Here is a 46,287-nt window from a genome sequence, read left to right as displayed (position 1 = left end):
CAGTGGCACCCTGGTTCGACGGTACGTGCCTCCAGGCGTCAGCTTTCCATGAACAGGTGTGAGATGACTCGCGGGACAGACGTGGAGCAATTTCAGGCCGAACTGGTGGACGCGTGCTCTTGGGGCGAGGAGGAGCGGGCTCGCGAGGTGGTTTCAAGGATCGGAACGGAATCGAGCGCCAGGGGCGCGCTGGAAGCCATGCTGGAGGACTCCGATGCGCTCGTACGACAGGCAGCGGTGTTTGGTCTGGGGGTGCTGGGCGGCTCCGCTAGCGCCAGGCGTCTGGAGCAGCAGCTTGCTCTCGAAGAGGCTCGGGAGGACTACGACGGGGATTCCGTTGTCGAGGAGATCATCAGGGCTCTGGGACGGATCGAAGACGCCGATGCACGGCGGGCGCTTGTCCGAAAGCTGGAGCGACTGGCTGCGGCCGGACCGGAACCGCGAGACGTGAACCCGGTGGCAACCGCACTCTGGAAGAGACGCCACCCGGACCTCTTGCCCATCCTGCGGCGAAGTCTGGACCAGATGGACCCGAAGGACTGGGGCCTCCTGGAGGGTCTGCACGTTCTTCTGGAGAAGACTCCGGATGAGCTCCTGACGTGGGCTCGCGAGCCCTCGGTACCGGTGGAACGCAAGACTCGGGTCGTCACGGTGCTCGACGCGGAGCTGCCACTGGCACTGGTTGCCACGTTGCCTTCCTTCATCCTCGCGGCGGCGTCCATGGTCGAGGATGCCGTGCGCCACGAGGGCGAAGCTTCCAGGTACTGCGACCGCCTCTTCTCCCTGCTCTTGCTGTACAAGGAGCAGGTGTTCCCCTCGCTTCCGGAGGAGGTTCGTACCGAGTTGCGAACCCTGGCCCGGAGGCTGGTGGTCTCGGTCGACCCCAGCTGCTCTCTGGGAGCCGCGGTCGTGCTCAAGCATGTTGGGCGCCCAGAGGACGCCGCGCTTCTCGAAGCCCACCGTCCAGCCGAGCCAACTCTCGCCAAGGTGTTCGAGGAGGCCTCGCGAGTGCTGCGCGGCTTCTCACAGGGCTGAGCATCCTTTGATGATGTCAGGACCGGCGAGGGGAGGGCGTCGGGTGGGGCGCGTGGGGGCTTTTCCCCGCTGATGCGAGGGTGCTTCCATGTCTCAGGACAGATTCCAGACCAGCCGTGAGGTGTACCACCGTATCCGGTGGGACCCCCGGTTCGACGCGCGCGAGTTCGTCATCGGCTACGACGCGCATGGCGAAACCATGGAGGAGATGCCCTTCGGGGCGTTTGCTCCCGATGGGGAGATTCCCTGGCACCGCGTCTGGTACTTCAAACGCGGTCACGAGCTGGTGTGGGACCGCCGGGAACGCATCGACCGGTTATCCTCCCTCACCTTCAAGACCTCGGAAGAGGTTGTGCCTCCGCCTCCGCCTCCGCCGCCTCCTGCTGCTACCCGTGAGGCTGCCCCCCGCTTCACCCCGCTGCCGCTCTATCGCTACGACGCACGAGCCAATGCCTGGGTCGCGGTGGAACAGTCTGTTTCCACCGCGGCCCGGCCCGCTCCCGCGGAGCTCACGTTCGCCACGTTCAACGTCCTGTTCGACCTGTACGATCCGGAGTTGCTCGCCACGCACCGGCGGACCGCCGCGACGATTTCCCTGCTGCGCTCGGTCGATGCCGACGTCATCGCCTTGCAGGAGGTCACCGCGCCTTTCCTCCGCGCGTTGCTCGAGAAGCAATGGGTGCGTGAGCATTACTTCGTCTCGGACGGACCGGATGCCTCCACCGTCGAGCCCTATGGACAGGTCCTCCTCTCCCGGTATCCATTCGCCTCGCTGAGTCAGTGCGTCTTCTCCCGTGACAAGCGCATCATCGCGGGTGAGCTCGCGCTCCTGGATGGTTCGCTCTGGGTGGCCACGCCGCACCTGACGAGCAATCGCGATCCCGTGAGAGCCAAGGCGCGCACCGTCCAGGTCCAGGCCCTCATCGAATGGGCCCACTCGCTTGGCGAGTCTCCTGACCTCGCGCTCGTGGGTGATTTCAACTTCGGCGACGATGCTCCCGAGGTCCAGGACTTCCAGAAGGCGGGTTTCGTCGATGTCTGGACGGCGCTGCGGCCCGGTGACGCGGGGTACACGTTCGATCCCTCCCGCAACACGCTCGCCGCGCTCACGACCACTTCCGGCCGGCGTCAGCGTCTCGATCGCGTGCTCGTACGCTCGGCCTCCGGACGGCTCGTTCCGCACGAGGTGGGGCTCTTCGCCGAGGCGCCGCTCTCGGGTCCCCCAGGTCCCGGCGGCGATGCACTCTTCGCGTCGGACCACTTCGGGTTGAGCTGTGTGCTGAAGCGGGGCGCCGCCTCCGTTCAGGCTCCGGCTCTCGCGCTCCCCAGGGCCACGCGCCGGCCTCTCACGGAGCCTCTCGTCCGCCAGTCGTGCCTGGTGATCGTCCCTCCCGAGGAGGTGTGGGCTCCCATCCAGGCCCTGCGTGCGGTGCATGACTCGAAGTTCGCGCGCTGGATGCCCCACGTGACGCTGCTCTTCCCCTTCGTGCCCGAGGATTCCTTCGGCGAGGCGGAGGCGCTCATCACGGAAGCACTCCAGGGCATCGAGCCCTTCGAGGTGATGCTCTCGGGCTTCGGGTATTTCGAGCACAGCAGCGACGTGACGGCCTGGCTTCGTCCCGACGATCGTCCGCATGGTGCGCTGAAGGCCCTGCACGCCGCGCTCGAGAAGGTCTTCCCCAAAGGTGGGTCGCGGGGCCGTGAGCCCGAGTTCGACTTCACACCGCACCTGACCGTCGGGCAGCTCCCGCGTGCTCCGGCCGCCACCATCCGGCGCACGTTGGCTACCTGGGAGCGGGACTGGCGTCCCATCCGCTTCGAGGTGGGCGACGTGTGTCTCACCAGCAAGCGGGGGGATGGCCCGTTCGAAATCCGCCAGCGCGTGCCGCTCGGTGGAAGGTCACGTTCCGGGGCTTCCCGTTCCACCCCTCCAGCGCCGTCCAGGAGTGCCCGTACCTCCGCGGAGGAGAAGGATGTGCTCCGCACCGTGCTATCGGCTCGCGGAGAGTGGCCCTCCTCCGAGACCCGGCAAGCGCGTCAGGCGGTGGTGGGCAGGCTCGAGGCCCTGTGCGCCCGGGTCGGCGCGGAACTCCTCCCGTACGGCTCGTACCTGCTCGGCACGGACAACGCCGGGAGTGACGTGGACGCGGTGGCCGTCGGGCCCGCGAGCCTCTCCCGCGAGGACTTCGCCCAGGCCCTCACCCGGCTCGTGGCCGAGCAGGAAGGCCCCGCGGCCGCTCGCTTCGTGGCCGATGCCGCGCTCCCCCTGGTGAAGCTGTCGCTCAACGGCGTCCACTTCGATGTGTCGTACGCGCGCCGGCCCGAAGGCGTGGAGCCCTGTCCTCCGACGGAGCTGCTGGCGCGGTACGGCGAGCGGCTGGACACCCCGGGCTTCCGCTCGCTCAACGGGTGGACCGATACGCGGGCGCTGCTCGACTCCGTGGAGCACGAAGGCGCGGGAGCCGAGCGCTTCCGCACCGTGCTTCGCGCCGTGCGCTCCTGGGCGAAGGCACGCGGCGTGTACTCGCATGCCCTGGGTTACCTGGGTGGGTTGTCCTGGTCGGTGCTGGTGGCCTGGGCGTGTACGAATGCACCCCGCGAGGCCATCCGCTCGGACAGCGGGCTGCTCGCGTACTTCTTCGAGACGTTCTCCGCCTGGCAGTGGCCTCGCCCCGTGACGCTGACCGCCGGGACCGCGGGTTACCGCACCAGCGACCGGAGGGACCTCATGCCGGTGGTGGCTCCCGCGCTGCCGCCGCGCAACACCGCGCGCAACGTGTCGCGCTCGACGCTCCAGGTGCTGCGCGACGAGCTCTCCCGGGCGCGCGAGGTGGTTCGTCGGGCTCGAGCCGAGGGGACGGAGGCGGCCTGGGCCGCGCTGTTCGAGCCGGTGGACCTCGAGAAGGAACTGCCCGTGCGGCTGCGCGTCTCCGTCGAGGCTCCTTCTCCCGAAGCACGTGAGATGGCCTCGGGCTGGGTGCTCGGGCACCTCACGGCGCTGGTGTACCGGCTGGAAGCGGACCGCAGGCTCTTCGCCCGGCCCTTCCCGAACGCGGCACCCGAGGGCCCCTTCCTCATTGGCCTCTCCTCTCGTGACCCGGGCGGCCACGAGGCCCTGTCTTCACGCCCCGGAAGCGCACTCGCCCGGACGATGGACGAGTTCCGTGCGTCCTTCCAGGAGTGGAGCCACCGGCCTGCCGGGGCGGTGCTCTCCCTCGAGCTCGCCCCGCGCTGAGCCGCTCAGAACGTCGCGAAGATGAGCACCTTGCCCAGGGTGTCCGCGCCTCGCCCCGGGCCCACGAGCCCATCGGCGAGCGCCAGGAAGTCCGGTGCCTGCTCCACGTGCTTCGCCACGAGCTGGAAGGTCTCCACCGCCGCCCGGTCCAGCTGCTCCTGTGATTCGGCGGTGGGGGAGGACTCCTGGCACAGCTCCGCCACCCGGGGATGGCCCACGAGCGTCAGGCGGAGCAGTCCCACCCGCAGGGCCAGTCGGAACACGTACGCGAGCAGGCCCGGTGCGTCGATGAGCGGGTTGCGCCAGGCGAAGTGCGCGGCGTAGTTGTCGAAGTACTGCCGCACCCGCGCGCCGTGCAGGGCCTCCAGGTGGCTCCACCGTTCCGCGTAGGTGCGCCACGCCGCGTCCAGCTCTCCCGGTGTGCCTTCCTGGAGCCCGAGTGATTCCAGGACGCTCCGGGCGAGGGAGGAGAAGCGCTCGCCTCGTCCCGCCGCCATCCGCGCCCTCAGCACCGAGCTGAACAGGCCCACGCATGGGCCTCCCGGAAGCGCCAGCCCCGAGAAGTCCCGGTGCACCGCCTCCAGCACGTCCGGCGAATCGAAGCGCTGGAGCACCTCGTTCAACCGTGCCTCGGCCGCCTCACTGTCCTCTCCCCGGAAGGACTCCGTGCCCCGGAAGTAGAAGCCGTCCAGCCCGTGCGCCAGGTGCCCGAGCATCGCGAGCCGCGAGGCGAGGGGATATTCGCGCCGGTGCAGCAGCCGCAGCAGGGCCTCGCGCACCGTCTCCGCGTGGAAGGCCCAGGCGTCCTCCGCGTCAGCGGGGATGTGTCTCGCCGTCTCCGGCCGGGGAACGTGCGAGGCCGCGAGGGGCGTGGGCACGGGCTCCACCGCGTCCTCCTCCAGCAGGCACAGACGCGCCACCTCCGGGCAGGCCAGCGTCCCCGAGACCTCTACCCGCTCGCCCCACCGGGTGACGGCGCGTGGGAAGGTGGCGCAGATGTCCGGCAGCACCGTGTCCCCGTGGCGGCGCTGGAGCGAGCAGAGCCGCTCCGTGTCCAACAAGGGGCAGTGCCCGTCCGGGCGCATCTCGATGAACGCGTGCTCCGTGGCGGCTCCACCGGGATTCGGAGTGATGCACCGGTGCAGGCGCTCCGACTCCTCCGCGCTGCCCGCCACCGCCGCCCGCATCCGCGCCCACTGCGGCTCGCTCACCGGTACACGCAGGCCCGTGCAGCAGGTGTCCTCACAGCGCTCCGCGATGCAGCGGAAGCGCGTCATGTAGCGCAGCAGGAGGGGCTCGGTGGACATGAACGGCCGGGATCATACCTCGACGCGCCGGCCGTCACATCCAGGTGTCACGGCAGCTGCTGGAGCGCGTCGAGCGCCGCCTTGGCCTGCACCAGCCCGTAGCCGTAGCGAGCGTCATGGCCCGTGTCACCCAGGTCCTTCGCGGTGCGCTCCAGCAGCGTGCGCACCTGGGCGGCCGTCAGCTCCGGGCGCGCGCTCCACACGAGCGCCGCCACGGCCGACACATGCGGCGCGGCCATCGAGGTACCAGGGAACTCGGCGTAGTCCACGCCCCTCAGCTTTACGTGCACCGGCCTGCCCAATTGATCGAGCACGGCCGCTCGCGACTCCCGGCCCACCGCCAGCGAGGGCACCCACGAGAGCCCCGGTCCATCCAGGAACTTCATCCAGGACTCGTTCTCGGAGTAGTCGGTGCCGAAGATGATGGCGCGCGCGCCCTGCTTCATCACGTTCTGCGCGGCGCGCGAGGCCCTCGAGTCCCCGGTCAGCCGCACGTAGGCCACGAAGCCATCGCACGTGGAGCCCTTGCAGCCGTAGGCCTCGCCCTGGCCACAGTCGACGAGCGTCCCCGAGTACTCACCCGGCGGTGAGAAGAAGAGCGAGCGGGAGTTGTACTCCGCCCCCTCCGCGTCGAGCGACGACACCGTGGCCGCCTGCATGCTGATGGACGAGAGCACGTCCACTCCGGGCGCCACCAGGCTCAGCCCATTGCCCCGGTTGGAGAAGGAGGCCACCTCCCCGTTCCTGTCCACCGCGCCCACGGCCAGCACGGACGGATAGGCCGCCGGGTAGCCCAGGGGGGCTTCATGGTCCGGGCTGCTGTCGTTCCCCGATGCCGCGACGAGGAGCAGCCCCTGGTCCTGCGCGGCCTGGAAGGCGTCTCGCGCCGTCTTCCCCAGGTCCATGGTCGCCCCGAGCGACAGCGAGGCGATGCGGGCGTTGTTCTTCACGCACCACTCGAGCGCGGAGAGCACCGCGCCGATGCTGGCGGTCTCGTGCACGTTGAGCACCCGGGCGATCAGCAGTTCCACGCCGGGCGCCACGCCCACCATGCCGCCCTGGTTCATGCCCGAGAGGGTCGCGCCTCCCGAGGCGAGCTGCGCCGCGATGATGCCCGCCACGTGCGTGCCGTGGCCGATGCCCCTCACGCCCTCCGTCTCGTCGCTCGGGTCCTCGTCTTCGTCCACGAAGTCGTAGCCGCCCACGTAGGGGATGGTCAGCTCGGGGTGGCGCCGATCCAGGCCACTGTCGATGACGCACACCCGGATGCCCTCGCCCACGGGCGCTCCCGTGTCGAGCTCGCCGTCCTCGTTGGCGTCCCACACCTGGGGGGCCTGCACCATGCGCACCGAGCCGGTGTACTCACCCACGGAGCCCGCCTTCGTCGTGGGCAGCCGCAGCGCCTTGAGTTGCACGTCCGGCTCGATGAGCTCCACGTCCGGATCCGCGGCGAGCCGGGCCCGCTCCTCGGGCGTCAGGCGCGCGGCCACCGCCGGGACCGAGCGGTATTGCGCCGTCACCTGGCCGCCCAGTCGCCGCACCGCGGCCGCGCTCACCCGGTCTCCGGAGCGGTAGCGCACCAGGAAGGACTCGCGGCCATCGCTCGCCTCGGACCGGGTGGGCAGGGTGCCCGCGTGCACATCCGCGCACGTGTTCTTCTCCAGCTTCGAGACATCCTCCCCGCCCGAACACGCCGCCATGGCCAGAAGCCCGAGAAATGCCCATCCCCGCCTCATCATCGCCCTCCTTTGCCGCCGTCGGGGTGAGGTGGGCAGAAGCGGGGGCAGTGGCCAGGGGGGCCTGGATTTTCCCGAGGCACGGAGTACCCGGGTGCACAGAGCCCAGGAGGTTCCGTTGCTTGCAGGACGAGCGGGCGGCCCCGCCGTGCTACACCACGCGGGTGTCCGACTTCTCCCTCCCTCCAGAGCTCACGCGCGAGCCCGAAGTGCTCATCGAGTCCCCCCGCTTCTCCGTGGTGAAGCGGCGCGCGGATGGGGGCGTGGATTTCATTTCCCCCCTGCCGTGTCCCTACAACTACGGTTGCATTCCAGGGCTGGGCTCGGGGGATGGAGATCCCCTGGACGTGGTGGTGCTCGGTCCGCGTCTGCGCCGGGGCGAGCGCCTGCGTGTGCCGGTGGTGGGCGTGATTGCCTTTCTCGACGCGGGCTGCGCGGACCCCAAGGTCATCTGCAGCACCAAGCCCCTGAGGCCCGTGGATCGGGCGGGCCTGGAGACCTTCTTCCGCGTCTATGCCCTCTTCAAGCGGGTGCTGCACTTCGTGCGAGGCAAGCGGGGCGCGGACACGCGCTTCGTGGGCTGGCTCCCGGACGTCACGCGCCCGTCAGCATGAAGCGCCGCAGGAGCGCGGGGGGCACGGGGCCGAACGAGAAGAGCTCGTCGTGGAAGTGGGCCTCGTCGAAGCGGCTCCCGCGCTCGCGGCGGCAGTCCTCCTCCAGCCGCTCGAAGTCGAGCGCGCCCAGCAGGTAGGTGATGGCCTGCAGGGGGATGCGCTTGTAGCGGAGCACCTCGCGCCGCGCGTTGGGCTCCGGCATGCAGGCGTGGTGCATGAGGTAGCGCACCGCCGCCTCGTCCGTCATGCGCCCGGTGTGAAGGCCGATGTCCACCACCACGCGCACGGCGCGCAGGGCCCGGGCCACGAGCGCCGTGAGGGCCTCGGCGGCGGTGTAGAAGCCCGCGCGCCGCATCCGCTCCTCGGCGTAGGTGGCGTAGCCCTCGATGTTGAGCATGGGCCCGAAGTGGCCGCGCGCCATGGCCACGTGGTCCGTCACCAGGAGGAAGCGCACGGGGGCGGGGTGCCGCGAGAAGGCGCGCTGCCAGGCGACGCTCTGGAGGAAGTGGCCGGGGATGCCCTCGTGCACGGCCAGCAGCGCCGCCCAGACGGTGGGGTGCGCGGCCGCCATGGGGGCCAGCACGAACCAGCCCACCTTGCGCGGGTCCAACAGCGGCGCGGGCCAGTTGGTGCCCCGCACGTCCACCATGCCCGGCGGCAGCGATTTGAGGCCCAACCGGAGGCCCTCGGGCACGTTGAACAGCTCCCGCTCGTGGATGAAGCGCTCGGCGCGCGCGATGAGCTCCCGGTAGAGGGGGATGACGTCCTCGTCCCGCTCCGGGTGCTCCGTCTCCAGTTCGAGGAGCAGGGTCCGGGCTTCTCCCAGGTTGGTGAGGGTGGATGGGGCGCCGGGGAGCTCCCGGGCGAGCTGGCCGGAGAGCTGGAGGATGGATTCCCGGGCCCGTTCCAGCACGTCCTCGGCCTGGCGCACCAGCTCCTCGGGCGAGGCGGTGAGGCCGAACATGTACCGCAGCCGCCACTGGTACTCGTCCTCGCCGAGCACCACGGGGACGTGCGTGCGCGGCAGGACGTGCTCACGGAGGAACTGGCGGTGGGCGGTGAAGGCCCGTTGGGCCTCGCGGGAGGCTTGCTGGAGCTGCCGGGCCTCCGCGGCGGAGAGTGTCACCTGGTGCGCACCGGGCAGGGCGGGGAGGTGCTCGAAGTACCGCTCGATGACGGGGAGATGGTCCTCCGCGAAGTCGTGGACGATGTGCGGGTCCGGGACCTCTCCGGTGGCGACGCCCTCGGCGAGCAACTGTTCCTGCTGCCGCAGGAAGGTGGGGATGCGCGCGGCCCGGCTGGCGATGGCGGCCCAGTCCCCGGCCGTCTCGGCCTGGCCGAGCTGGTACTGCAGCATGGTGTGCGGATAGGTCGACAGCTCGACATTGCGCCGGTGGCCGCGCAGGTCCTCGTAGGTGTGGACGTGGAAGCGGGTGACGTCGAGCATCGCCAACCGGTCGAGCTGGGCGTCGGGGGGGAGCTCCTCGGGGGCGAGGTGCTCGAGCCGCGCGAGGACCTCGCGGTGGAAGGCGTACTCGTCGCCCAGCGCGGAGGGGGAGAGATCCTTCAGCCGGTCATCCAGGTGGTGGAGCCCGAGGGTGGTGGCCTCCTCGGGCTGGGTCTCGAGGTAGCGCTCGAAGAACGAGGCACGGAGCCGCAGGAAGGTCTCGAGAGCGGGCGAGGAGGCCTTGTTCATGGCCCCTGAAGTTAGTCACAGCACCAGGGGTGGGTGGAGTGTCGGACCCTGGACGGTCCGGGACCTGTTCCATCTTCCACGGACCGGGTGCCTCGGGCCCGGGATCGCCTGGATGCACACCATGCGAGCGGGCCACCGCTCGTGACGCCTCGGACAGGACACGGCGGACAGCCCATCTTTCGAGGGGGCTCGGGTCCCCCGAGGGGAGGCAGGCGGGCGAGATGGTCGAACTGGAGCAGAGCGTGCTCATCCGGCGTCCTCTGGACGAGGTCTTCGCGCTGGCGAGTGACCCGAAGAACGACCCGGACTGGAGCGCGGTGGTCGAGCAGGTGGAGACGACAGGGCCACTGGGGGTCGGAGTCCATCTCATCCAGCGGGTGCACCTGCTCGGGCGGCGCGCGCATGTGCCCGTCGAGGTGCTCGAGTACGAGCCTCCCGTGCGCGTGGTGCTCCGGGCGAGCATCCCGCACATCCAGGTGATGGGTTGGCGCCTGTTCGAGCCGACCCCGGAGGGAACGCGCGTGGTCTTCCGCACGCAGGCCCGGCTCGGTGGCCTGTTCACCCTCACCACGCCGCTCTTCGTCCGCACCGCCCGGAAGCACCTGGAGGAGGACCTCGGGCAGTTGCGGCGGCTCCTGGAGTCCGCTTCCTCGCCGCAGCCGCTCCAGGCGACGTGAGGTTCAGGTCCGGTGCGACGAGCAACTCGCGCAGATCAGATATCTACAAGAAAGACGCGCTTGTCGTTGGAGATGCCCCACACCTTGTTGCTCGTGATGACGATGCCCTTCAGAGGAACCGGGGCCTGCAGCGCCTGCCCGGTCGGGGTTCTCGACCGGCCCTCTGCGCCCGCACGCGACATACGTGCAACACGGATGGATGAAGCTGCCAACCACCCGTAAGCACGGCGTAAGAAAATGGAGGCGGTCCCCTTGGACCCCTCGTCGGGCAATACGCGGCGAGCCCTCCGCCATCACGGACCGAAGGCGCGACGGGTGCTTCGCTACCGGTCCACCCGCACTGCTCGGTAGAATGCGGACCTCACCCTGGAGGTCCCGAACATGAAGTTCTCAGTCACTCGTACGCTCGCGACGATGGCATCCGTTTTATCCATGGGGCTCATGCCCGCATCTTCCGAGGCCGCCTACACGGTCACGGTGGTGAATCACAACATCACCGGTGAACGCACCGACAACTATCCGGATTGGTTCGGAGTGAGAGACCAGGTTCTAAACGGTGCCGACGTCGCGACGATGCAGGAGGTCTGTTCCGCCGACTTCGCGGAGTTCCAGGCCTTCTTCGCGCAATATGGTTGGCATACCGCATTCATTCCGATGTCGAAGTATAGCGAGGGAGACGTCGACAAATGCGGCGTCGACGGCGACCTGGGCCTGGTTCTCGCCGCGAATCGCCCTATGGCCCTGCACGCCTACCGTTTGCCTGTGATGGGCAGGTATCACGGCGAGTTGGGCTATCCAGGCGGCAGGGAATTCACTCTGTTCTGTGCGGACGTACCCGGTATGCCGACGCCTGGCCTGTTCACCTTCTGCACGACGCACCTGTGGAGCGGCCACTCCAGCGTCTCGGACGCCCAGGACTTCGAAATCCGTGCCGAACAAGCCACCAGAATCAACAGCATTTTGAAGCCACTCGTTCAGGCGGGGCGCCGGGTCGTGTTGACAGGCGACTTCAACAGCAAGCCCGACTCGTTGGCGATGGACAGGATCTATCGCGTCAACCCTGACGGTTCGGTCAACACCAATAAGGTCTTCTGGGAAGTCGACAACTCCTACGACCCAATCTGCGGGGCCAACAAGCTTTGCCGCGACGGCCAGCCGACGATCCAGTTTACGAATGGCAACTGGGCGAAATACGACTACATCTTCGCTGGCAACGTGGGCGTGAACGGTCACACCGGTCTGGCGCTGACGAACATCTACTCTCCGGGCAACCCACCGACCTCCACTCATAGGCTGATAAAGGGTTGGGTGAACTTTCAGTAGCGAAGTCGCTTTGATGCCGGCGGCGAGCGCCTCGCCCTGGGTTGCGGTGATGTGGATGTCCTGAAGATGGCCTTCACCCAGGCCCCTGCCGCGCACCTGTTCGGAGGGCGGCAGGGGCTGGCGTGTACCCAAGGAGGCCGCGCGGGGGGGGGGGCCTGGAGCGCGACGGGAGGGCCTCCTCGGGGCCCTCCTGACTCCCGCCCCCAACCCCACTGCGTCCGCCCGACAGGGGCCCAGTCCTTCCTGTGCTTCCCGTCACGCTCCCGTCACACCCGTGCTGTTACACAGGCCCGCATGAAGGCTTTCACCAATCCTGTTGAAAGCCTTCAGCCGAGGGCGAATACCATGATGAAGCCATCCAGGAAGTGGAGCCGGGCCGAAGTGTTGCAGGCGCGTGGCGTGATGATTCTCGGTGCGGCGCTCGTTTTGTCCGCCTGTGGGAGCCTCGAGGAGGCCTCTGCTCCCGTCGAGCAGGTGCTCTCGACCGCGAAGCAGGCCGCGGTCTGCGAGGATTGCGAACCCGGGGGCGGGGGGGGAGGTGGAGGGCCCGTCCCTCCCCACATCGAATTCTTCGAGGGCAATAATGCCTCCCAGGACTCACTGGGCAAGGTCTACCTGCCCCCCAACGGCGAATTCCGTTCCTATGATCTGACCGCGGCGGGGACCAACATCGGCATCCCCAACGACGAGGCACGCTCCATGGTGCTTCGCAATATTCCCCCGGGGACCCTCATCGTCCTCTGCGATTGCCCCCACTCGCCGGTGGAGTGCCTATTCACGGACAGGGCCTACTACAAGGTCTGGTATGAAACCATCGTGTCGAAGACCATTGGCTCATTCGAGACGGACCTCCCCTCCGGTGAAAACCTCGCCATGAGCTATTGGCAGCACCCCTGGCTCAGCGGCAGCGAGCGGGTCTTGGATGGCAAGGTGTCCGTCATCCAGGTGTTCGCTCCAGGGGTCCCCGCCGAGGTCGTCAACTCCGTGGGCTGTGATTACTGAGCCCGCGCTCCACAACAGGGGGCGCGCTGACTGCGTGCTTCACGGCGCCCCCCTGCTGCCTGCCGGCCTCAGACATCCCATCCAAGAGCGGAGTGGGCCGTTCACTCACCTGCCGTGGGGTCTCCCGGACGTCAGTACACGCCGGAGTTGCAGACCTTGTTGGGCGTCTTGGAGTTGTTGTTGGGGCTGTTGGTGGTGAACAGCACCGTCTGGGTGGCGCCGGGGTTCAGCAGGCTGGTGGGGTCGGAGTAGTTCCACTTCCCGGTGGTGCGGTTGGTGAAGTAGTCCCAGCGTACCCATCCGCGGCCTCGGGCGAACCAGAAGCGCTCGGCCTCGGGGCTGTTGTAGTATTCCGCCGTGCCCGGGTTGTCGGAGATCCAGTGGTACCGGTCGATGATGACGACATCGATGGTGCCGAGGCTGCCGCCCATGGCGAGGGGCCCCTGGTAGCGCAGGAAGTGCCGCCCGTGCGCCCACGGATCCTGCCGGCCCGTGTAACGGCAGGTGCTCTTGTCGAACCACTTGATGGTGGTGCTGAAGCTGGTCTCCTGGCCCACCGTCCAGACGCGGGGCATCCACATGCTGCCATGCGGAGTGGCGTCATAGGAGTTGTTCGGCGAGCCCGGAGGCGCGGTGGTATCCCGCTCCAGGGCGATCGCCGTGTCGGAGATGCCGAAGCGCTCCCAGAACGTCGTGTTCGTCTGCTTGACGTAGTAGAGCTTGTTGATGGGCGCGCCCTCGAACAAGTCCTGCTGGAGCTGGTTGGGATCCGAGCCGAAGTGCAGGGCATCCCCGTTGTTGAACATGTACTCGATCACCAGGTCATACACCTGGCCGGTGTCGGTGGTGGTGGGGGCGAACCGGGTACCCGCGTGCGCCGAGGCGGGATCGAACAGGGTGCCGAGCATGGCGGCCGCGACCGTGGCGGCCATCCGCTTGAAGGAAGACTGCATGGGATTCTCCTTGGGGGGGTGAGAACGGCGAGGGGTTGTTGATGACGTCAGGGAACTCCGACCTCGCGGAACAGGAGCTCCCGCTCCACCTTGAATTTCACCGGCTTGCCATCGAGGAGCGAGCCCTTGGGAGCGTCACCCATCTGCAGCTTCGCGCCCTTGACGTTGGGACGGTCCTCCACATCCACCAGCAGGCCTCGAGAGAGCTCCTCCTGGGTGAAGCGCCGGTCCTTGAACTTCACCCGCACGACGTGGTGGAAGTCCGGGCTGCCAGACAACTCGTGCACGAGGAAGGTGGCGCCGGGCGAGCCAAAGAGCCGGTAGAGCAGCCGCGGTACCGTGGCGCTGTTGGGCACGAGCTGGCTGTGCCAGGGGACGGCCTTCACCTGGACCTCCACGTCCTTCCACTCCGGGCTGGCCGCACCCGGCCTGGAGATGGAGACCTTGAAGCTCTTGAGCGTGCCTTCGCGCACGGCGGAGAGCTCGAACGGCTCGGCCGCCTCGAGGATGTAACCGTCCGAGGAGAAGGGGGGCTTGCGCTTGTTCCATGCGGGATGGACCAGCTTCGCCGAGATGACCATCTGCTCGGTGTCCGGCGGGGTGAGGGTGGCCAGTGGCCACAGGAACGCCGCCTCCGGGGTTCCAATCACCAGCATGGAAGGGGGGCCCGGCAGGGATGGCGAGCGCACCTCGGCGGCCCGCTGGGGTGGGACCTCGAACCGCTGCGAGGCGGGAGGAGTGGGGGCCTGCGCCAACACGAGGTGATAGGCGGGGGGAAGATCGGCGTACATGGTCAGGTCCAACAGGGCACGGGAGGACGGCGGGGGGCTGGAGCATGCGCTCCAGCCCCGGTGGGAACAGCGGGGCGGCTCAGAGGACCTTCTTGCGGACCGGCCAGTAGGTGCGGCCGTCGGCGACCCAGCGCAGCGAACCATCGGCGTTCTTCACGAACGGGATGTTCACGTCCTGGGCCTTGAGGCCGCAGCGCAGCTCCTGGAACACGCGGGCCGAGCCATCGGCGTTCCAGCCGTGGAAGATCATCGTGTGGCCGCTGCTGCCGTTGTGGGTGGTGATGGCGTCACCCATCTGCATGTCCCAGTAGCCCACGCGCTGCGTCTGCGTCGTGTCATTGAAGATGGTGTTCGTGTTCCAGCCCGGCGCGCCAACGCCCCACGCCCAGGACACCAGACCCGAGCAGTCAGAGCGGTACGGATTCCACTGCGCGGTGTTCGAGGCCCCCGTGCGGTTGCAGGTGTAGCCACAGAAGCTGTCCCACTGCCCGTTGGGTACCTGGCAGTACAGCATGCCCACGTTGACCCACTGCCAGGCGCGGTAGTCCACGTCACCCCGGGTCAGCCCCTGGGGAATGGAGGCGATCGCCTCCTCGGTGGGCGGCGCGTAGTCACCATCCGGCAGGTCCATGTCCGCACCACCACAGCCAAACAGAGACAGCGACGTCAAGGCCAGCAGGCCCGCGTTCCTCATGAGCATGATTTTCTCGCCTGGTTTTGCTCTTCGGGTGAAGAGCGTTTTCAAGTCAGACAGCAGGAGTCGATGGCTCGGACAACGGGATGTTCGTGTTCCCCGGGGTGCCGCCTGGGACCTCGGAGGAATGAACCCGGTTCATCCCGGCGTCCACCAGAAGGACGGGGAAAGGGGATTTTCGTCCCATTTCTTCGTTTTCCGCCGTCTCCGGCTGACGGGTGCCTCGGGGGGGGGCGCGTCAGTCCGCCATCAGTTGGTGCAGGCTGACGTCGAGCTGGCTCTGGACGAGACGCAGCAGGCTGTTGAGCTCGTCGGGCGTCAGCCCCAGCCGCGTGGTCAGCTCCTCGCGGATGAGCGCCATCAGCCGCTCCCGGGCCCGGACGATCCACCGCGCCGCCGTGGAGCGGGACGTCTGGTACGTGGCCCCCACCGATTCCACGGACAGCCCGTGCACGTGGTGCAGCCGCAGCAGGTTGCGATCCTGGCTGTCCAGCCGTGCCAGCGCGGAGCGGAAGGCCACGCGGAAGTCCTCCTGGTGCCGCTGCCGGATGAAGGCCAGCTCGGGGTTCACGCCGATGCTCTCCGCGAGCGCCACCGGCGCCTGCTCCAGGGGGACTTCCCTGGGCGTGGTTCGCCGCTGGTCGATGAGCAGCCGCAGCGCCACCGCCCGCACCCACTGCTCCAGCGGACCGCGGCCGGAGTAGGAGGCCAGCTTGGGGGGTGCACCGCCCTCCGGGACGAGCAGCCGCTGGCGCAGCAACTGCCGCAGCTCATCCACCCGTGCGGGCGGCTCGCGTGGCAGCCACGTCCCCACCTGGGACAGCAGCCGTGTGTCGAGCGCCTCCAAGGCCCGCGCGTCACCTCGCATGCAGGCGAAGGCGAGGAAGGCGTCCCCCGCGCGCGGGCTCGCGAGCACCTCATGGGCCTCGCCGGAGGAGGGCAGCCGCCGCGCCACATACGACAGGAAGCCGCTGACATCCATGTGCACCTCCGGCCAGGCCCCGCGCGCCTCCCGCACCAGGCCCTCGAGCGCGGCCTCCAGGCCGGAATGCGCCCGCAGCGCCGGGACGAGCGCCGGTGGCGCATGGGAGAGGAAGGACTCGGTCTGCTCGGACGGCATGCTCACCACCTCCTCGGCGGCCTACCTTCGAGACACCTCACGGACGGCCAGCCAATTGCGTACCTCACGCGACCGTGACGCCTGGGTGGAGCCGCCCCCCTGATAGGCGGCCTGGGCCTCGCGAGCCAGGGCCAGGGCCCGCGCCCGCTCCCCACGCGAGGACCAGAGGACACGGGCGAGCGCGAAGCGCACCCGGGCCACGTCGGCCGGGGCCAGCTCCAGCCGCGTGGAGAGCGCCATGGCTCGCTCCAGCAGCTCGCGCGCCTCCTGGGCCTGGCCTGCCTCCACCAGCGCCAGGCCCAACAGGCCGAGCGTCTGCACCACACGGGGATGCTCCACCCCCAGCGCCTTCTCGCGCACCGCCAGTGCCCTTCGCAGGTAGACGAGTGCCCGGCGCACCTGCTGCTGGCGCAGCGCCACGTGTCCCAGGTTGTGCAGCGCGCTGGCCACCTTGGGATGCTCCGGGCCGAGCGCCGCCTCCCACAGCTCGAGCGCCGCCTCGAAGTGGGCGCGGGCCTCGTCCAGGTGGCCCGCGTCGAGCGCCACCGAGCCCAGGTTGTTGCGTGACAGGGCCACGTCCGGGTGCCGGGGGCCCAGCCGCGCCTCCTGCAGGGCGAGCGCCTCGCGGTAGGCCGCCTCCGCCTGCCTCAACTGCCCCAGGTCCGCCCGCGCGTTGCCCAGGCTGAGCAGCACGGCCGCCGCGCGCAGCTGCTGGCCGTCCGCACCCCGCAGCATGGTCAGGGCCCGCTCGTAATGGGGCAGCGCCTCTTGAAGCCGGCCCTGCTTGGCCAACGCGTCGCCCAGGTTCACCCGCAGCATGCTGGTGCTGGGGTGGGCCTGCCCGAAGTGCCGCTCGCCCAGGGCCAGCGCCTCCTCATGGAGGGACACCGCCTCGGCCACCTTCCCCTGGAGCCGCAGCGCGGTGGCCACGTTGTTGAGCTGCACCGCGCGCAACGGGTGGTTGAGCCCGTACACGGCTTCCACCAGTCCCAGGGCGCGCGAGTAGTGCCCGGCCGCCTCGGCGTAGCGCCCCAGCCCGTTGAGGGCCAGCCCCATGCAGGAGAGGGTGTCGGTGAGGGACACATCTTGCGGTCCGCGCACCCGTTCCAGCAGGGCCTGGGCCTGCTCGCAGTCGGTGAGTGCCCGCGCGAACTCGCCCTGCCGGTGGCTCAAGCTGGCGCGGAAGCGGTACATCTCCGCCGCCACCTCCGGAGCGCCCTCGGGCCCCAGCCTCGCCAGGGCGGCCTCCGCCATGCGCGCGGTGCGCTGGGCCTCCGCCACCAGGCCCAGTCCATGTCCCTCGATACTCAGGAGGCGGTTCCAGGCGCGCGCGGCTGTCTCGTCGTCGTGCCCGGCCTCCGCCACGCGCACGGCCTCCTCCAGCACCTCGCGCGCCACGGTGTAGTGCCCGGCGGAGTCCTGTGCCTCGCCCAGCAGGTGGAGCGCGCGCGCCAGCGTGGGCCGATGCCCCAGTGCACGCAGCTCCTTCACCACTTCCTCCAGCCGGGGCAGCTCGCGCGTGTGGAAGCCGGCCGCGAAGCGCATGTGCAGCCCGTCCAGCTCCTGGCGCAACGCCGCCACCCGTGCCCGGGCCGCTGGAGCCTGTGGCAGCGGATCCACGCGGGCGAGCACGGCCCGGTCCTCGCACGCGGAGAGCGAGGGCAACTGCCGCGTCGCCTCGGGTGCCCGCGAGAGCGCCTCCCGCTCCCCTTCCTCCAGCAGCACCACCAGGGTGTGGAGCGCCTCGCGCCTGCCATCCAGGCACGCGGCGCGCAGGTCCATCAGCCGCTCGGACTGGGTCCGCCGCACGTGCGTGTCCTCGCAGGACTGCCGCTGCTGTGCCACCAGGGCCCCGGCATATGCGTCCAGGGCTCGCGCGGTGGAGTGGAAGGCCTCGTCGGGGGCGGGCAGCCCGCTCTGGAGGAAGCGCTGCTCCAGCCGGGTGCGGTGCGCCACGTCCCAGGTGCCCGCCAGCCGGGCCTCCAAGCCGGTGCACCACTCCCGCGCGGCCTGTCCTCGCGCCAGGATGAAGCCCGTGGCGGCGCTGGCCACCACGCCCACCGCCAGTGTCGCCGCCGCCCAGCGCCAGCGGCGCGCGTGCAGGGCGGAGTCGAGCCGTGTCAGCAGTGCGTTCAGGGAGGAGTGGCGCTCGGAGGGTTCCTCGGCCAGTCCGCGCAGCACGGCCCGCCGCACGGCTCCGGGGACGCCCGTGCCGCGCGCCGCTGGCCCCGCCTCCGCTCCGGCACGCGTCCGTGCCGGGCCGGCCTTGGAGGGCCACTGGCCGAAGAGCGCCTCGTGCAGCGCCACGCAGAAGCTGTACTGGTCGCTGCGCGCGTCCGCGTGCTCGCCCCGCCATTGCTCCGGGGACATATAGGCGGGCGTCCCCAGCCGGACTCCGACGCTGTCACCCCTGCGGGGGGGAGCCTCCGTGGGCGGGATGTCTCCAGCGGGTGGGCCGGGGGGCGCCCCGGCGGCGGGGGTGGCCCGGGCGAGGCCGAAGTCGGTGACGCGGACCTGTCCGTCGTCTCCCAGCAGCACGTTGTCCGGCTTGAAGTCGCGGTGCACCAACCCCACCGCGTGCGCGGCGGCCAGCCCCCGGCCCGCCTGGAGGAAGCATGCCAGCACCTCACGCCAGGGCCGGGGTGTCTCCTCCAGCCAGCCGCGCAGCGTCCGCCCCCGCACCAGCTCCATGGCGAGGAAGACGGTGTCCCCGTCCGTGCCCACGTCGTGCACCGTGACGACATTCGGGTGCGACAGCCGCGCCAGCGCCCGGGCCTCGCGCACCAGCCGCCCCCGCGCTTGCTCGTTCGCGATCGCCCCGGGCTTGAGCAGCTTGAGCGCCACCTGCCGGTCCAGGTCCGGATCATACGCGGCGAAGACCACGCCCATGCCGCCCTCGCCCACGCGGCGCAGCAGCACGTAGCGGCCCACGTGCGCTCCCGGCTGGGGCGCCTCCCCGGGCCCGGCTGGCGCCTGGCGCCCGCTGTCCTTCACGGGAGGGGGGGAGCTGTCCACTTCCAGGCCCGCCATCACCGCGCAGCAGGCCGCGCACCCGTCCAGATGGGCCTCCAGCCTTGCCCTGGCCTCCGCGGACAGGAGTCCCCGTGCTCCCTCCACCAGCTCGTTCTCGTCGGGGCAGGCAGACATGGGATACCGGTCATCCAGAAAAAGACCGGGAACAATATTCCACGGAAATTCCGCGAGAAAAAGGGATGGGCCGGTGACGGCCGGCTGGACGCGCGCGGCGGTGCGTCCGCTCCAGGTGCGCGCGCAGGAGGTTGTCGCGGATGGGTCACGAGCCGAGGTGTTCGCTGTAAAGTTACATGCATGCTCAAAGTCTTCGTCGTGGAAGATGGCGAGCTGCGCTGGCCCCCCAGAGCGGCCTTCCTCGCCCCCCTCGGCTCCAGCCCTCATCCTCAACAGGCTCCCGTTTCGCCTATACGCTTCAACCCGGTACGAGCCGACCGAGAGCGCAGGCAGCATACCCGCCCACGGAGTTGCAATAGTGCGCCTTGAAGATCAGTTCCGCTTCATCGTTCGCATCGTTGGCGAAGATCTCGATGACCATCAGGCCTTGCTGGGTGGGGTGCTTTGCGACAACCGCAGCCGCATGAACGCTCCACACCTGCTCTGGACGATGGGCGCGATTGTAGGCGACGAGTACGCCATCGACGGAGCGGGAACCGTACTGGGAGCCATCCCCCCGTTGGCCATACGAATTGTCGCCCGCGCTGCCAGAGGAGAGCCCCGTACCGCCTGCTGCGCTTCCTGCTCACCTTCACGGCGCGATTGCACACGGGCCGCCCACTGCTGCTGGACGTGCCGCTGGAGCACCAGTCCTCGGTAGATGGGTGGATGGCGCTGAGGATGCGCTCCGCACCTGCCAGTCCGATTCCACGAGCCCGGGTGGCCCGGGCCCGCGGACCGCCGCGCCCCTCAGATTCCGGGGACGCGGTGCGCCGTATAGGCCGAGTCGTTGAGGTACTTGAAGGCGTCGGAGATGATGACGCCCGTCTTGCTGCCATCCGGGTTCGTCCACTCCGGCGTCGCCTCCAGGACGGACGGAATGCCATCCCCGTCGCCGTCACCCAGATAGACCGCGACATGGCCATTCTTCACCAGCAGGTCTCCTACCTGGATATAGGCCTTGGAGATCTGCGGAATGCCAGACTTCATCGCGGAGGAGGACTGCCAGGGGAAGTACACGCCCGCATACTGGAACATCTTGTACACCAGCCCCGAGCAGTCGAAGCCCCTGACGCCCGCGGGCTGGTAGTAGTTGCCCTGCCCACTGCCGCAGCTCGAGCCGTAGTGCCACATGCCCGTGGTGGGAGCCGCGCCGAACCGGTACGACCCCGCGCAGGCTCCCGTGTAGACAGCGTCCAGCGCGGCGAGACCGTAGGAGATGGCCTGGCGGACCTTGACGGACGGCGACTCCACCACCTTGCAATGCTGCATGTAGAAGGGGATGCCGCCTGCCGGGATGCCCGCCACGAGCGTGCCGTTGAGGTAGTACCGGAACTCATCGCCGGGGACGATGGCCACGTGGGCGATGTCGCCGCCCTTCCACTCGCCCGGCGCCGCGGTGTAGGTCTGACTGGACTGCAGCCCGACTCCCGGACGGAAGTTCTGCACCGTGGCGGTGTGCGAGGAGCCCGTTCCATTCAGCAGGACGTTGCTGACCTGATAGACACCGCCGTATGCGTTCACCTTGACCCAGCAGGCCCCGGTGTGCGGCCCGGTCCTGTAGAAGGTGAAGTCGGCATGCGCGGACGGCGTGAGTGCGAGGAACGCGACGAGCGCGGAGACGGCCGCCAACGCCGTGGAACGGTAGGACGAGCGCATTCTGAGACATCCTTTCGGGTGCTACAGAGGGGGGATGCAGTCGATTATTCCGGATTATTTCTTGAATTATAAGATAACTTGAATTTCCGGTCTAGTGGATATCCAGGGGGCCGGGGAGGTCAAGGGACGGGCCACGCTGATGCGGTCACGATGGGTCCTCGCTCTCGGGAAGGGTGAACGTCTCCATCTGGTCGAGCGGACAGAAGGAGACGTTCCCGCCGACGCGGATCATGCGCTTGTTGTGGCGCGGGAAGTCGGCGACCTCCATCTCCCGGCGCTCGCCGCCGGAGAGGTAGACGAGGTCCTCGGAGAAGGGGTTGCGCAGGTGGTGTCCGACGGACGGGGTGGCGAAGCCGAGGAAGTCGCCCGGGCCCACCTCGTGTTGTTCCTCGCCGATTTCAGCGATGCCCCGGCCGGAGAGCACGTACATCCACTCCTCCTCCAATTGGTGCGAGTGGTAGACGAAGGACTCCTTGCCAGGAGGGATGCGCAACAGGTGCACGCCGGTGTGGCGCAGACCCACGAGCTCGCTCAACGAGTGGCCGCTGACCTCCGAGTTCGGGTTGAGCGGATGTTGCTGCGACTGCTCGGTGGCGAGGGGGCGGTCGGCGGCGCGGGAGAGCGGGGTCTTCGCCGCCGCGGGCTTCTTCTCGGACATGGGAGCCTCCGGGTGGGGGACCTCCCATCATGCCCGTGATTCAGTCGAACCAGGTGGGCCGGACGTGGAACTCCGGGTAGACCTTCGCCTCGAGCGGCCTCCCGGGGCGGTGGACGAGCTTGAGCATCGCCCAGCGCAGGAGCTGGCTCGGGGTGCGGAGCCCCGGCAGGAGCACCCGCGTGTCCTCACCGAGCCACGCCACGACACCGTCGCGCTTCTCCGGCGTACAGATGCCCCATGAGATGAGGCGGTCGAAGACGAAGGGAATCCTCGGCTCGTCCGGCTCCAGCAGCCCGATGCCGATGCCCACCGAGGGCAGGAGGCCCTCCGCCACATCGAGGTAGAGCTCCACCTCGCTCGAGCTCTGGAAGGGCTCGAGCATGCGCTCCACGTCGGCGCGCCGGCCCGGCCAGCCGAGGCGGGACAGGTATGCCCACACCTTCCGAGAGGGCATCGTCAGCACCAGCCGGATGGAGCGCGTGCCCCGGACGTAGGTGGGGGCGACGTGCGACAGCGCGCCCCCCGTGGGAATCGCCTCGAAGCAGCGTGCGAGGGCGCGGCGGACCTCCGGCTCCAGCGGGCCCCGCGCGAGCAGCTCCAGTGAGCGCCACACGGTGTGGCGGATGGGATGACCCTCGGGAAGCGCGCCTCGTGTCAGGCGGTGGTGGACGTAGTCCGGCTGCACGCACACCGTGGTGAAGGGCTGGGGCTCATGCGGCGCGGGCCGGTCGTGGTCGAACTCCAGCCAGATGCAGGGGACCTCCGCGTGAAGCGGGCTGCCCTCGGGTGCCCACTCGGCGCAGAACGCGCGGACGCCGTCCCAGTGTGGGCCGGAGCGCTCGGGCGGGGCCGCACCCATCTCGCGTGCCAGCTCGTCTCCGCCCCAGGCCGGTGTGAGGGTCCCGATGAAGTCCACCTGGGAGGCTTCCGCATCCAGCCGGCACTCGAAGGAGAAGTTCCGCAGCGACGGGAGCCGGTGCGTGAGGGGCTTGAAGCGGGCCATCCTCCGCCGGGGCACGAGCACCTCCGGAACGCGCGGTGCCAGCCAGGCGAACGTCTTCGGGACCGAGGGAACCACGGCGGGCCTCCAGTCCGGTGGGCCTACTTCTTCGGCGTCTTCGTCCGCGTCTTCCGGGCCGGAGCCTTCTTCGCGGCGGAGGCCTTCCGGGCCGGGCTCGTCTTCGTCGAGGGGGTGGCGCGCGTGTTGCCGCTGCTCGCGTTCACCGTGAAGCCCATGCTGAGCGTGGAGCTCGCCTGCGTGTTGGAGGTGACGCGGACGGTGTACGGCCCCGTGGGGAGGTTCGCGGCGAGCGCCAGCGTGCCCGTGGCCTGGCTCTTCGGCTCGGCGGCTCCGCTCACCTTCTGGATGGTGATGGGCACCCTCTGGGTGTTGTTCTCGATGTCGGCCTTCATCGGGTCCGTGAAGTACTGCCCGGTGAGCGTGACCTCGAGCGTCTGGCCCTGGCGGCCCGACGCCGGGCTGATGCCAGTGAGGCTGATGGCCGGCGCGAACCAGAAGCCGGTGAAGGGACTCATGCGCAGCTCGTCGATCAGCGCCTGGCTGAGCTGCTGGGGATCCCTCTTCTTGAAGAGGGCCTGGTGCTTCGCCGAGAGGCCCGCCTGCTGCAGGGTCTTCTTCGGGTTCTCGGCGAACGCGCGTTGCAGCTTCTCGTTGGTCGTGAGGTCGTGGATGAACTTCACCAGCATGGGCATCAATCCTTGGAGGGAGTCCCGCAGCCCGGGACCTTGGCATAGGAAGAGTAGATGAAATCGCCGAGCGCGCAGTTCTGGTTCGCCATGGCCACGTCCACCGAGAGGGGATGGGTATGGGTCACCTGGAGCCGGTCTCCGGGTTGGAGCCGTCTGGCGAAGGAGATCCACGGCGCGCCGGGGACGGTGGTGTACTCGCGTGGGAGCAGGACCCTGCCGTTGCGCGTCACCCGCGAGATGCCGCCGACGAGGGGGAGCGGGAGCGACACCACCGCCTGCGAGCGCGTGAGGGTGGTGCTCCAGGAGCCGGGACAGGTGAAGCGCTGTCGCAGGTCCGCCGCGTCGAGCGACTGGATGATGCCGCGGGTGCTGGGGGCGGAGGTGAGCGCGGGCTGGCTCGAGAAGGCGTTGCCCTGGCCCAGGTAGACCTGGAAGAAGCCGCTCTCGGGTGTCAGGCGGCCCCAGGAGCCTCCGAGCAGATCCGTCGTGCCATCGCCATCCACGTCCGCCAGCTTCACTCCGGAGCCGAGGTTGATGGGGGTGGACGTCCACACGGGCTGGCCGGCATCGGGAGCGGGGACGTAGGCCTCGTAGCGGGGCGGGGTGCCCGCGTCGCCGCTCATGAAGCCCTGCACGTTGTTGCGTGAGACGACGAGGGTCCACGTTCCCTGTGTGCCCACGGGGCCCGCGGAGAGATAGGGCACCAGGTCTCCCTCGCGCGAGCTCCACCCGGGCGTGGTGGGCAGGGAGATGCCCCCGTCCGCGCTGGCGCTTCCCGGGAACACCATCACCTGGGACGTGCCGACCACCAGGTCCAGGAACCCATCCTGCTGCACGTCGGTGAAGAGGATGCCGCCGCCCATGCCCCCGGGCTTCGAGCGCCAGCCGGGCTTCGTGGAGAGGGTCCCCCCCTGGTTGAAGTAGATGCGCGCGGAGCCGCCGGCGAGGGCATAGATGTCCGACGTGGCCAGGTCCAGGCGGCCATCCCCGTTCGCATCCCCCAGCGCGCAGGCGAACGAGTCGTAGGTGTCTTCCGAGCGGAAGGAGGGGCTCTTCTCCAGGGTCCCGCGCCGGTTGAAGTAGACCTTGACGCCGCCGCTGCCCAGGGGCGGCTGGAGGGTGGATACCGCGACGTCCAACCACCCATCGCCGTTGATGTCGCCCACGGCGAGGTTCATGTGGGCGTCCGAATCCGCGGAGACCCAGTCTGGCCGTTGCTGCTGGTTGAAGAAGTTGTCCGTCCGGGTGTTCAGGTAGACGGCGAGCGGCTGGAGGCCCTCATCGTTCCCGCTGGCGGTGATGAGATCCGGGTAGCCGTCGCGGTTGATGTCGGCCAGGGCGAGCCCGGTCTCGTACAAGCCCATGGCGGCGCTCTGGAGATCGGGCCGGGTGGCGTAGGGGACGGGGGTGCCCCCGTCCACGGACTCCGGAGCCTGGGTCGCGGACAGGACGAGCGCTGCCAGCGCCGGCGGGAAGAGCCAGCTCATCGGGCGCCTGGGGTCGAGAAACCAGGGGCGAAGGTGGCGGCCCAGCGCGCGGGCTCGGCGATGCCATGGGAGGTCATCACCGCATGGGCGGCCTCGATGAGGGAGCGGCCCTCGTCTCCACCGATGAGGCCTCCCAGGTGGTGGCGGGCGATGGCCGTGTGGACCGCCATGCCCGCGGCCTCGAAGCCCTGGATGGCCGAGGACAGGTGCGAGCGCGCTCCCGCCGGGTCCCCCCGGAGATGGGCGATGCCGGCCCGGAGCAGGTGGGACATCGGAACGCAGTCACTGCGCCCCTGACGGGAGATGAACTCCGCGTCCTTCTCGGCGCTCGCGAGCAGCTTCTCCCGGGCGCTCGTGTCGTGCTCGGCGTGCGCGAGCGCGCCGCATGCGCGCACGGTGTACATCCGCATCCGGCCGATCAGGGCGCGGAGGAACTGCGCGGACTTCACCTTGGGCCACATCTGGGTGATGCGCTGCCACGCCCGCGCGTGCTGTCCCTGGTAGAGGTCTGCCCAGGCCTCCACGAGGAAGACGGAGATGTGCTGGATGGTGCCCGTCCGGGGCCAGGAGGCGGTGAGCTCCCGCATGCGCTGGCAGGTGCCCTCGGCGTCTCCGGTGGCGAGCAGTCCCATGCCGGTGCCGAGCAGCGCCGTCACCTGCGAGTACGCGTCGCCCTGCTCCACGGCCACGCGGTACCAGTCACTGCCGTGCTCGCGCAGCTCCGTCATCCGGTGGGTGAGGTCCAGGGCGAGCATCGCCATGGCGCGCGCCATGCCGCCCTCCCAGAGGGTGTCCCGGCGGCTCTCGCGCATCCGCTCCAGGCCGGCCTCCGCCTGGGCGAGCGCATCGGCCCACCGGCCCACGGTGAGCGAGCGGACGCCGCGGAAGATGTCCGCCAGGCCGAGCAGCTCGGGCGAGTTCAGCCGCCGCGCCAGTGCCACACCGCGCTCGAGGTCCCGGGTGCCCGACTCCAGCGCGCCCGGGGAGCCCTGGAACAACCAGGTGCCGCCGAAGGCGATCAACGGACGGGCCACGCGCTGGGGCTCTCCCGCTTCGAGCGCCAGCAGCAGGCCCCGGAGCAGGAAGAGCAGGCCGCGCGTGGGCTCCACGTTGAGCAGCGACCGAGCCAGCGCCCAGAGCAGATCGATGCGCTGGAGCTGGAGGGGCGGCACCTCGGACTCGGGCCGCTCGGTGAACTCGATGCCGCGCAGCTTGAGCCGGGCCAGCAGCCAGACGACCTCCAACAGCGCGAGGGCCGTGGAGCGCGGGTAGCTCAGGCCGAGCCGCTCGAGCACGGGTCCGAGCAGCGCGGTGCCATCGTCGATGCGGCCGCCGACCATGTAGTGCTCGATGGCGCGGCACTGGAGCTCCAGCCACTCGTGGGCGGGGGCGTCCTCGGCGAGGCGGAGGAAGAGGGGGGCCGCCTCGGTGCCACGGCCGGCGAGCGCGAGGGCCTCGGCGCGGGCGCGCTCCAGCTCGCGGCGAGGGGGGAGGCTGGAGACCTGGGTGCCCTGGCTCCACTCGAGGGCGAAGCCATACAGCTCCGCGGCCCGGGCGAAGGCCAGTGCCTCGCGGGCGCGCTCGGCGGCGGTGAGGGCGTGGAGGGCGGCCCGGACGAGCTCTCCCGCACCATGGAGGTGCAGCGCGAGCCGCTCGGGATCCGGCTGGGGCTGGGCCTCGAGCACATCGGCGAGCCGGCGGTGGTGACCCTGGATGGCGGGGGCCTGGAGGGTCTCCACGAGCCGCTCGCGGATGCGGTCATGGCTCACCTCGAGGTCCACGCCGCCGGGGGTGGCGCGGGTGCGAAGCAGGTGGGAGGAGCGCAGCAGCGCGAGCGATGACAACGTGGCCTTGGAAGGCCGTGCCGCGTCCAGCGCGAGCGTCTGCTCCAGGGGATGACCGGCCACGGCCAGGAGCTCGAGGAGCTGGCGCGCGCCCTCGGGCAGGTGTTGGACGCGGGCGTCGACGACGCGGCCGAGGGACAGCTCTCCCGAGGTGGCGCGCTCGCCGTTGGAGGTGACGTAGCGCACGAACTCCTCGGCCAGCAGCGGGCTGCCCCCGGCTTCCCGGGCGATGCGCTCGGCCTGGGCGCGTGCCGCGGGGTCCTCCACGCCCAGCCGCTCCAGGGCCAGGCGCGCGGAATCCTCGGGAGAGAGGGGCGGCAGGGCCACCTCCACGGGCGCGACGGTCCACGACAGCGGCTCCAACAGTTGGCGCAGCGCCTCCAGGCATGGGCTGTTCGCGGCCTCGTCGCTCCGGTAGCTGAGCACCAGCAGCAGGGGCGGCGCGGAGGGGGGAGACAGCAGCTCCGCGAGGAAGCGGGCGCTGTCCAGGTCACCCCACTGGAGGTCATCCAGCAGCAGCACCAGGGGCCTGTGCGAGGCCATCCGCCGCAGCAACTCCTTCAACACGCGCACGGCGAGGGCCCGGGCCTGGAGGGGGTCCTCCGGAAGGGGCTCCGCGTGCTCCTCGGACAGGGGGTCCTCGTTGAGCCGGAGGACGGGGAAGAGGCGGGCGAGGGCCTGGAAGTGCTCGGGGATGAGCTCGCGGGGGAACTGCGAGATGACTCGGCTGAGCGAGTCCATCAGACTGTCGAGCGCCTTGTACGGCACGGACTCGCGCTCGTAGCAGCGGCCGGAGACGACGAGGGCATGTTCCTCGCGGCGCAGCTCCCGGGCGAAGGCCTCGAGCAGTGCGCTCTTGCCCAGACCGGCCAGGCCATGGACGCGGGCCAGCATCGTCTCGCCCGCGGCACCGCGCGAGGCGGCGACGCGCAGCGTGGCCAGCTCCTTCTCCCGGCCCACCAGCCGCGGCTCGCGAGCGGTGGGGGGAGGGGCCTCGGTGGCGTCCCGACCGCCGAGTCGGCGCATGACCTCGGCGCCGGAGGGGCGGGCGGTGGGGTCCTCGCGGAGCAGGTCCTCGCAGAGCGAGACGAGGTCGGCGGGCGGGTCCACCACGAAGCGCGAGATGGGGGTGGCACCGCGCCGCTGGGTCTGCCGCATCTCCTGCATGTTTCCGGAGAAGGGCCGCTGCCCGGTGAGACACTCGTAGAGCATCACGCCCACCGAGTACCAGTCGGTGGCTTCGGTGGAGGGCTGGAGGTCCCACTGCTCGGGGGCCATGTACGGCGGCGAGCCGGCGAGGGGCTCGGGGGAGCCCATCGATGCCGAGGGGTACATCAGTGGCTTGGCGAGCCCGAAGTCGAGGATGACGACGCGGCCCTGGGGGGTGACGCGGACATTGGAGGGCTTGAGGTCGCGGTGGATGAGCCCGGAGGCGTGGAGGGCGCGCAGGCCCTGGACGAGCTCGCGGAACACCTGCCGGAGGCGCTCGGCGTCGACGATGCGGGTGGGCGCGGCGGGGAGGACGGGCGCCTGGGAGCCGGTGGTGGCGTTGAGGCTGGTGGCGGTGAGCTCGTCGGGAGTCGAGTGGCTCGCGCCGGTGCCCTGATTCGGATGGCGCTGGGGGCTGGTGGCGGTGAGCTCGTCGGGGTTGGAGGGCTCCGCGCTCTCCTCCGAGGGTTTCAGCCGCAGGTAATCGAGGAAGGCGTGGCCCTCGATGAGCTCCATGGTGAAGAACCAGGTGGAGCCCTCGGAGAACAGCTCGTAGAGGGTGACGAGGTTCGGGTGGACGAGCTCCGTGAGGAGCCGGAACTCCTGCTTGAAGCGGTAGAGCGAGCCGGGTGAGGCCTTGTGCAGCGTCTTGAGCGCCACGACAGAGCCGGTGCGGCGATCGAGCGCCTCGCACACGATGCCGAAGCCACCCACGCCGAGGGTCCGTCTGACCTCGAAACGCTCGTTGCCCTCGAAGCCTTGCTGTGCGGCGATTCTCACTGGCCCCTCCCCGGTGATGTGCGCCGACCCTACCTCACGCCTCCTGGGGCAGGAAGCAAAGCACCAGGTTTGGTGAACCCGCCTGCCCTTCATCCGAGCACCCCAGGCCCCCACGGAGGGGGTAAGGTGGCCGGGACATGCTCTCGCTGCTCCGGCTCGTCTCCCTGCGTCACATCCTGGGTGCACCGCTGCGTACCGGCCTCACGGTGCTGGGCGTGGCCGTGGGTGTGGCGACCATGGTGGGGGTGATGTCCATCAACGGCTCGGTGCTGGACGCGTTCCGCTCGACGGTGGATGCCATCGCGGGGAAGGCGGACCTCACGGTGGCGGGCACGCAGGTGGGCTTCGACGAGTCCGTGCTGGAGCGGGTGCGGGCGGTGCCCGGGGTGGCGCATGCCTCGGGGGCCCTGACGGTGATCGTCCCGGTGAAGGGCGCGCCGGGCGAGCGCCTCTACGTGATGGGCGTGGACCTGCTGGATGACGGCCACTTCCGCACCTACGAGGGCGTGGACAGGGACCTGGGCGGGCTATCGGATGACCTGGAGTTCCTCAACTCGACGGACCGGATGCTCGTCTCGGAGCGCTTCGCCCGTGAGCGCGGGTTGAAGGTGGGGGACGGCTTCCAACTCATCACCGGGAGCGGGCCGCGGGACTTCGTGGTGCATGCGCTCATCCGCGAGGCGGGGCCGGTGAAGGCCTTTGGCGGCTCGATGGGCGTGATGGACGTGGCGTCGGCGCAGGTGGCCTTCGGGCGCGAGCGGACGCTGGACCGCATTGACGTGGCGGTGGATCCGCTGGTGGGCGTGGAGGCGGTGCGCGAGCGCCTGCGCTCGGCGCTGGGCGGAGGCTTCGAGGTGGAGCACCCGTCTCGCCGGGGTGGCTCGGTGGCCACCATGGTGCGCAGCTTCCAGATGGGGCTGAACCTGGGCTCCGGGGTGGCGCTGCTGGTGGGGGTGTTCCTCGTCTACAACACCATCGCCATCAGCGTGGTGCAGCGGCGCAGGGAGATTGGAACGCTGCGGGCGCTGGGGGCCACGCGCCTGCGCATCCGGGCCCTCTTCACGCTGGAGGCGGTGTTGCTGGGCGGGGTGGGGACGGCGCTGGGGCTGCCGCTGGGGGTGCTCATCGGCCGGCTCGCCATCGGCTGGGTGTCTGGCGCCATCTCCAGCCTCTACATCCAGGTGAACGCGCGGGACGTGACGGTGGGCCCGTGGGAACTGGGACTGGGCGTGGCGCTCGGCGTGCTGGGCAGTGGCTTCGCGGCCTTGAAGCCGGCGCTGCAGGCCTCGAGCGTGCTCCCGGTGGAGGCGCTGCGCCGGGACGCGGCCCAGGGCGCTGGCGTGGGCGGTTCGCGCCTGTCCACGGTGCTCGGCGTGGGGTGCCTGCTGCTCGTCTACCCGTCCACGTGGCTGCCCCCTCCGATGGAGAACCTGCCCGTGGGTGGCTACATCTCCATCTTCCTGGTGCTGATGGGGACCACGTTGCTGGCCCCGGGAGTGCTGCGTCTGCTGTGGCACGTCTACCACCGCCCGGGCGAGGCCCTGCTGGGCGTGAGTGGCCGGCTGGCGGCGGACAACTTCGCGCGAGCGCCCGTGCGCACGGCGGTGCCGGTGTCCGCGCTGGCCATTGGCGTGGCCATGTCGGTGTGCATCGCCGGCTTCGTGGGCTCCTTCCGCACCGCGGCGCACCGGTGGTTGGATCAGTCGGTGCCGGCGGATCTCTTCCTCACCTCGGCGGCGCGCATCGCGGGCAGCCGCAACCAGCCCATGGGCCCGGAACTGGCCGAGGCGCTCGCGGCGCTGCCCGGTGTGTCCCAGGTGGACCGGGTGCGTGTGTTGCCCCATGACGTGCTCGGGCTGCGCGCCTACGTCATCTCCCTCATTCCGGAGATCTACGAGAGCCACGGCAAGCCGCAGCTGCTGGAGGGCCGCCTGCCCACGCGCGAGGAGCGGCTGGCCGGGCGGGTCATCATCTCGGAGAACCTCTCGCGCCGCCGGAATCTGCACGTGGAGGACACCTTCGAGATGTCCACGCCCACGGGCGCGCGCACCTACACGGTGGCGGCGGTGGCGGTGGACTACACCTCGGACCAGGGCGTCGTTTTCCTGGCGCGCGAGGTGTATCAGGCGCATTTCCAGGACGACCGGGTGGACACCTTCGAGCTGTACCTGTCGGACCGTTCGCGGCTGGACGAACTGCGCCGCACCATCTCCGAGCGGTGGGGGGAGCGCCACCAGCTCTACGTGCTGAGCAACGCGGACCTGCGTCAGGAGGCCACGGCGCTCATCGACGAGGCCTTTTCGGTTTCCTATGCGATGGAGGTGGTGGCCGTGCTGCTGGCGCTGTTGGGGGTGGTCAACACACTGCTGGCGGCGGTGTTGGATCGGACCCGGGAGATCGGCCTGTTGAGGGCGGTGGGAGCGGCCCGGTCCCACATCGTCCGGCTGTTCGTGGGGGAGGCTGCCTTCATCGGCCTGTCAGGAGGACTCATCGGAGCGCTGGCGGGCCTTTGGATGGGGGTTCTCATCACCGACGTGGTAGGCGGTCAGGCCACGGGGTGGAGTTTTCCCTATATTTTTCCCGCCCGGTTGGCGGTGGCCATGGGGGTCGTCTCGACCCTGTGCGCCATCCTGGCCGGGCTGTATCCTGCGCGTCGTGCCGCCACCCTGGACGTGGTGGAGGCGCTCGCCTACGAGTGAGTCCCATGGCTGCCAACCTGCAGAATCCCTTCCACATCCTCCTGGTCGAGGACGAGCCCGTCATCCGGGAGCTCGTGCGTTCCATGTTGAGCGACGGGGCCGTGGAGGTGGTGTGCGCGGCCAATGGCATCGAGGGCTTGAAGCTGGCCAAGAGCCGCCCCTTCCAGCTCGTGCTGATGGACGTGGTGCTGCCGCAGCTGGACGGCATCTCGGTGTGCCGGATGCTCAAGAGCGACCCGACGACGTCGAAGGTGCCCGTCTACATGCTCACCGCCAAGTCCAAGAAGTCGGACATGGAGAGCGCGACGATGGCGGGAGCGGACGGCTACATCCAGAAGCCCTTCAAGGGCGCGGAGCTGATGGCGCTGGTGGACCGGCTGCGCAAGGTGGTGTGAGGCCGGGCCCGGCTCAGGGCAGGCGCGGGTGGAGGTAGCGCGCCAGCAGCAGGAAGTGATCCCAATCCAGGTCGGCGAACTCGAGCGCCACGCCCTGGGTGGCACGGCGGACGATGTTGCACGTGGCGGTGATGTCCCCGATGCCGGGCAGCGGCAGGGTGAGGGACAGCTGCTTGACGCTGTCGGGCGGGTGGCCGTGGAGGAACAGGCCCGCCATGGACAGGTCGCGCGCCTTGACGAGCACGGTGCGCTCGCCCAGGTGCACCTTCACCATCCAGTTGGCGTCCACGCGCGGGTGGTAGCGCTCCTGGAGGCGCAGGGGAGTGTTGGAAGGCGTCATGGGGAACCTCCTCGGGGTGCGACAGGGAGCTACAGTGTGGAGCAGCCCTGGGGGGTCGCAACTTTTCGGCCGGGGCCCGGCCGAGTCCCCTGACCGTCCACGCGCGCGGATGCGAACTCCACGCCGTGGAGGGTGTGCCGGGTGGGGGCGCGGCCATGTGCCCGGGATGACTGCACTCACCGGCTGGCACGCCCGCTGAAGAAGCCCTGACGCAACCCAAGCGCAGGAGGCTTCACGTGGAGAACGGCAATCGGATTGGCTCGCTGTCCATCACCCCCACCGTGGCGAGGCAGACGCCGCGGAACGACTTCGGCACGGTGTTGGCGCGCACGGCGCAGGAGGTGGTGAAGACGGGGGCGGGAATCGCGGCGTCGATGATGCCGGGGAACCCGATGGTGAGTGCGGCGGTGTCGAGCGTCAGCTCGGTGGTGTCGTCGGTGGCGTCCTCCGCCCAGGGCGTGTCGGCGGTGGGAGCGGGAGGCGTGGGCGGCACGGCGGGACAGGGCGAGCAGTGGGATCTGCTGGCGGCGCAGCGGGAGATGCAGGCCGAGGGGATGAAGATGAACATGGCCTACATGAACCTGCAGAACGAGATGCAGGCGGAGAGCCGGGCGCACAACGCCATCTCCAACATCATGAAGGTGCGGCACGACTCGGCGAAGGCCGCCATCAACAACATCCGGTAGGGGCGCGCCATGGCCATCGACAAGGTGGGGGCGATTGGCGGGGCGGGAGCGACGCCCGCGCTGGAGCCCTCGGGGAAGGCGCGGTTTGGCGAGGTGCTGGAGGGGGTGAAGGGCCCGGCGAAGCAGCCGGGGCCCCGGGTCGCGAGTGAGGGCACCCCCCAGCTGGCCTCGACGGAGAAGACGGAGGCGGCGCGCGGGAAGTGCGAGGTGGAGGGAGTGGGGAAGGCCTCGGGGGGAACGTCGGAGGTGCGAGCCGGGGGCCAGGTGGACTCGGTGCAGTCGGCGAGGTCCCAGCAGGCGGTACAGGTGCTGGACCGGGTGACGGAGGCGCAGAAGCGGTTGGACGGCCTCCTGGCGCTGGCCGAGTCCGGCAGGTCGTTCTCTCCGGCCGAGCTGCTGGCCGTCCAGGCCCACGTGTACCGGGCGAGTCAGGAGCTCGATCTCGCGGGGAAGGTCGTCGAGAAGGCGACGGGTGGCGTCAAGCAGGTGCTGCAGACCCAGGTGTGAGGACTCCCATGTTCCGACGTTGTCTCTTGCTGTTGCTCCTGTGCGCCACGGGGTGCCGGGAGCGCATCCAACATGGCCTGGACGAGCGCCAGGCCAACGAGTTGCAGACGGTGCTCGTCGAGCGGGGGCTCGATGCGCGCAAGGTGCCCGAGGCGGGCAAGAAGCCCACGTGGGCCATCGAGGTGGGAGAGGAGCAGTCCTCGGACGCGGTGCGGATTCTCGCGGAGCTGGGGCTGCCAAGGCCCGTGGCGGACGAGGGCTGTGACGTCTTCGGCGGAGGCGGGCTGGTGCGGACGCCGGTGGAGGAGCAGCTCTGCCGGGTGAGGGTGATGGAGCAGGGGTTGGAGAAGACGCTCCAGACGGTGGAGGGGGTGCTGCTCGCGCGCGTGCACCTGGTGGTGCCACCGCCGCCGAGGCCCGGACAGCAGCCGGTGCCCGCGAAGGCCTCGGCGATGCTGCGCGTGGCGCCCGGCTACGCGGAGACGATCAAGGGCTCGCGGGAGATGTTGCGGTCACTCCTCGCGGGAGGCGTGGAGGGGCTCTCGTCCGAGTCGGTGTCCCTCATGGTGGACGAGGTGTCCACGCGGGTGGTGGCTCCCACGCCCGGGACTTCTCCGCTGACACGGCTGCGGGTGCTGCTGGCGGTGTTGTCGCTGGCGGTCACGGGGCTGTCGGTGGGGTTGATCCTCGTGACGTTGCGCCTTCGGCACTACCGCGCCCTGGCGGAAGCGAAGCCCGTGGCTCCACCTGCCCCCACGCGTCCGGTGGTGACGGCCGGGGCCGCGCGCAAGGTGGCGTGAGCTTGGAGGGATGAATCATGGAGGTGACGCGCATCGAACGCCCTGGCGCGAAGACGCCAGGGCCGGAGAAGACGGTGGCGGTCCGGGTGCCTCGGAGTTCGCCGCCAGAGCCAGCGAAGAGGCCAACGTCCCCGGAGCCGGTGAAGGGCCCGTCTCCCGTCTCTCTGCCCGTGGAGCGGATTGCCCTGGTGGCGCTGGTCTTCGGGCGGGAGCGGGCGGGGGCCCTGCTCGAGGGATTGAGGGAGCCCGAGGCGCGGCAGGCGAAGAACCACCTGGCCGGTTTCACCGCGCTCTCCTCGGCGAGGCGGCAGGCGCGGGTGGCGGTGGAGTTCGGTGTCCGGCCGGATGCCGCGGCGCGGCTGCGGGCGGTGATGGAGGAGGCTCCAGAGGTCCTGAGACGGGAGCTCTTCCGGAGGCTGCCGCCCTATCACCGCGGCCTCTTCCCGGAGCGCCAGGTGGAACCGCCCGACGCGGCGGCCACTCCGGCCGTCTGTGCACTGGCCGAGCGGCTCCTCCGAGAAGCCACGCGTTGAGACACCCCGTCCCGAGCCGGGACGGCCCCTGACATCCAACCCCTCGTTTTCGCGGGCACGGCCGTTGGCATCGGCCGTGAACAGGAGTGGTGCGTCCGCGGCACGGAGCGAACCATGCAGAGTCCTTTCGGAGAGAGCAGCCAGTCCACGACGTTGAAGCCGATGAAGCTGCGCCGGCTCGGCACGCGCCGATTGGCACGGGCCCACGTGACGCTGCACGAGCGTCCCCAGGTGGCTCGGCTCGCGCGACAGGCGTTGCGGAGCGTGTGCGAGGCACTGGGGCGGGAGCTGGGGTGCCCCGTCCGAGCGGAAGCGCGATTGCTGGAGACGGCGGTGATGCCGGCTGCGGGGTTGGCGCACACGGCGGCCTTCGCCCTGGTGGACCTGTCGGCGACGGGAGGGACGGGGGTGCTGGAGTTGGAGCCGCCGGTGCTCTTCGCCGCGCTGGAGCGCCTGGCGGGGGCGGGGACGAAGCCTGGCCCCATCACGGAGCTGACGCGTCTGGAGGAGGCCTCCTTCGCCTTCCTGGGCCTGTCGGCGCTGTGCGCGCTGCGTGGCCATCCGGAGCTGCAGCGGAGGTTGGGTCCGCGCCTCGCCGGGGTGACGATGAATCGCACGGAGGCGTTGGCGCGCCTCGATGCACGGCAGCGTCACCTGGGCGTGGAGCTGACGGTGACGGTAGGGCAGACGACGGCGGGGGGGAGGTTGGTCCTGCCCGCGGTGGTGCTCGAAGGGGCGCTGAAGGAGCTGCCCGCGGAGCGCGACGTGGAGCTCGCTCCCGAGGTGCTGGCGGCGCGGTTGGAGGCCCGCTGCTTCGTGGGCAGCACGTCGTTGCCGCGCATGGCGCTGGAGTCGCTGGGCCCGGGGGACGTCGTGCTCTTCGACGGGCTGCGCCAGGAGGGCATGGGCCTGTCGGGTCCTGGGCGCCTCGTCCTGCGCGGCTTCGAGCTGAGGGGTGACTTCACGCCCGAGGGTTTCTCGTTGAACCACGCGCGCAGGCGCGGACTTTTCCAGGAGTCGGACATGGCGACGGTAATCGAGCGGAGCGAGGGAATGCCCCCGCTGCCGGTGGAAGTGGAGATCGAGCTGACGCGGCTGCTGCTGCCGCTTTCGGAGCTGGCGGGGTTGAAGCCGGGCGCGCTGCTGCCGCTGCACATCAACGCGAGCGAGCCTGTGCTGCTGCGCGTGGGCGACCGAGCGGTGGCGCGGGCGGAGTTGGTGGACATCGAGGGCGAGGTGGGGGCCCGCATCCTCACCCTGCTGCCGTGAGCGCGCCCATGAAGACCCTGTTCGACTCCGTGTCTCCGCGGAACAAGCTGTTGCTGGCACTTGGGCTCGTGCTCGGACTGGCGGCACTGGCGCCACTGGGGGGTGTATCGGCGGCCGTCTTGGCTCGGGGGCTGTTGGGGGCCGTGGCCATGGTGGGCCTGGGCTGGTGGCTCATGCGGCGTGGACGGGCTGACGTCCGGTTCGCCCTCACCGAGCGCATGCGGGTGGTGTCCAGAACGGGCCTGTCGCAGCGCTGTGGCCTGGCGCTGGTGGAGGTGGAGGGGAGCCGTTACCTCGTGGCCTTTGGAGACTCCTTCGCGGAGATCCGCCGGGCACACACACCGGTGCGTGTGAAGACCCGTTCGAGGCGCCGTGCGGTGGCCCGCTCCCACGAGAAGGAGACCCTGTCATGAGCCGTGTGCCGCTCCTGCTGGGAGTGCTCGTTCCCGGGCTGGCCTTTGCGGCGGAGACGCCGCTCTCGCAGATGTCGTTCGCCGGCAGCCCGCTGTCGATGATGGGGATGCTGGCGCTGATGTCGCTGCTGCCCTTCGCGGTGCTGATGCTGACGAGCTTCTCGAAGATCGCCGTGGTGCTGTCCCTGGCCCGCTCGGCGATGGGAACGCAGCAGGCGCCACCGACCATCGTGCTCACCGGGCTCGCGGCGATACTGACGGGGCACATCATGGCGCCGGTGATGGAGCGCATGTACGACGTGGGGCAGGCCGTCTACCAGGACGTCGGCTCCGGTGCGCAGATCCTCGGCGCGGCGGGGCGGGTGACCGAGCCGCTGCGCACCTTCCTGGTGAAGCATGGCAGTCCGGAGGAGCGGGCCCGTTTCCTGGACCTCGCGCGCGAGTTGCGGCCGCCGGAAGAGGCGAACGCGGTGCACGAGGACGACCTCTTCGTGGTCATTCCGGCCTTCGTCATCACGGAGCTGACGGAGGCCTTTCAGATCGGCTTCCTCGTCTTCCTTCCGTTCCTGGTGCTGGACATGGTCATCGCGAACATCCTGCTCGCGCTCGGGATGCAGTCGTTGTCACCGAGCCAGGTGAGCCTGCCCTTCAAGATCCTCCTCTTCGTCGCCGTGGATGGCTGGGCACTGCTCGCGCGGGGCCTGATCCTCGGCTACCGGTGATGCCATGACCCAGGATGTCCTGTTCACACTGGGCCGCGAGGCGCTGCTGTTGATGGTGCTCGCCTCCCTGCCGCCGATTGGAGCCAGCCTGGTGGTGGGCTTCCTGATGAGCCTCTTCCAGGCCACCACGCAGTTGCAGGAGAGCACCCTCACGGTGGTGCCCAAGCTGTGTGCGGCGGTGTTGGCCCTGGTGGTGGCGGGGCCGTGGATCGCCGGACAGCTCACGCTCTTCGCGCATCAAGTCCTGCGGGTCATCGCGGAGGTCGGCGGGTGAACCTCGAGCTACCTCGCGCACAACTGGCGCCGCTGGGACCGGGCATGGTGGCGGTGGCTTTGTGCTCCGCGCGCCTGCTGCCAGTGGCCTTCCTCTGCCCTCTTCTGGGGGGACAGGCGGCTCCGACGACGGTGAAGCTGGCCCTGGTGCTGAGCCTCTCGCTCTTCCTGCACCATGTGGCGGGCGTATCGCTGCCGGAGCCGGTGGAGACACCCCTGCAACTGGCGGCCATGGCGATGAAGGAGCTCACCTACGGCACGTCCGTGGGGCTTGTGGCGGCGCTGCCCTTCGACGCGGCGCGGATGGGGGGGCGCTTCATCGACCTGTTCCGGGGCACCTCGGCGGAGGCGAGCCTGCCGGTCGCTGGGACGCGTGAATCCGCCACGGGGGATGCGCTCTACCAGCTTCTCGTGGGACTGGTGGTGACGGGAGGGCTGATGCCCGTCGTGCTCTCCGGGCTGGTGCGTGGCTTCGTGTGGGTGAGGCTCGGCGCGTACGTGCCCACCGAGGAGGCGGTGATGCATGTGGTGGGGCTCGCTGGAGGGGCGATGGCCACGGGGCTCGCGGTGGGGGCGCCCATCGCCGCGGCGGTGATGGCGGTGGACTGTCTGTTGGGGATGGTGTCGCGCGCCGCGCCCCAGGTGAACCTCCAGGACCTCGGGGCGCCGCTGCGCATTCTCGCGGGAGGCGCATTGCTGTGGCTCGCGGTGGGCATTCTCTGTGAGCGGCTGCTCGCGGGCTTCGTCTCGGTGGACGGCGCGCTGTTCCGGCTCGGGGAGGTGGCGCGGTGAGCGAGAAGACGGAACAACCCTCGGCGAAGCGCCTGCGCGAAGCGCGCCGCAAGGGACAGATTCCGCGCAGTCGTCTGCTGTCCTCCAGCGTGGTGACACTCGGGGGACTGCTCGGTCTCACCGCGTCGGCACCCGCGGGTTTCGCGAGGCTGAGGGAGTGGACGGCCCGGTTGATGCTGCACCAGGAGCCCACGGGCGCACTGAGGGAAGCACTGGGATTGATGGCGCTCCTGGTCGGGCCCGCGCTCGGTGGCGCGCTGCTGGCATCGCTCGCCGTGTCCGTGGCCACGGTGGGCTTCGAGCTGAACGCGGAGCACGTGATGCCCAAGCTCGAGCGCATCAACCCGGCGGAGGGCTTGAAGAAGCTCTTCAGCGTGAGACCGCTCATCGAGCTGGGCAAGGCGTTGCTCGTGAGCGCGGTGGTGGCGTGGCTCGTCTGGAGCGCGGCCGTGGAGGCCGGACCGGACGTGCTGCGCACGGCCTGGCTGGAGGGGACGTTGGGGTTGGAGCACATCCTGGGCCGGCTCGGGCCGCTCACCGTCCGGCTCGCATGCGTCCTGGTGGTTCTGGGCGTGGGGGACTACGCGCTCGCGCGCCGCAAGCACGTGAAGGACCTGATGATGACCCGCGAGGAAGTGAAGCGGGAGCACAAGGAGAGCGAGGGCGACCCGCACCACAAGGGCCAGCGCAAGGCATTGCACCGGCAGCTCGCGGCGGGAGGTGCGGCACGTGGAGTGCAGAAGGCGAGCGTCGTGGTCGTCAACCCCACGCACATCGCGGTCGCGCTCCGCTATGCCACGGAAGAGTGTGATGCGCCCTACCTCGTCGCCAAGGGGCGGGAGGCGGACGCGTTCTCGCTGCGGCGTGAGGCCGAGCGGCTCGGAGTCCCGGTGATCCGGGACGTGCCGCTGGCCCGCAGCCTCATCCACTACGACGTCGGGGAGGAGATCCCCGAGGAACTTTACCAGGCCGCCGCGGCGGTCCTCCGGGTAGCGCAGGAGTCGCAGGACGTGGACGACCATCCACGGAGGCAGACGTCATGAACCAACTGATGAAGATTCTCATGAGGGCGCGCAGGTCCTCGGATGTGGTGCTCGCGGTGGCGATGGCCGCGGTGCTCGGTGCACTCATCATCCCGCTGCCGCCCTGGCTGCTGGACCTGGGGCTGGCCATCAATCTGGCGGCGGCGGTGGCGCTGCTGGTGGCGGCGCTCTACGCCCGGGATGCGCTGAAGGTGACGTCCTTCCCGACACTGTTGTTGTTCACGACGCTCTTCCGGCTCGCGCTCAACGTGTCGTCCACGCGGCTGGCGCTCGCGGAGGGACATGCGGGCGAGGTCATCCAGGCCTTTGGCGAGTTCGTGGTGCGAGGGGATTACGTCGTCGGCGCGGTCATCTTCGCCATCCTGACGCTGGTGCAGCTCCTGGTGGTGGCCAAGGGCGCCGAGCGCGTGGCCGAGGTCTCCGCGCGCTTCACCCTGGACGCGATGCCGGGCAAGCAGATGTCCATCGACGCGGACCTGCGAGCGGGAGCCATCGACCAGGCGCAGGCGCGCCGCCGGCGCCGGAACCTGGAGCGCGAATCCCAGATGTTCGGTGCCATGGATGGCGCGATGAAGTTCGTGAAGGGCGATGTCATCGCGGGCCTGGTCATCGTCGCGGTGAACCTTTTGGGCGGTATCTGTATCGGCGTCCTGCAGAACGGGATGACCATGGCGGACGCGGCCTCCACCTATGCGCTCATCGCTATCGGCGACGGGCTGGTGTCTCAGATTCCCTCCCTGTGCATCGCGGTGGCGGCGGGTCTCGTCGTCACGCGCGTGGCCTCGGAGAAGGAGGACGACTCGCTCGGGGCGGAGATTGGCTCGCAGCTCTTCGGAGAGGCCCGGGCAATGTGGGTGGTGGCCGGGCTGTGCGTGGCCCTCGCCGCGATGCCGGGGATGCCACACCTGACGTTCCTCGGGCTGGGGGTGGTCCTGGGGGCATTGGCGCATGCCCTCGGGCGGATGAAGGACTCCGGGGCGGAGGAGGGCGCCGGAGTGGCCCAGACCGAGGGCGGAACCGAAGCAGGGGAGGGGGCTCAGGGCGGCCCGGGAGCACCTCCCGAGAGCACGGTGGCTCCGGTGGGAGTCGCCCCGCTGACAGTGGACCTCTCGCCGGACCTCACGCCGCTGGCCCAGGAAAATGGGGGCGCGTTCGTGCACCAGGTGCTCAACCGGATACGGGACGAGGTCTTCTACGAACTGGGCGTGCGTGTACCCGGCATCCGGGTGCGGACCGAGGCCACCTATCTTCCAGCGGGGAGCTACCGCATCCTGGTCGACGAGGTGCCCGCGGCGATGGGACAGGTCGTGCCCGGGGCGCTCTATGCGCTGGCGCAGCCGGAGGAATTGGCCTTCCTGGAGTTGAAGGCGGAGCCCGCGCTGGAGCCCTCCACCGGCAAGCCCATCAGTCGCGTGTCGGCGGAGGCGCGCGCCCGCCTGGACATGGCGCAGGTTCCGCTCCGGAGTGCCGGGGAGCTCATCGCCGAGCACCTGCGAAGCCTCCTCCGCGCCCGGACGGCGGGGTTCCTCGGCATCCAGGAGGTGCAGGGGCTGTTGGATGGGCTCGAGGCCCAGGCTCCCACGCTGGTGAAGGAAGCGCTCCAGAAGGTCCCGCTGCCGCTGCTCACCGAGGTGTTGCGCAAGCTCGTGGAGGAGCAGGTGAGCATTCGGAACATGCGCGCCATCCTCGAGGCGCTGGTGGCTCCCACGACCGAAGGGGATGCCTCGGCCCTGGCCGAGCGCTGCCGTCAGGCACTCTCCCGCTACCTCAGCCACAAGTTCGCCCCGTCCGGGCCGCTCTTCGCCTACCTGGTGGATCCGGAGATCGAGGAGACGCTGCGCTCCGGTGGCCCTCGCGGGCCGGCACCTTCACCCGAGCGGGTGGCGGAGATTCTGGAGGGGGTGAAGCACATCGCCACGGGGGGGCAGACGGTGCTGCTCACGGCTCCCGATGTCCGGCGCACCCTGCGCAAGCTGTGCGAGGGCGCCTTTCCGGACGTCGCGGTGCTCACCTATGGCGAGCTGGACATGAACCTGCAGATACGTCCCCTGGGGCGGCTGGCGCCCGTGGCCCTGGGACGCTGAGCGGAGGCTAGTAGGTGCCGTTGCCGCTCTTGGGGTCGAACGAGATGTCGGACTGCGGGGTCTGGGGCGCCGGCCGGTTGACGCGGTCGCGCAGCTCCTTGCCCGTGCGGAACAGCAGGCCCCGCTTGGGCTTCACGGGGATGATCTGCCCCGTCTTCGGATTGCGGCCCTGGTAGCCCTGGTAGTTCTTCACATGGAAGGCGCCCAGCCCGCGGATCTCGATGTTCTCTCCGCGGCAAAGGGCATCCTTCATGGACTCGAAGATCGTCTCGACGGTGGCCTCGGCCTGTTTCTGCGTCATCCCCTTCTTGCCGACGAGGACGTTGATCAGATCGGACTTCAGCATCGCACGCTCCCGCAAACCGCGTAACCCCTCGGAAACAGGGCGCTTGGCCCGTGGTCGAATCCCGAAACGATAACAGAACCGATGGGGCGCGCAAGGCGCGAGGTCCGCCAACCTCCTAGAAACGTTACGGATTTCCGCTTCCGGCCACTGTCTCGGCCGGAGAGGGTTCCGGGGCCGTGGCCGCCGTCGTGGCCGCCTGGGCTTCCGCGAGCCCCGGGCGCACCAGGATGGCGAGGTCCACCCACCGCGTCCGACGCAAGACGTCGAGCCCCGCCCGGTCCGACTCCCGGAAGAAGGCGTCCAGGACCTCGAAGCCGGGAGCTCGTGGGGTGGTGTGGGAGCCCGGCTCGACGGGGTTGTAGACGCCGTGGACGGCGAGCGTCAGGTCGGCCAGGGTCAGCTCGGCCGGGGCGCGGGCCGGCAGGATGCCTCCCTTCCGGTGACGCTCGACCAGACCCGCCCGCTCCAGGTCGTCCACCACCTCGTCGACGAGCACCTCGGCGACCCGGAGGCGCAGGGCCAGGTCCCGGGGGAGCGGGGGCGTTCCTCCGTCGAACCAGACGAGCGTGGTCTCCTGGGCCACCCGGGCCGCCACCAGCTCCCGGGCGCGCGGGTGGGCACCGAAGACCCACAGCGAGTCCCGGAACGTGGCGTGCTCCACCGCGTAGGAGAGGCGGGCGCCCACGAGGAAGAGGAGCCAGTCCACGTACAGCCACGCGAGGAACATGGGCAGGGCGCCCAGCGAGGCGTAGAGCGGGTTGTGGCGGAAGCTGTACGCGGCGATGCCCGTGTACACATGCCGCGCCACGCTCCAGGCCGCGCCCGCCACCAGTCCACCCGAGAGTGCCGAGCGCAGGCGCAGGTGGGTGTTGGGCGTCACGTAGTAGAGCAGGGTGAGCCCACCCGCCGCTACGAGGGGAGACAGGGCGCCGAATAGCAGCTCGAAGAGGTCCACGACGAGCGGTGCGTGGGTGCCCTGCAGGAAGGAGCGGACCACGCCCGTTCCCGTGAGCGAGATGGCCAGCATCAGCGGACCCAGCAGCAGCAGTCCCGCGTAGATGAGCCCGCGCACCACCCAGGAGCGGTGGTTCTTCACGCCCCAGATTTCGTTCAGCGAGACGTCGATGTTGTGCAGCAGCGAGCCCGCCGAGAAGAGCAGCCCGAGGAAGCCCGCGCTTCCAATGGCCGTCGTGTGGCCCGGCTCCAGGAAGCGTTCGAGGAAGGCCGACGACTCCTCGCGTACGCCCGGAGCCATCACCGCGAAGATGAACTCGCGCAGGCGGTGCTGGACCTCTTGTTGGTGGTAGGCGCCCAGCAAGGCCACCACCACCGTCAGCAGCGGCACCAGGGAGAAGACGCTGATGTAGGTGAGCGCCGCGGCCCTGAGGCGGATGTTCTCGCCCTGGAAGCCGCGTGCGAGGCCGCGCACCGCCACGAACGTGTCCATGGCGAAACGGCCCATGCGCGTCCGCTCCATCGGCGCCCAGGTGCGCCGGGCCCACTGGAGCGCGCTGGCGCGCAGTCGCTTGAAGAAGAGGGGGGTGACGGGCCGCATCCGGGGAGAGGCGAAGGCTATCCAATGCCAGGGCGGCTCGGCCAGGGGGAGGGGGGGCGGGGCCCGCGGTGGGTTCCACGGCGGGCCCGGCAACCTCACCCCTCAGGTGTTGCCAGGCTCGTTGCCGCCGCTCGGCGGCTTCGGAGGCGTGGCATTCGCGTTGGGCTGCTCGCTCGCCTGCCCCTGCTGCTGGCCGCGTCCTTCCCGCTGCTCGGGCCGGCGCTGCTGCTCGCCCCGGTTGCGGTCACGGTCACGGTCGCGGCCACCACCACTCCGGTCTCCCCGGTCACGGTCTCGGTCACGGCCACCACCACTCCGGTCGCCGCGCTCGCCGCGCTCACCCCGGTCGCCGCGCTCGCCACGGTCACGGCCACCACCCCGGTCGCCGCGCTCTCCGCGGTCGCGGCCACCACCCCGGTCACGATCGCGGTCGCGGTCGCGGCCACCCTCGCGCGGGCCCCGCTCTCCTCCGCCACTCTCGGGCCGGCGCTGCATGGACAGCTCGCCATCACCCGAGCCCGGCGACGAGGCCACCTTGTGGTCCCCGCCCTGCGCGCTGCGGCCGTAGATGTCGTACTGCTCGCGGTGGTAGTTCTGCTGCGCCTTCACCTGGATGGACTTGTTGTAGCGGTCCATCAGGTGCCGCAGTTCCTGGCGCTCCTCGCCCTGGAGCAACCGCGCCACCTCGGCGTTGCAGTTGATGACCAGCGTCGGGTCCTTGTAGCCCGGCGCCTCGCGGCGGATCTCCCCGAAGATCTCGTAGGCCACCGTGGTCGCCGTCTTCACGAAGCCCTTGCCATCGCAGTACGGGCAGTCCTCGTGCAGCACGCGGCCGATGGACTCGCGCACGCGCTTGCGCGTCATCTCCACCAGGCCCAGCTCGGAGATGCGCAGCACGTTCGTCTTGGCCTTGTCCCGGCCCAGCGCCTCCTGCAGCGACTTGAAGACCTTGTCCCGGTTCTGCGGCTTCTCCATGTCGATGAAGTCGCAGATGATGATGCCGCCGATGTTGCGCAGCCGCAGCTGGTAGACGATCTCCTTGGCCGCCTCGACGTTGATCTTGGTGATCGTCTCCTCGAGGCTCTTCTTGCCGACGTAGCGGCCCGAGTTGACGTCGATGGCGGTGAGCGCCTCGGCCTGGTCGATGATGAGGTAGCCGCCGCTCTTGAGCCACACCTTGCGCTGGGTGGCGCGCTGCAGCTCGTGTTCAATCCCGTACGCGTCGAAGATGGGCTCGTCCGACTCGTGGAGCACCACCCGGTCCTTGAGCGCCGGATCCTGCGCGTTCACGAAGCCGAGGATGCGCTCGTACTCCTCGCGGTCATCGACGACGAGCTTCTCCACGTCGTGGGCGAAGAGGTCGCGCGTGGCGCGCAGGATGAGGTCCAGGTCCGGGTGCAGCAGACCGGGGCCACCGCGCTTCTCGTTGCGGCGCACCACCTGGTTCCACACCTCGATGAGGAAGCGGATGTCGGTCTCGAGCTTCTCCTGCGGCACGTTCTCGGCCACCGTGCGCACGATGAAGCCCGTCCCGGGCGGACGCAGCCGGTCCACGATCTCCCGCAGGCGCTTGCGCTCCTTCTCGTTGGAGATGCGGCGGCTGATGCCCACGTGGTCCACCGTGGGCATGAACACCAGGTGACGGCCCGGGATGGAGATGTGCGAGGTGAGGCGCGCGCCCTTGGTGCCGATGGGATCCTTGGAGATCTGGACCACGACCTCCTGGCCCACCTTCAGCAGCTCCTCGATCTTCGCCGTCTTGCGCGGCTTGGACTTCTCCTCCTCGCGCTTGCGCTGCTGCTCCTCGCGCTGCTTGCGGGCCTTGTCCTTCTCGCGGTCCTTCTCGCGCTCGCGGTCCTTCTGCTCGCGGCGGGCCTCACGGGCCTCGCGAGCGGCCTCGCGGTTCTCGCGCGGAGCCCGGCGCTCACCGGCGGCCGTCTCGGGGCGCTGCGCGGGGGCCTCGGCCGGAGCGGCGGGGGCCTCGGCGGCCTGCTCACCGGTGACGGTGGCCGGCTCGGAAGGCAGTGCCAGGGCCACGGCACCCTCGGTGGCGGGCATGGACGCGGCCGCCTCTGGAGCGGGGGTCGCCTGGGCCTCCACGCTCACGGGCGCGGACTCCACCGGCGTCTGAGCGACGCTCACCGGCTCGGCGGCAGCGGCCACGGGCTCGGCCGGGGCGGCCACGGCCACGGGCTCGGTGGTGGCCACGGCCACGGGCTCGGTGGTGGCCACCGGCTCGGAGGGAGCGGCGGCCACCGGCGCGGCGGGAGCGGCCACGGGGGTGGGCTCCTCGGCGCGGTGCTCCTCGGCGTGGTGCTCGGGCTCCTCGACGGCGGGGGGAGCCTCGCCCGCGGGGGCGGCGTGCTCGTGGACCTCGGCGTCCACCTCGGCGCCCGTCTCATGGGCGGCCTCGGCGGCCATGGCCTCGGACTCCTCGGGGACTTCCGGGGCGTCGTCGTGCTCGCCCTCGGTCAACTCGAACTGGGCGCGCGCGAAGTCCGGGTCGTAGACGACGTCACTGACGTACAGGAAGGCGGCCTTCTCCAGGCCAATATCCACGAAGGCCGCTTGCATGCCCGGGAGCACCCGGACGACGCGGCCCTTGTAGATGTTTCCGACGATTCCCTTGTCCTTCTTACGCTCGAGGTAGAACTCCGCGATGTGGCCGGTCTCGACGAGGGCCACGCGGGTCTCCCGGCCCGCCGCGTTGATGACGAGGATGCTGCTCATTGAAGAATCCTGGGCGCGCGCGCGGAGGCGTGAGCTCCGGCGGACGGGAGGCGACGGCGTCTCCCGCTTCCGAGCGCGCTGCGAGGGGAGAGGCGGCTCCAGGCCCTCGGCGCGCACGAACGCAGGACGGCCCCTGTGCGGGGGCTCCGGCTGTCTCCGGGCGGGTGAGGGTCGAGGGGACCAGGGCCTGCTCCTCCGAGTTCATGTTGGCCCCGCGGCTACCGGCACCCTGCCGGGCGGGGACTGACTTCCAATCGAGCGTTCCGCAGTCCCCTGGCGCGCCTACCGCCCGTCCTCTTCCTTCCACACCCGGTCGGAGCCCATCCGCGGGCGCCTTGGGGGGGCGAGAGAGACCCGGTGCAGCGGCGCCCCCTGGTGTCCTGG

General features: G+C 69.9%; 37 protein-coding genes. 19 read left to right on the top strand and 18 right to left on the bottom strand.

The features are described 5' to 3' along the window. Together Q664_RS26970 and Q664_RS26965 are read left to right on the top strand one after the other, a co-directional pair. Positions 1–1,035, top strand: a 1,035-nt coding sequence (locus Q664_RS26970; protein ID WP_235216885.1) for a HEAT repeat domain-containing protein, incomplete at its 5' end; no start/stop codon positions are given. 88 nt (positions 1,036–1,123) lie between these two features. Next, the gene (locus Q664_RS26965) at positions 1,124–4,270 is read left to right on the top strand and encodes a poly(A) polymerase (RefSeq protein ID WP_043401856.1); all 3,147 of its coding nucleotides are present in this window, start codon (positions 1,124–1,126) and stop codon (positions 4,268–4,270) included. Between the two features lie 5 nt (positions 4,271–4,275). Here Q664_RS26965 and fliB read toward each other — a convergent pair whose 3' ends face one another. Then, positions 4,276–5,577, bottom strand: a complete 1,302-nt coding sequence (fliB, locus tag Q664_RS26960; protein WP_043401853.1) for a flagellin lysine-N-methylase — start codon at positions 5,575–5,577, stop codon at positions 4,276–4,278. 47 nt (positions 5,578–5,624) lie between these two features. After that, positions 5,625–7,277 (bottom strand): S8 family serine peptidase, encoded by a 1,653-nt coding sequence (locus Q664_RS26955; protein WP_052518709.1) that lies wholly within the window; start codon positions 7,275–7,277, stop codon positions 5,625–5,627. Positions 7,278–7,477: 200 nt separating this feature from the next. Between Q664_RS26955 and Q664_RS26950 the strand changes: the two genes are divergently transcribed. After that, positions 7,478–7,927, top strand: coding sequence for an inorganic diphosphatase (locus Q664_RS26950; RefSeq protein ID WP_043401892.1), 450 nt, complete (start codon positions 7,478–7,480; stop codon positions 7,925–7,927). Here Q664_RS26950 and Q664_RS26945 read toward each other — a convergent pair. Further along, on the bottom strand, positions 7,908–9,623 hold the full coding sequence (locus tag Q664_RS26945) for a DUF885 domain-containing protein (protein ID WP_043401849.1): 1,716 nt from the start codon (positions 9,621–9,623) through the stop codon (positions 7,908–7,910). The genes Q664_RS26950 and Q664_RS26945 overlap by 20 nt on opposite strands. A gap of 221 nt (positions 9,624–9,844) precedes the next feature. Between Q664_RS26945 and Q664_RS26940 the strand changes: the two genes are divergently transcribed. The 3 genes from Q664_RS26940 (at position 9,845) to Q664_RS26930 (ending at position 12,625) form a co-directional block, all read left to right on the top strand. After that, the gene (locus tag Q664_RS26940) at positions 9,845–10,300 is read left to right on the top strand and encodes an SRPBCC family protein (protein ID WP_052518708.1); all 456 of its coding nucleotides are present in this window, start codon (positions 9,845–9,847) and stop codon (positions 10,298–10,300) included. Positions 10,301–10,681: 381 nt separating this feature from the next. Beyond that, complete coding sequence (locus Q664_RS26935) at positions 10,682–11,623, top strand: endonuclease/exonuclease/phosphatase family protein (RefSeq protein ID WP_043401845.1); 942 nt, start codon at positions 10,682–10,684, stop codon at positions 11,621–11,623. A gap of 345 nt (positions 11,624–11,968) precedes the next feature. Beyond that, positions 11,969–12,625, top strand: coding sequence for a hypothetical protein (locus Q664_RS26930; RefSeq protein ID WP_043401842.1), 657 nt, complete (start codon positions 11,969–11,971; stop codon positions 12,623–12,625). Between the two features lie 131 nt (positions 12,626–12,756). Here the strand turns inward: Q664_RS26930 and Q664_RS26925 are convergent, their stop codons facing one another. The 11 genes from Q664_RS26925 to Q664_RS26875 all read right to left on the bottom strand — a co-directional run bounded on the left by Q664_RS26925 (position 12,757) and on the right by Q664_RS26875 (position 28,716). After that, positions 12,757–13,578, bottom strand: a complete 822-nt coding sequence (locus Q664_RS26925; RefSeq protein ID WP_043401839.1) for a hypothetical protein — start codon at positions 13,576–13,578, stop codon at positions 12,757–12,759. 47 nt (positions 13,579–13,625) lie between these two features. After that, a complete protein-coding gene (locus tag Q664_RS26920; protein ID WP_043401836.1) occupies positions 13,626–14,369 on the bottom strand; it encodes a hypothetical protein in 744 nt (247 codons plus the stop codon). 79 nt (positions 14,370–14,448) lie between these two features. Further along, complete coding sequence (locus tag Q664_RS26915; protein WP_043401833.1) at positions 14,449–15,069, bottom strand: hypothetical protein; 621 nt, start codon at positions 15,067–15,069, stop codon at positions 14,449–14,451. A 232-nt stretch (positions 15,070–15,301) separates the two neighbouring features. Then, positions 15,302–16,183: a sigma-70 family RNA polymerase sigma factor gene (locus Q664_RS26910; protein WP_043401830.1), complete on the bottom strand. Its 882-nt coding sequence runs from the start codon at positions 16,181–16,183 to the stop codon at positions 15,302–15,304. A 21-nt stretch (positions 16,184–16,204) separates the two neighbouring features. After that, positions 16,205–19,330, bottom strand: coding sequence for a tetratricopeptide repeat protein (locus Q664_RS26905; protein ID WP_052518707.1), 3,126 nt, complete (start codon positions 19,328–19,330; stop codon positions 16,205–16,207). Between the two features lie 789 nt (positions 19,331–20,119). Further along, positions 20,120–21,028, bottom strand: coding sequence for an NlpC/P60 family protein (locus tag Q664_RS26900; RefSeq protein ID WP_043401827.1), 909 nt, complete (start codon positions 21,026–21,028; stop codon positions 20,120–20,122). Between the two features lie 145 nt (positions 21,029–21,173). Beyond that, positions 21,174–21,686 (bottom strand): cupin domain-containing protein, encoded by a 513-nt coding sequence (locus Q664_RS26895; protein WP_052518706.1) that lies wholly within the window; start codon positions 21,684–21,686, stop codon positions 21,174–21,176. A gap of 40 nt (positions 21,687–21,726) precedes the next feature. Then, the gene (locus tag Q664_RS26890) at positions 21,727–22,764 is read right to left on the bottom strand and encodes a hypothetical protein (RefSeq protein WP_043401825.1); all 1,038 of its coding nucleotides are present in this window, start codon (positions 22,762–22,764) and stop codon (positions 21,727–21,729) included. A 23-nt stretch (positions 22,765–22,787) separates the two neighbouring features. Next, positions 22,788–23,393 (bottom strand): IPT/TIG domain-containing protein, encoded by a 606-nt coding sequence (locus tag Q664_RS26885; RefSeq protein WP_152622362.1) that lies wholly within the window; start codon positions 23,391–23,393, stop codon positions 22,788–22,790. Positions 23,394–23,398: 5 nt separating this feature from the next. Continuing rightward, positions 23,399–24,883 carry an FG-GAP repeat domain-containing protein gene (locus Q664_RS26880; RefSeq protein ID WP_043401820.1) on the bottom strand — a complete coding sequence of 495 codons (1,485 nt, stop codon included), beginning with the start codon at positions 24,881–24,883 and terminating at the stop codon, positions 23,399–23,401. Beyond that, positions 24,880–28,716, bottom strand: a complete 3,837-nt coding sequence (locus Q664_RS26875; protein WP_043401817.1) for a serine/threonine-protein kinase — start codon at positions 28,714–28,716, stop codon at positions 24,880–24,882. The genes Q664_RS26880 and Q664_RS26875 overlap by 4 nt, the downstream gene beginning before the upstream one ends. Before the next feature lie 137 nt (positions 28,717–28,853). Here Q664_RS26875 and Q664_RS26870 point away from each other — a divergent pair, with 137 nt between their 5' ends. Next, positions 28,854–31,415: an ABC transporter permease gene (locus Q664_RS26870; protein ID WP_043401814.1), complete on the top strand. Its 2,562-nt coding sequence runs from the start codon at positions 28,854–28,856 to the stop codon at positions 31,413–31,415. Positions 31,416–31,420: 5 nt separating this feature from the next. Continuing rightward, positions 31,421–31,810 (top strand): response regulator, encoded by a 390-nt coding sequence (locus Q664_RS26865; RefSeq protein WP_043401812.1) that lies wholly within the window; start codon positions 31,421–31,423, stop codon positions 31,808–31,810. 13 nt (positions 31,811–31,823) lie between these two features. Here Q664_RS26865 and Q664_RS26860 read toward each other — a convergent pair whose 3' ends face one another. Further along, on the bottom strand, positions 31,824–32,150 hold the full coding sequence (locus tag Q664_RS26860) for a PilZ domain-containing protein (RefSeq protein WP_043401810.1): 327 nt from the start codon (positions 32,148–32,150) through the stop codon (positions 31,824–31,826). A gap of 236 nt (positions 32,151–32,386) precedes the next feature. Between Q664_RS26860 and Q664_RS26855 the strand changes: the two genes are divergently transcribed. The 11 genes from Q664_RS26855 to sctV all read left to right on the top strand — a co-directional run bounded on the left by Q664_RS26855 (position 32,387) and on the right by sctV (position 41,272). Further along, complete coding sequence (locus Q664_RS26855; protein ID WP_043401808.1) at positions 32,387–32,836, top strand: hypothetical protein; 450 nt, start codon at positions 32,387–32,389, stop codon at positions 32,834–32,836. A 9-nt stretch (positions 32,837–32,845) separates the two neighbouring features. Next, positions 32,846–33,343 (top strand): hypothetical protein, encoded by a 498-nt coding sequence (locus Q664_RS26850; RefSeq protein ID WP_043401804.1) that lies wholly within the window; start codon positions 32,846–32,848, stop codon positions 33,341–33,343. 8 nt (positions 33,344–33,351) lie between these two features. Continuing rightward, on the top strand, positions 33,352–34,143 hold the full coding sequence (locus tag Q664_RS26845; RefSeq protein ID WP_043401801.1) for a flagellar M-ring protein FliF: 792 nt from the start codon (positions 33,352–33,354) through the stop codon (positions 34,141–34,143). Positions 34,144–34,160: 17 nt separating this feature from the next. Continuing rightward, complete coding sequence (locus Q664_RS26840; RefSeq protein WP_075207519.1) at positions 34,161–34,676, top strand: hypothetical protein; 516 nt, start codon at positions 34,161–34,163, stop codon at positions 34,674–34,676. Positions 34,677–34,790: 114 nt separating this feature from the next. After that, positions 34,791–35,945, top strand: coding sequence for a FliM/FliN family flagellar motor switch protein (locus Q664_RS62275; RefSeq protein ID WP_268811414.1), 1,155 nt, complete (start codon positions 34,791–34,793; stop codon positions 35,943–35,945). An 8-nt stretch (positions 35,946–35,953) separates the two neighbouring features. Beyond that, positions 35,954–36,358 (top strand): flagellar biosynthetic protein FliO, encoded by a 405-nt coding sequence (locus tag Q664_RS26830; protein ID WP_052518711.1) that lies wholly within the window; start codon positions 35,954–35,956, stop codon positions 36,356–36,358. Then, positions 36,355–37,080, top strand: a complete 726-nt coding sequence (sctR, locus tag Q664_RS26825) for a type III secretion system export apparatus subunit SctR (RefSeq protein WP_043401796.1) — start codon at positions 36,355–36,357, stop codon at positions 37,078–37,080. The genes Q664_RS26830 and sctR overlap by 4 nt, the downstream gene beginning before the upstream one ends. Before the next feature lie 4 nt (positions 37,081–37,084). Beyond that, positions 37,085–37,354: a flagellar biosynthetic protein FliQ gene (locus tag Q664_RS26820; RefSeq protein WP_043401793.1), complete on the top strand. Its 270-nt coding sequence runs from the start codon at positions 37,085–37,087 to the stop codon at positions 37,352–37,354. Next, positions 37,351–38,145, top strand: a complete 795-nt coding sequence (locus Q664_RS26815) for an EscT/YscT/HrcT family type III secretion system export apparatus protein (protein ID WP_043401791.1) — start codon at positions 37,351–37,353, stop codon at positions 38,143–38,145. Before Q664_RS26820 ends, Q664_RS26815 begins: the two co-directional genes overlap by 4 nt. Continuing rightward, positions 38,142–39,188, top strand: a complete 1,047-nt coding sequence (locus tag Q664_RS26810; RefSeq protein ID WP_043401789.1) for an EscU/YscU/HrcU family type III secretion system export apparatus switch protein — start codon at positions 38,142–38,144, stop codon at positions 39,186–39,188. The genes Q664_RS26815 and Q664_RS26810 overlap by 4 nt, the downstream gene beginning before the upstream one ends. Next, positions 39,185–41,272, top strand: a complete 2,088-nt coding sequence (sctV, locus tag Q664_RS26805; RefSeq protein WP_043401787.1) for a type III secretion system export apparatus subunit SctV — start codon at positions 39,185–39,187, stop codon at positions 41,270–41,272. Before Q664_RS26810 ends, sctV begins: the two co-directional genes overlap by 4 nt. Positions 41,273–41,279: 7 nt before the next feature. Here sctV and Q664_RS26800 read toward each other — a convergent pair whose 3' ends face one another. From Q664_RS26800 to Q664_RS26790, 3 genes are all read right to left on the bottom strand, one after another. Next, on the bottom strand, positions 41,280–41,618 hold the full coding sequence (locus Q664_RS26800; RefSeq protein WP_043401784.1) for an HU family DNA-binding protein: 339 nt from the start codon (positions 41,616–41,618) through the stop codon (positions 41,280–41,282). A gap of 124 nt (positions 41,619–41,742) precedes the next feature. Next, a complete protein-coding gene (locus Q664_RS26795) occupies positions 41,743–43,173 on the bottom strand; it encodes a YhjD/YihY/BrkB family envelope integrity protein (protein ID WP_052518705.1) in 1,431 nt (476 codons plus the stop codon). Between the two features lie 102 nt (positions 43,174–43,275). Further along, on the bottom strand, positions 43,276–45,903 hold the full coding sequence (locus Q664_RS26790) for an Rne/Rng family ribonuclease (protein ID WP_043401781.1): 2,628 nt from the start codon (positions 45,901–45,903) through the stop codon (positions 43,276–43,278). Between the last annotated feature and the right edge of the window lie 384 nt (positions 45,904–46,287).

This window comes from Archangium violaceum Cb vi76, assembly GCF_000733295.1.
GTDB lineage: Bacteria > Myxococcota > Myxococcia > Myxococcales > Myxococcaceae > Archangium > Archangium violaceum.
The sequence above is the reverse complement of the archived record's forward strand: the minus strand, read 5'-3'. Positions and strand labels throughout refer to the sequence as shown.

Coding starts and splice junctions, on each gene's coding strand:
- Q664_RS26965 (WP_043401856.1), top strand. CDS start 1,124: ATGTCTCAGGACAGATTCCAGACCAGCCGTGAGGTGTACCACCGTATC.
- fliB (WP_043401853.1), bottom strand. CDS start 5,577: ATGTCCACCGAGCCCCTCCTGCTGCGCTACATGACGCGCTTCCGCTGC.
- Q664_RS26955 (WP_052518709.1), bottom strand. CDS start 7,277: ATGGCGGCGTGTTCGGGCGGGGAGGATGTCTCGAAGCTGGAGAAGAAC.
- Q664_RS26945 (WP_043401849.1), bottom strand. CDS start 9,623: ATGAACAAGGCCTCCTCGCCCGCTCTCGAGACCTTCCTGCGGCTCCGT.
- Q664_RS26940 (WP_052518708.1), top strand. CDS start 9,845: ATGGTCGAACTGGAGCAGAGCGTGCTCATCCGGCGTCCTCTGGACGAG.
- Q664_RS26935 (WP_043401845.1), top strand. CDS start 10,682: ATGAAGTTCTCAGTCACTCGTACGCTCGCGACGATGGCATCCGTTTTA.
- Q664_RS26930 (WP_043401842.1), top strand. CDS start 11,969: ATGATGAAGCCATCCAGGAAGTGGAGCCGGGCCGAAGTGTTGCAGGCG.
- Q664_RS26925 (WP_043401839.1), bottom strand. CDS start 13,578: ATGCAGTCTTCCTTCAAGCGGATGGCCGCCACGGTCGCGGCCGCCATG.
- Q664_RS26920 (WP_043401836.1), bottom strand. CDS start 14,369: ATGTACGCCGATCTTCCCCCCGCCTATCACCTCGTGTTGGCGCAGGCC.
- Q664_RS26915 (WP_043401833.1), bottom strand. CDS start 15,069: ATGCTCATGAGGAACGCGGGCCTGCTGGCCTTGACGTCGCTGTCTCTG.
- Q664_RS26910 (WP_043401830.1), bottom strand. CDS start 16,183: ATGCCGTCCGAGCAGACCGAGTCCTTCCTCTCCCATGCGCCACCGGCG.
- Q664_RS26905 (WP_052518707.1), bottom strand. CDS start 19,330: ATGTCTGCCTGCCCCGACGAGAACGAGCTGGTGGAGGGAGCACGGGGA.
- Q664_RS26900 (WP_043401827.1), bottom strand. CDS start 21,028: ATGCGCTCGTCCTACCGTTCCACGGCGTTGGCGGCCGTCTCCGCGCTC.
- Q664_RS26895 (WP_052518706.1), bottom strand. CDS start 21,686: ATGTCCGAGAAGAAGCCCGCGGCGGCGAAGACCCCGCTCTCCCGCGCC.
- Q664_RS26885 (WP_152622362.1), bottom strand. CDS start 23,393: ATGCTGGTGAAGTTCATCCACGACCTCACGACCAACGAGAAGCTGCAA.
- Q664_RS26880 (WP_043401820.1), bottom strand. CDS start 24,883: ATGAGCTGGCTCTTCCCGCCGGCGCTGGCAGCGCTCGTCCTGTCCGCG.
- Q664_RS26870 (WP_043401814.1), top strand. CDS start 28,854: ATGCTCTCGCTGCTCCGGCTCGTCTCCCTGCGTCACATCCTGGGTGCA.
- Q664_RS26865 (WP_043401812.1), top strand. CDS start 31,421: ATGGCTGCCAACCTGCAGAATCCCTTCCACATCCTCCTGGTCGAGGAC.
- Q664_RS26860 (WP_043401810.1), bottom strand. CDS start 32,150: ATGACGCCTTCCAACACTCCCCTGCGCCTCCAGGAGCGCTACCACCCG.
- Q664_RS26850 (WP_043401804.1), top strand. CDS start 32,846: ATGGCCATCGACAAGGTGGGGGCGATTGGCGGGGCGGGAGCGACGCCC.
- Q664_RS26845 (WP_043401801.1), top strand. CDS start 33,352: ATGTTCCGACGTTGTCTCTTGCTGTTGCTCCTGTGCGCCACGGGGTGC.
- Q664_RS26840 (WP_075207519.1), top strand. CDS start 34,161: ATGGAGGTGACGCGCATCGAACGCCCTGGCGCGAAGACGCCAGGGCCG.
- Q664_RS62275 (WP_268811414.1), top strand. CDS start 34,791: ATGCAGAGTCCTTTCGGAGAGAGCAGCCAGTCCACGACGTTGAAGCCG.
- Q664_RS26830 (WP_052518711.1), top strand. CDS start 35,954: ATGAAGACCCTGTTCGACTCCGTGTCTCCGCGGAACAAGCTGTTGCTG.
- sctR (WP_043401796.1), top strand. CDS start 36,355: ATGAGCCGTGTGCCGCTCCTGCTGGGAGTGCTCGTTCCCGGGCTGGCC.
- Q664_RS26820 (WP_043401793.1), top strand. CDS start 37,085: ATGACCCAGGATGTCCTGTTCACACTGGGCCGCGAGGCGCTGCTGTTG.
- sctV (WP_043401787.1), top strand. CDS start 39,185: ATGAACCAACTGATGAAGATTCTCATGAGGGCGCGCAGGTCCTCGGAT.
- Q664_RS26800 (WP_043401784.1), bottom strand. CDS start 41,618: ATGCTGAAGTCCGATCTGATCAACGTCCTCGTCGGCAAGAAGGGGATG.
- Q664_RS26795 (WP_052518705.1), bottom strand. CDS start 43,173: ATGCGGCCCGTCACCCCCCTCTTCTTCAAGCGACTGCGCGCCAGCGCG.
- Q664_RS26790 (WP_043401781.1), bottom strand. CDS start 45,903: ATGAGCAGCATCCTCGTCATCAACGCGGCGGGCCGGGAGACCCGCGTG.